This window comes from Pseudomonas sp. Root71 (assembly GCF_001429045.1).
GTDB classification, from domain to species: Bacteria; Pseudomonadota; Gammaproteobacteria; order Pseudomonadales; family Pseudomonadaceae; genus Aquipseudomonas; species Aquipseudomonas monachiensis.
The window spans coordinates 1-56,342 of sequence record NZ_LMHY01000009.1; the positions used below are offsets into that span (position 1 = coordinate 1).

The 56,342-nt window shown below is 62.6% G+C and carries 55 protein-coding genes and 2 pseudogenes (1 of these 57 running past the window's edge); 26 read left to right on the forward strand and 31 right to left on the reverse strand.

The genetic code is table 11. The annotated features are described in order from the left end of the window. Together ASD95_RS08900 and thpR are read right to left on the reverse strand one after the other, a co-directional pair. Positions 1-298, reverse strand: a pseudogene (locus tag ASD95_RS08900) (aldo/keto reductase); the annotation flags it as partial. Continuing rightward, positions 295-837: an RNA 2',3'-cyclic phosphodiesterase gene (gene thpR, locus ASD95_RS08905; protein ID WP_056727277.1), complete on the reverse strand. Its 543-nt coding sequence runs from the start codon at positions 835-837 to the stop codon at positions 295-297. The gene thpR and the pseudogene ASD95_RS08900, both read right to left, overlap by 4 nt. A 122-nt stretch (positions 838-959) precedes the next feature. On the opposite strand from thpR, the gene ASD95_RS08910 reads away from it, so the two are divergent. Further along, on the forward strand, positions 960-1,154 hold the full coding sequence (locus ASD95_RS08910) for a hypothetical protein (protein ID WP_056727280.1): 195 nt from the start codon (positions 960-962) through the stop codon (positions 1,152-1,154). 14 nt (positions 1,155-1,168) lie between these two features. Here the strand turns inward: ASD95_RS08910 and ASD95_RS08915 are convergent, their stop codons facing one another. Together ASD95_RS08915 and ASD95_RS08920 are read right to left on the reverse strand one after the other, a co-directional pair. After that, positions 1,169-1,522, reverse strand: coding sequence for a DUF1428 domain-containing protein (locus ASD95_RS08915; protein WP_056727283.1), 354 nt, complete (start codon positions 1,520-1,522; stop codon positions 1,169-1,171). 17 nt (positions 1,523-1,539) lie between these two features. Continuing rightward, positions 1,540-2,604, reverse strand: coding sequence for a hypothetical protein (locus ASD95_RS08920; RefSeq protein ID WP_056727285.1), 1,065 nt, complete (start codon positions 2,602-2,604; stop codon positions 1,540-1,542). A gap of 44 nt (positions 2,605-2,648) precedes the next feature. Here ASD95_RS08920 and ASD95_RS29110 point away from each other — a divergent pair, with 44 nt between their 5' ends. Both ASD95_RS29110 and ASD95_RS08925 read left to right on the forward strand, forming a co-directional pair. Further along, the gene (locus ASD95_RS29110; protein WP_156385855.1) at positions 2,649-2,930 is read left to right on the forward strand and encodes a hypothetical protein; all 282 of its coding nucleotides are present in this window, start codon (positions 2,649-2,651) and stop codon (positions 2,928-2,930) included. Further along, a complete protein-coding gene (locus ASD95_RS08925; protein ID WP_056727286.1) occupies positions 2,927-3,187 on the forward strand; it encodes a hypothetical protein in 261 nt (86 codons plus the stop codon). The genes ASD95_RS29110 and ASD95_RS08925 overlap by 4 nt, the downstream gene beginning before the upstream one ends. 37 nt (positions 3,188-3,224) lie before the next feature. Here ASD95_RS08925 and ASD95_RS08930 read toward each other — a convergent pair whose 3' ends face one another. Next, positions 3,225-3,461, reverse strand: coding sequence for a hypothetical protein (locus tag ASD95_RS08930; RefSeq protein ID WP_056727288.1), 237 nt, complete (start codon positions 3,459-3,461; stop codon positions 3,225-3,227). A 180-nt stretch (positions 3,462-3,641) separates the two neighbouring features. Between ASD95_RS08930 and ASD95_RS08935 the strand changes: the two genes are divergently transcribed. The 6 genes from ASD95_RS08935 (at position 3,642) to yghX (ending at position 10,766) form a co-directional block, all read left to right on the forward strand. Then, a complete protein-coding gene (locus ASD95_RS08935; RefSeq protein ID WP_056727289.1) occupies positions 3,642-5,405 on the forward strand; it encodes an L-lactate permease in 1,764 nt (587 codons plus the stop codon). Positions 5,406-5,509: 104 nt separating this feature from the next. Next, positions 5,510-7,009 carry a glycolate oxidase subunit GlcD gene (gene glcD, locus ASD95_RS08940; RefSeq protein ID WP_056727293.1) on the forward strand — a complete coding sequence of 500 codons (1,500 nt, stop codon included), beginning with the start codon at positions 5,510-5,512 and terminating at the stop codon, positions 7,007-7,009. Next, positions 7,009-8,073 (forward strand): glycolate oxidase subunit GlcE, encoded by a 1,065-nt coding sequence (glcE, locus tag ASD95_RS08945; protein WP_056727296.1) that lies wholly within the window; start codon positions 7,009-7,011, stop codon positions 8,071-8,073. The genes glcD and glcE overlap by 1 nt, the downstream gene beginning before the upstream one ends. A 3-nt stretch (positions 8,074-8,076) precedes the next feature. Next, the gene (glcF, locus tag ASD95_RS08950) at positions 8,077-9,294 is read left to right on the forward strand and encodes a glycolate oxidase subunit GlcF (protein WP_056727299.1); all 1,218 of its coding nucleotides are present in this window, start codon (positions 8,077-8,079) and stop codon (positions 9,292-9,294) included. A 19-nt stretch (positions 9,295-9,313) separates the two neighbouring features. Beyond that, positions 9,314-9,715, forward strand: coding sequence for a heme-binding protein (locus ASD95_RS08955; RefSeq protein ID WP_056727301.1), 402 nt, complete (start codon positions 9,314-9,316; stop codon positions 9,713-9,715). A 163-nt stretch (positions 9,716-9,878) separates the two neighbouring features. Continuing rightward, positions 9,879-10,766: a YghX family hydrolase gene (yghX, locus tag ASD95_RS08960; RefSeq protein ID WP_056727303.1), complete on the forward strand. Its 888-nt coding sequence runs from the start codon at positions 9,879-9,881 to the stop codon at positions 10,764-10,766. A gap of 140 nt (positions 10,767-10,906) precedes the next feature. Here yghX and ASD95_RS08965 read toward each other — a convergent pair whose 3' ends face one another. Then, positions 10,907-11,560, reverse strand: a complete 654-nt coding sequence (locus ASD95_RS08965) for a peroxiredoxin (protein ID WP_056727305.1) — start codon at positions 11,558-11,560, stop codon at positions 10,907-10,909. A gap of 123 nt (positions 11,561-11,683) precedes the next feature. After that, entirely contained in the window at positions 11,684-12,628 is a 945-nt protein-coding gene (locus tag ASD95_RS08970; protein ID WP_177336493.1) for an aldo/keto reductase, read from the reverse strand. A gap of 129 nt (positions 12,629-12,757) precedes the next feature. Between ASD95_RS08970 and ASD95_RS08975 the strand changes: the two genes are divergently transcribed. After that, on the forward strand, positions 12,758-13,546 hold the full coding sequence (locus ASD95_RS08975) for an alpha/beta hydrolase (RefSeq protein ID WP_056727309.1): 789 nt from the start codon (positions 12,758-12,760) through the stop codon (positions 13,544-13,546). A gap of 138 nt (positions 13,547-13,684) precedes the next feature. Here the strand turns inward: ASD95_RS08975 and ASD95_RS08980 are convergent, their stop codons facing one another. Then, positions 13,685-14,572, reverse strand: a complete 888-nt coding sequence (locus ASD95_RS08980) for a LysR family transcriptional regulator (protein ID WP_056727311.1) — start codon at positions 14,570-14,572, stop codon at positions 13,685-13,687. Positions 14,573-14,663: 91 nt separating this feature from the next. Between ASD95_RS08980 and ASD95_RS08985 the strand changes: the two genes are divergently transcribed. The 7 genes from ASD95_RS08985 (at position 14,664) to ASD95_RS09015 (ending at position 22,764) form a co-directional block, all read left to right on the forward strand. Continuing rightward, entirely contained in the window at positions 14,664-16,106 is a 1,443-nt protein-coding gene (locus ASD95_RS08985) for an aldehyde dehydrogenase family protein (protein WP_056727313.1), read from the forward strand. A 13-nt stretch (positions 16,107-16,119) separates the two neighbouring features. Continuing rightward, positions 16,120-17,106 (forward strand): dipeptidase, encoded by a 987-nt coding sequence (locus tag ASD95_RS08990; RefSeq protein WP_056727315.1) that lies wholly within the window; start codon positions 16,120-16,122, stop codon positions 17,104-17,106. Between the two features lie 106 nt (positions 17,107-17,212). Beyond that, entirely contained in the window at positions 17,213-18,766 is a 1,554-nt protein-coding gene (locus tag ASD95_RS08995) for a BCCT family transporter (protein ID WP_056727317.1), read from the forward strand. A 23-nt stretch (positions 18,767-18,789) separates the two neighbouring features. Continuing rightward, positions 18,790-20,505 carry a hypothetical protein gene (locus ASD95_RS09000; protein ID WP_056727318.1) on the forward strand — a complete coding sequence of 572 codons (1,716 nt, stop codon included), beginning with the start codon at positions 18,790-18,792 and terminating at the stop codon, positions 20,503-20,505. Between the two features lies 1 nt (position 20,506). Next, complete coding sequence (locus ASD95_RS09005; protein ID WP_056727320.1) at positions 20,507-21,229, forward strand: DUF3726 domain-containing protein; 723 nt, start codon at positions 20,507-20,509, stop codon at positions 21,227-21,229. A 29-nt stretch (positions 21,230-21,258) separates the two neighbouring features. Next, a complete protein-coding gene (locus ASD95_RS09010; RefSeq protein WP_056727322.1) occupies positions 21,259-21,633 on the forward strand; it encodes a RidA family protein in 375 nt (124 codons plus the stop codon). Positions 21,634-21,903: 270 nt separating this feature from the next. Beyond that, complete coding sequence (locus tag ASD95_RS09015; protein WP_056727323.1) at positions 21,904-22,764, forward strand: CAP domain-containing protein; 861 nt, start codon at positions 21,904-21,906, stop codon at positions 22,762-22,764. A gap of 752 nt (positions 22,765-23,516) precedes the next feature. Here the strand turns inward: ASD95_RS09015 and ASD95_RS09020 are convergent. Further along, on the reverse strand, positions 23,517-24,149 hold the full coding sequence (locus ASD95_RS09020; RefSeq protein ID WP_056727325.1) for a Vgb family protein: 633 nt from the start codon (positions 24,147-24,149) through the stop codon (positions 23,517-23,519). Between the two features lie 35 nt (positions 24,150-24,184). Next, positions 24,185-25,405 carry a hypothetical protein gene (locus tag ASD95_RS09025; RefSeq protein WP_056727326.1) on the reverse strand — a complete coding sequence of 407 codons (1,221 nt, stop codon included), beginning with the start codon at positions 25,403-25,405 and terminating at the stop codon, positions 24,185-24,187. An 84-nt stretch (positions 25,406-25,489) separates the two neighbouring features. Here ASD95_RS09025 and ASD95_RS09030 point away from each other — a divergent pair, with 84 nt between their 5' ends. Then, complete coding sequence (locus tag ASD95_RS09030) at positions 25,490-26,248, forward strand: DUF899 domain-containing protein (RefSeq protein ID WP_056727329.1); 759 nt, start codon at positions 25,490-25,492, stop codon at positions 26,246-26,248. Between the two features lie 218 nt (positions 26,249-26,466). Here the strand turns inward: ASD95_RS09030 and ASD95_RS09035 are convergent, their stop codons facing one another. Together ASD95_RS09035 and ASD95_RS09040 are read right to left on the reverse strand one after the other, a co-directional pair. Beyond that, a complete protein-coding gene (locus ASD95_RS09035; protein WP_056727331.1) occupies positions 26,467-27,549 on the reverse strand; it encodes a sterol desaturase family protein in 1,083 nt (360 codons plus the stop codon). Positions 27,550-27,626: 77 nt separating this feature from the next. Further along, the gene (locus ASD95_RS09040) at positions 27,627-28,289 is read right to left on the reverse strand and encodes a hypothetical protein (RefSeq protein ID WP_056727333.1); all 663 of its coding nucleotides are present in this window, start codon (positions 28,287-28,289) and stop codon (positions 27,627-27,629) included. Between the two features lie 151 nt (positions 28,290-28,440). Here ASD95_RS09040 and ASD95_RS09045 point away from each other — a divergent pair, with 151 nt between their 5' ends. Further along, positions 28,441-28,812, forward strand: a complete 372-nt coding sequence (locus tag ASD95_RS09045) for a DUF3302 domain-containing protein (RefSeq protein WP_056727334.1) — start codon at positions 28,441-28,443, stop codon at positions 28,810-28,812. Positions 28,813-28,815: 3 nt separating this feature from the next. Next, on the forward strand, positions 28,816-29,775 hold the full coding sequence (locus tag ASD95_RS09050; RefSeq protein WP_056727338.1) for an efflux RND transporter periplasmic adaptor subunit: 960 nt from the start codon (positions 28,816-28,818) through the stop codon (positions 29,773-29,775). 471 nt (positions 29,776-30,246) lie between these two features. Here the strand turns inward: ASD95_RS09050 and ASD95_RS09055 are convergent, their stop codons facing one another. The 11 genes and pseudogenes from ASD95_RS09055 to ASD95_RS09100 form a co-directional block, all read right to left on the reverse strand. After that, the gene (locus ASD95_RS09055) at positions 30,247-31,725 is read right to left on the reverse strand and encodes an aldehyde dehydrogenase family protein (protein WP_056727449.1); all 1,479 of its coding nucleotides are present in this window, start codon (positions 31,723-31,725) and stop codon (positions 30,247-30,249) included. 297 nt (positions 31,726-32,022) lie between these two features. After that, positions 32,023-32,499: pseudogene (locus tag ASD95_RS29700) on the reverse strand (NTP transferase domain-containing protein); the annotation flags it as partial. A gap of 27 nt (positions 32,500-32,526) precedes the next feature. Then, positions 32,527-34,035 (reverse strand): aldehyde dehydrogenase family protein, encoded by a 1,509-nt coding sequence (locus ASD95_RS09060; protein ID WP_056727340.1) that lies wholly within the window; start codon positions 34,033-34,035, stop codon positions 32,527-32,529. After that, positions 34,016-35,089 (reverse strand): aminoglycoside phosphotransferase family protein, encoded by a 1,074-nt coding sequence (locus ASD95_RS09065; protein WP_056727341.1) that lies wholly within the window; start codon positions 35,087-35,089, stop codon positions 34,016-34,018. Before ASD95_RS09065 ends, ASD95_RS09060 begins: the two co-directional genes overlap by 20 nt. A gap of 5 nt (positions 35,090-35,094) precedes the next feature. Next, positions 35,095-35,439, reverse strand: coding sequence for a cupin domain-containing protein (locus tag ASD95_RS09070; protein ID WP_056727343.1), 345 nt, complete (start codon positions 35,437-35,439; stop codon positions 35,095-35,097). Between the two features lie 175 nt (positions 35,440-35,614). Continuing rightward, on the reverse strand, positions 35,615-35,983 hold the full coding sequence (locus ASD95_RS09075; RefSeq protein WP_056727345.1) for a cupin domain-containing protein: 369 nt from the start codon (positions 35,981-35,983) through the stop codon (positions 35,615-35,617). Continuing rightward, positions 35,976-37,259, reverse strand: coding sequence for a nucleotide disphospho-sugar-binding domain-containing protein (locus ASD95_RS09080; protein WP_056727347.1), 1,284 nt, complete (start codon positions 37,257-37,259; stop codon positions 35,976-35,978). Before ASD95_RS09080 ends, ASD95_RS09075 begins: the two co-directional genes overlap by 8 nt. Before the next feature lie 32 nt (positions 37,260-37,291). Continuing rightward, positions 37,292-38,371 carry an ABC transporter ATP-binding protein gene (locus tag ASD95_RS09085; protein ID WP_056727348.1) on the reverse strand — a complete coding sequence of 360 codons (1,080 nt, stop codon included), beginning with the start codon at positions 38,369-38,371 and terminating at the stop codon, positions 37,292-37,294. After that, the gene (locus ASD95_RS09090; RefSeq protein WP_056727350.1) at positions 38,364-39,170 is read right to left on the reverse strand and encodes an ABC transporter permease; all 807 of its coding nucleotides are present in this window, start codon (positions 39,168-39,170) and stop codon (positions 38,364-38,366) included. The genes ASD95_RS09085 and ASD95_RS09090 overlap by 8 nt, the downstream gene beginning before the upstream one ends. Continuing rightward, entirely contained in the window at positions 39,167-40,027 is an 861-nt protein-coding gene (locus tag ASD95_RS09095; RefSeq protein WP_056727353.1) for an ABC transporter permease, read from the reverse strand. Before ASD95_RS09095 ends, ASD95_RS09090 begins: the two co-directional genes overlap by 4 nt. A gap of 82 nt (positions 40,028-40,109) precedes the next feature. Then, the gene (locus ASD95_RS09100) at positions 40,110-41,165 is read right to left on the reverse strand and encodes a polyamine ABC transporter substrate-binding protein (protein ID WP_056727355.1); all 1,056 of its coding nucleotides are present in this window, start codon (positions 41,163-41,165) and stop codon (positions 40,110-40,112) included. Positions 41,166-41,364: 199 nt separating this feature from the next. Between ASD95_RS09100 and ASD95_RS09105 the strand changes: the two genes are divergently transcribed. The 4 genes from ASD95_RS09105 (at position 41,365) to ASD95_RS09120 (ending at position 45,523) form a co-directional block, all read left to right on the forward strand. Continuing rightward, positions 41,365-42,297, forward strand: coding sequence for a GntR family transcriptional regulator (locus ASD95_RS09105; protein ID WP_056727356.1), 933 nt, complete (start codon positions 41,365-41,367; stop codon positions 42,295-42,297). A gap of 101 nt (positions 42,298-42,398) precedes the next feature. Further along, on the forward strand, positions 42,399-43,682 hold the full coding sequence (locus ASD95_RS09110) for a nucleotide disphospho-sugar-binding domain-containing protein (protein ID WP_056727358.1): 1,284 nt from the start codon (positions 42,399-42,401) through the stop codon (positions 43,680-43,682). A gap of 70 nt (positions 43,683-43,752) precedes the next feature. Continuing rightward, positions 43,753-45,150 (forward strand): NAD(P)/FAD-dependent oxidoreductase, encoded by a 1,398-nt coding sequence (locus tag ASD95_RS09115; RefSeq protein WP_056727360.1) that lies wholly within the window; start codon positions 43,753-43,755, stop codon positions 45,148-45,150. Positions 45,151-45,163: 13 nt separating this feature from the next. Continuing rightward, a complete protein-coding gene (locus ASD95_RS09120; RefSeq protein WP_056727362.1) occupies positions 45,164-45,523 on the forward strand; it encodes a cupin domain-containing protein in 360 nt (119 codons plus the stop codon). Here the strand turns inward: ASD95_RS09120 and ASD95_RS09125 are convergent. From ASD95_RS09125 to ASD95_RS09150, 6 genes are all read right to left on the reverse strand, one after another. After that, the gene (locus ASD95_RS09125) at positions 45,520-46,587 is read right to left on the reverse strand and encodes a GGDEF domain-containing protein (protein WP_056727364.1); all 1,068 of its coding nucleotides are present in this window, start codon (positions 46,585-46,587) and stop codon (positions 45,520-45,522) included. The genes ASD95_RS09120 and ASD95_RS09125 overlap by 4 nt on opposite strands. A gap of 600 nt (positions 46,588-47,187) precedes the next feature. Beyond that, the gene (locus ASD95_RS09130; RefSeq protein WP_056727367.1) at positions 47,188-48,228 is read right to left on the reverse strand and encodes an ABC transporter substrate-binding protein; all 1,041 of its coding nucleotides are present in this window, start codon (positions 48,226-48,228) and stop codon (positions 47,188-47,190) included. A gap of 35 nt (positions 48,229-48,263) precedes the next feature. Next, complete coding sequence (gene argE / locus ASD95_RS09135; RefSeq protein ID WP_056727369.1) at positions 48,264-49,433, reverse strand: acetylornithine deacetylase; 1,170 nt, start codon at positions 49,431-49,433, stop codon at positions 48,264-48,266. Next, positions 49,426-50,100, reverse strand: a complete 675-nt coding sequence (locus ASD95_RS09140) for a DUF1028 domain-containing protein (protein ID WP_056727371.1) — start codon at positions 50,098-50,100, stop codon at positions 49,426-49,428. Before ASD95_RS09140 ends, argE begins: the two co-directional genes overlap by 8 nt. Positions 50,101-50,110: 10 nt before the next feature. Then, positions 50,111-50,521 carry a RidA family protein gene (locus tag ASD95_RS09145; RefSeq protein WP_003201555.1) on the reverse strand — a complete coding sequence of 137 codons (411 nt, stop codon included), beginning with the start codon at positions 50,519-50,521 and terminating at the stop codon, positions 50,111-50,113. Continuing rightward, complete coding sequence (locus ASD95_RS09150) at positions 50,521-51,882, reverse strand: flavin-containing monooxygenase (RefSeq protein ID WP_162252429.1); 1,362 nt, start codon at positions 51,880-51,882, stop codon at positions 50,521-50,523. Before ASD95_RS09150 ends, ASD95_RS09145 begins: the two co-directional genes overlap by 1 nt. 274 nt (positions 51,883-52,156) lie before the next feature. Here ASD95_RS09150 and ASD95_RS09155 point away from each other — a divergent pair, with 274 nt between their 5' ends. Both ASD95_RS09155 and ASD95_RS09160 read left to right on the forward strand, forming a co-directional pair. Continuing rightward, positions 52,157-53,533, forward strand: coding sequence for a pyridoxal-phosphate dependent enzyme (locus tag ASD95_RS09155; RefSeq protein WP_056727372.1), 1,377 nt, complete (start codon positions 52,157-52,159; stop codon positions 53,531-53,533). Then, on the forward strand, positions 53,530-54,708 hold the full coding sequence (locus ASD95_RS09160; RefSeq protein WP_056727374.1) for a trans-sulfuration enzyme family protein: 1,179 nt from the start codon (positions 53,530-53,532) through the stop codon (positions 54,706-54,708). The genes ASD95_RS09155 and ASD95_RS09160 overlap by 4 nt, the downstream gene beginning before the upstream one ends. Positions 54,709-54,842: 134 nt before the next feature. On the opposite strand, the gene ASD95_RS09165 is transcribed toward ASD95_RS09160, so the two are convergent. Next, the gene (locus ASD95_RS09165; RefSeq protein ID WP_056727376.1) at positions 54,843-55,457 is read right to left on the reverse strand and encodes a hypothetical protein; all 615 of its coding nucleotides are present in this window, start codon (positions 55,455-55,457) and stop codon (positions 54,843-54,845) included. After that, positions 55,454-56,342 carry the 3' portion of a PAAR domain-containing protein gene (locus tag ASD95_RS28515; RefSeq protein ID WP_082563023.1) on the reverse strand. It continues 575 nt past the right edge of the window, so the window shows 889 of its 1,464 coding nt (coding positions 576-1,464); its start codon lies off the right edge, out of view — the gene reads right to left on this strand; its stop codon occupies positions 55,454-55,456. The genes ASD95_RS09165 and ASD95_RS28515 overlap by 4 nt, the downstream gene beginning before the upstream one ends.

Genomic DNA, 56,342 nt, shown 5'->3' on the forward strand with positions numbered 1-56,342 from the left:
TGGCATTGGCCGCAAAGATCGCTTCCAGCGCGTGCAGTTCTTCGCCACTCAGCGTCACCTCCAGTGCGGCCACGTTTTCTTCCAGGTATTTACGTTGCTTGGTGCCCGGAATCGGAATCAGGCAGTCACCCTGGGCCAACACCCACACCAGCGCCAGTTGGCCCGCCGTCACGCCTTTTTCTGCCGCCAGCGCTTGTACCTGTTGCACCAGCAGCAGGTTTTTCGCGACGTTTTCGCCCTGGAAGCGCGGGCTGAAACGACGATAATCGTCGGCCGCGAAATCATCCGGGCTTTTTATTGGGGGTCAATCAAAGGCCATTCGGCCAGCGCCCGATAACGGCCCTTGTGGGATTCGAACAGGGTGAACCGGTCGGCACGCAGGAAAAACTCCGGCGTCGTTGCGGACTCCGGTACCGGCGCCCGATAGTCCCGCGCCAGGGTCAGGTGCGGACGGTATTCCCTTGGGGCCTGCTCCAGGCCGAACGGCAACATCGCCTGTTCCAGGGCATACACCAGGCGTAGCAATGCCGGGGGCGCCTGCTGTGGCGCGAGCACCAGCGCGCCTGCCCTGCGCCACACGTCCAGCCGGTCCAGCACCACCGTCAAGCGCTCGCCCGGTGTACGGATCGCCGTCGCCGCGGTACAGACTTCGGCAATCTGCGCCACGCCCACCGCCCCCAGAAACTTCAGCGTCAGGTGAAAGTTTTCCGCCGGCACCGACCGTCCGTTGCGCAGTTGCAATGCACTGCGCCATTGCGCTATCTCCCGGCGCTGGGCCGGGGCGCAGTTCAACGCAAAGAACAGACGCTTGAACGGCTCGCGGGATTCGTCGTTCATGCCGGGCACCTCCTGGGAAGACTGCCTGAGTGTACTCAACTCTCGAATGCCGGCCAGCGCATATGTGGCGTCGCCGAGCATGCGAGTTATAGTTTCAGCATCCCGAAAAACCGGAGGGGGCCATGCGACAGATCATCAGCAAGGAACCATGGTGGGCCAGACCGCCCGAGCCCGGCCAGGATGAACTCAAGCTGGAATGGGGCTGGCTGGTGCATTACAGCGAAGGCGAGCCGCGCTTCGAGTTCATCCGCGAGCGGCCGACGGACGACGAGATCCGCCAGCGCAAGAGTTGCAGGATCACCCCGACGCCGGAGTGATCCCGAGTGCGGCGTCAGGCCTGGAGGAGTACTTCGAACCCGCCGTAGACCATGCGCTGGCCATCGAAGGGCATCGGATTGACGTCCGGCTTCATGCGCGGATCCTGCATCATCCTGTCCATTCCGGCATTGCGAGTGGCCTTGTCCGGCCAGATGATCCAGCCGAAGGCCACGGTTTCACCGTCCTTGAGCTTCACCGACATGGGAAACGAGGTGACCTTGCCTTCCGGGACATCCTCGCCCCAGCATTCGACCACACTCAAGGCACCGTTTTCCTTGAAGATCGAGGCGGCGATTTCGGCGTGCTTGAGGTATTGCCCGCGGTTGGCGGTGGGTACGGCAGCGATAAAACCATCGACATAAGACATGAGCATTTCTCCTTGGGTCATGGGGTGTTCTGCTGGGTAGTCGGTTGCGATGGCGTCAAATCGACAGTCCCGGCGCTCAAACCGACCGGCGGCGCAGTGCGGTCCGCCAGGCTGCCTTCGATCTGCCCTGCCATGTACAGCGTGCCGGCCATGACGCCGGTCGTCGGGTTCTGCACCAGCTTGAGCCAGGCCTTGTCGAAGGTATTGCCCAGGCTGCTGCGGATCAGCGCCTCACTGTCGGGCCGGTCGTTGGCCTGAATCAGTGCGCGAATGCCCGCCACCCCTACAGTGATCAAGCCACCGGCGAGTTTTCCGGCGGCCGCGGCCACGGCGCTGGCAGCCCCACGCGGGGCCATCTCGGCTTCCATCCGCCGGCTGGCGCGCCTGGCCACCGGCGCCATCGCGGTGTCGGTCGAACCCACGCCCCTGTCGCCGCCGGCCTTGTGGATTTTGTCGATCAGCGCGGCGTAGGCCGGCAAGGTGTTCAGCGGATCGGTGTGCACGATCTGGTACAACGAGGCGTTCCGCGCCGGGGGTGGGCCGAGTGCGATGGCCGGGATTTTCTGGATACGCCCGTTGAGCTGGGCTATCGGCACGCCGTGGCGGGTAGAGATCTTCTGCAGCTCTTCCTTGAGGATGTCGACGTAGAACGCCACTGACAGGCCCAGAATCGAATCGGGATCGACTTCCAGCGCCACCGGGGCCAGAACCTTCTCTTGATAGGCTTCGAGCAGGTAGGCCGCCAGACGTTTTTCCGATGCGTCCTGCTCGCCCTTGGCGCTGAGGGTGTACCAGCTGACCTTCATCGATAGCCATTCCTGGGTCCAGTAACTGCTGAACCATGGAATGAAATTCTGTTCGGTCAATTCATAGACCCGGGTACGCCAGTAATCCATGGCACCGCGGGAGTAGATTCGGGTTTGCTCGGTGGCCGACTGCGACGCGGCGACGATCTCCCGGTCCACTTGTTGCCAGGTGCTCGCTGAAACGATGACCGGTGCCGTTTCCACCGGCGCACGCGGCGGTGTGGCGCAGCCTGCCAACACCACCAGCACGGTAATGATCAGCGAACGCAAGTTCACGATGGCGGCTTCCTACAGTTGTCATCGAACCGGAGGTTCGGTGATTGGACAACCTCTGTTTTGAGTATAGGTGGCGGCATGTGCTTGGCCGCGAAGGGGGCCGCATCATCAGCACAAAAACCACCATCACTGGCGTCGATATTCACCATCGCCGCGATTGCCTTCCGCTTGTACGCCGTCAGCGTAGGATCGATCCCAAGCCAACACGAAGCCCCGAACCGGAGGGGAACCTCATGCTGATCCATCTGCTGACCTGCCTGGCCCTGACGGCGTTCACATTGAGTGTGTTTGCCTGGTACGTCCTGAGCGAGGAACAAACATCATGATTAACACTGTCACCCTCGCCGTACGTTTCCCGGTGTTCGGCAACAATTTCTACGCGCAGGAATTCGAGTCATGTAAAGAGTTGACTCTGATGTTCGACAAAAATTTCGAGGCGTTGCTGATCCCGGCAGCCGATCATCACTTCAGCAACGAAGTGGTCGGGCTCAATGATCAGTTCCGGTTTTTGAATGACCTGCTGGTCGAGCATCTGCTGGAAGTCGAACTGGCAAAAAGCTCGGCACGTTCGTTCGGGTTCTGACAGCGACCGCCGGTCGCCCGGGCACAGACGGCACCGCTCACAATGTTCGCTGGCTATTGCCGATCCCCTTGGCAATATCGATCCCCCAATCCATCGCCGCTTCCATGTCCAGCATATGCGGCCGTGGGTCGTGGTTTTCATCGATGGCCGTACCGTCCGGCCGATAGATACCGATGAACATGCCCAACGAACCGTCTTTCAATATCTCGGCCGTGACTTTGATGTTGCATCCGTTCGATAGCGTTTCCTTGTGCTCCATATGGCGCTCGGTCATGACTGCATTGCTCCCCTGGCTGAATTCAAACCCTACTGGCCATGCTAGCTCAGCCCTCCGGAATGCGCCGATTGGCAGGACCGGAGGCCTGCCCTGACAGCGGCGCAATGCCACCTATACTGAAGACCACCTCCCCCCCAGGGGATCTGCACGTCCAACAATAAAAAGCAGAGGTGGAACATGGTCTGGCAGCAAGTCTACGATCCGTTCGGTAACCCGGTGCTTTCAACGCTCATGGCGGCGGTGCCGGTGGTGGTGATGCTGGCGTCCCTGGCGTTTTTCCATGTCAAGGCGCACCTGGCGGCATTGCTCGCCCTGGCCTCGGCCTTGCTGATCGCGATCTTCGCCTTCGGCATGCCAGCGGGCATGGCCGGTTCGGCGGCGTTGTTCGGTGCGGCCAACGGCCTGCTGCCCATTGGCTGGATCGTGTTGAACATCATCTTCCTGCACCGCCTGACCACCGAGAACGGTTCGTTCAAGGTGTTGCAAGACTCCCTGGCGCGCATCACCGATGACCGGCGCCTGCAATTGCTGCTGATCGCCTTCTGCTTCGGGGCGTTTTTCGAAGGCGCGGCCGGATTCGGCACGCCGGTGGCGGTGACCGGGGCGATCCTGATCGGGCTGGGGTTTTCGCCACTTGCCGCTTCAGGGCTGGCACTGATCGCCAACACCGCCCCCGTGGCCTTCGGCGCCCTCGGCACGCCGATCATCACCCTGGCCAAGGTCACCGGGCTCGATGAAATGGAACTGTCGATGATGGTCGGCCGGCAGTTGCCGTTCTTCTCGGTGCTGGTGCCGTTCTGGCTGATCTGGGCCTTTGCCGGCTGGCGCAAGATGCTCGAAATCTGGCCGGCGATCCTGGTGGCCGGGGTCAGTTTTGCCGTACCGCAGTTCCTGGTGTCCAACTATCACGGGCCGATGCTGGTGGACGTGATCGCCGCACTGATTTCCATGGCCTGCCTGACCGGTTTCCTCAAGGTGTGGAAACCGGCCACCGTACACACGTCCGCCGCCCTGACCGGCCGGGTCGACAACTCGAAAATCGACGCCGAGCACGACGAAAAGCCCGTACCCACTGCAACCTTTGCCAATGAGGCAAAACCGGCAGTGATGCGGGCGTGGATGCCGTGGCTGATCCTGACGGTCTTCGTGTTCATCTGGGGCACCCAGGGCTTCAAGAACACCTTCGACACCCGCCCCGCCATCGACCCGCAAACCAGTGCCGCCAAGCTCGATCCACAGGGCAAGCCGATGCGCGAGGCGAATCCGCTGTTTGCGCCGGTCGTGACCTTCACCACCCTGCACTTGCAGGTCGAGAAAGTCCCGCCCGTGGTGGCCGCGCCGAAAACCGAAGAAGCGGTATACAAGTTCACCTGGTTCACCGCCACCGGCAGCGGCATTCTGCTGGCGGCGATTGTCGGCGGTTTGCTGATGGGGTACTCGATCCCGCAACTGATTCACCAGTACCTGCGCACCCTGTGGGTGGTGCGTTATTCGCTGATCACCATCGCGGCAATGCTCGCGCTGGGCTTCCTCACGCGCTACTCGGGCCTGGATGCGACCATGGGCCTGGCTTTCGCCGCGACGGGCATTTTCTACCCGATGTTCGGCACCCTGCTCGGCTGGCTCGGCGTGGCGCTGACCGGCTCGGACACGGCGTCCAACGTGCTGTTCGGCGGTTTGCAACGGGTGACGTCCGAGCAACTGGGCATCAGCCCGGTGTTAATGGCCGCCGCCAACAGTTCCGGCGGGGTCATGGGCAAGATGGTCGACGCCCAGTCGATCGTGGTCGCCTCCACCGCCACCCGCTGGTACGGCCATGAAGGGGAAATCCTGCGCTACGTGTTCTTCCACTCGATTGTGCTGGCGATCCTGGTCGGTGGCCTGGTGACGCTGCAGGCCTACGTCGCGCCGTTCAGCCACATGGTGGTGGGCGGGCACTGAATCGACCCCACATGGTACGTCGTGCAGACAAACATCCCAATGGACAGTCGGCTGTATCAGGCCAATGATGAAGGTCAGTGGCCTCCTGCGAGAATCGTGAACCCATGAACATTCTCTACGATGAACGCGTTGACGGCGCCCTGCCCGATGTCGACAAACAGGCGCTGTTGCAGGCCCTGCAAACCCGCTTGCCGAATCTGCAAGTCCTGCATCAGCGCGAGGAACTCAAGCCCTACGAATGCGACGGCCTGTCGGCCTATCGCACCACGCCGATGCTGGTGGTGCTGCCCCGGCACATCGAGGAAGTCCAGGGGGTGCTGCGGGTTTGCCATGAACTGCACGTCTCCGTCGTGGCCCGTGGCGCCGGCACCGGGTTGTCCGGCGGTGCGCTGCCCCTGGAGAAAGGCGTGCTGCTGGTGATGGCGCGCTTCAACAACATCCTGCACATCGATCCCGCCGCCCGCACTGCGCGGGTACAGCCCGGCGTACGCAATCTGGCGATCTCCCAGGCGGCGGCACCCTTCGGCCTGTATTACGCGCCGGACCCGTCCTCGCAAATCGCCTGCTCCATCGGCGGCAACGTCGCGGAAAATGCCGGTGGCGTGCACTGCCTGAAGTACGGCCTGACCGTGCACAACGTGCTCAAGGTCGACATCCTCACCGTCGATGGCGAGCACCTGAGCCTGGGCTCCAACGCCCTCGACGCCCCCGGTTTCGACCTGCTGGCGCTGTTCACCGGGTCCGAAGGCCTGCTCGGGGTGATCACCGAGGTCACGGTCAAGCTGCTGCCCAAGCCCCAGACCGCCAAAGTGCTGCTGGCGGCGTTCGACTCCGTGGAAAAAGCCGGGCGCGCCGTCGGTGACATCATTGCCGCCGGCATCATCCCCGGCGGCCTGGAAATGATGGACAACCTGGCCATCCGCGCCGCCGAGGACTTCATCCACGCCGGTTATCCGGTGGATGCCCAGGCCATTCTGCTGTGCGAACTCGACGGCGTTGAAGCCGATGTCTCGGATGACTGCGAGCGGGTGCGCCAGGTGCTGCAACAGGCCGGCGCCATCGAGGTGCGCCAGGCCAGGGACGAAGCCGAGCGCGTGCGTTTCTGGGCCGGGCGCAAGAATGCCTTCCCGGCGGTGGGCCGCCTCTCGCCGGACTACTACTGCATGGACGGCACCATCCCCCGTCGCGAACTGCCCGGCGTGCTGCACGCCATCGCCGAGCTCTCGAAGGAATACGGTCTGCGGGTGGCCAACGTGTTCCATGCCGGCGACGGCAACATGCATCCGCTGATCCTGTTCGATGCCAATCAACCCGGTGAACTTGATCGCGCCGAAGCCCTGGGCGGCAAGATCCTGGAGTTGTGCGTGAAAGTCGGCGGCAGCATCACCGGTGAACACGGCGTGGGCCGCGAGAAGATCAACCAGATGTGCGCGCAGTTCAACAGCGATGAGCTGACCCTGTTCCATGCCGTCAAGACCGCCTTCGACCCCGGTGGCCTGCTCAACCCCGGCAAGAACATTCCGACCCTGCACCGCTGCGCCGAATTCGGTGCCATGCACATACACGGCGGTCAGTTGCCCTTCCCCGAGCTGGAGCGTTTCTGATGCGCGGCCCTGAAGATTTCGATGACAGCCAGTCACTGCTGGAACAGGTCAATCAGGCGCTGGAAAACGCCACGCCGTTGCGCATCCAGGGCTCCAACAGCAAAGCCTTTCTCGGGCGCACCACGGCCGGGGAAATTCTCGACACCCGTTCGCACCGGGGCATCGTCAGTTACGACCCGACTGAACTGGTGATCACCGCCCGTTGCGGCACACCGTTGTCGCAGCTGGCGCAGGTGCTGGACGCCGCGCAACAGATGCTGCCCTGCGAGCCACCGTCCTTCGGCGACGGCGCCACCGTCGGCGGCATGATCGCCTGCGGGCTGTCCGGGCCAAGGCGCCCGTGGTCCGGTTCGGTGCGGGATTTCGTGCTCGGCACGCGGGTCATCACCGGCCACGGCAAGCTGTTGCGCTTCGGTGGCGAGGTGATGAAAAACGTCGCCGGCTACGACCTGTCGCGCCTGATGGCCGGTAGTTACGGCAGCCTCGGGCTGATCACCGAAGTTTCCCTCAAAGTGCTGCCCAAACCCCGGCAAGCCTTAAGCATCAGCCTGGAAATGGACGCCGAACGGGCCTTGCTGCGCCTGGCGGAATGGGGCCAGCAGCCGTTGCCGATCAGTGCGGCCTGTCACGACGGTTCGCGCCTGCACCTGCGACTGGAGGGCGGCGAGGGATCGGTGGCGGCGGCCCATGAGCGCCTCGGTGGCGAACGTCTGGAGGCTTGCTGGTGGGACGATCTCAATGAACAGCGCTTGAGTTTCTTCGATCAAGACCAACCGCTGTGGCGCCTGTCGTTGCCACACAACACGCCGCTTTTGTCGCTGCCGGGGCGCCAGTTGATCGACTGGGGCGGTGCCCAGCGCTGGCTGAAATCCGATGCCGATGCCGCGTACATCCGCCAGGTCGTCAACGAGGTCGGCGGCCATGCCACCTGCTTCAGCCACGGCCTGTCCGACAGCCCCTTCCATACGCTGCCACCGGCGCTGATGCGTTATCACTGCAACCTCAAACAACAACTCGATCCACTGGGCATCTTCAACCCCGGACGCCTGTACGCGGAGCTATGAACCATGCAGACGACCTTGAGTGAACGCGCCAGCCATCTGCCCCGCGCCGCAGAAGCCGAAAGCATCCTGCGCACCTGCGTGCACTGCGGGTTTTGCAATGCCACGTGCCCGACCTATCAATTGCTCGGCGATGAACTGGACGGACCACGGGGCCGTATCTACCTGATCAAGCAGGTGCTGGAAGGCAACGACGTCACGCAAAAGACCCAACAGCACCTGGACCGCTGCCTGTCGTGCCGCAACTGCGAAACCACCTGCCCGTCGGGCGTCGATTACCACAACCTGCTGGACATCGGCCGGGCGGTGGTCGATGCGGCGGTGCCGCGCCCGCTGGGTCAGCGCCTGTTGCGCGAGGGGTTGCGCCAGACTGTGCCGCATCCAGAGCTGTTCAAGAGTCTGGTCAATGGCGGCCAGGTGTTCCGCGCGCTGCTGCCCGGCACCCTGCAAAGCAAATTGCCGCGCAATGCATCGCCGGCCAAACAGCGCCCCGTGACCGTGCGTGAGCGTCAGGTGCTGATGCTCGAAGGTTGCGTGCAGCCCAGCCTGTCACCCAACACCAACGCCGCGGCGGCGCGGGTGCTGGACCGGTTGGGGATCAGCGTCATCGCGAGCCGCGAAGCCGGTTGCTGCGGCGCCGTGGACTACCACCTGGACGCCCAGGCCATCGGCCTCGACCGTGCCCGGCGCAACATCGACGCGTGGTGGCCGGGCATCGAAAAAGGTGCCGAGGCGATTGTGCAGACGGCCAGCGGTTGCGGTGCCTTCATCAAGGATTACGGCCACCTGCTCGCCAGCGACCCGGCCTATGCCGACAAGGCGAAAAAGGTCAGCGCGCTGGCCCGGGACCTGGTGGAGGTGTTGCGCGACGAACCGCTGGAAAAACTTGGCATCCACGCCTCGCAACGCCTGGCTTTCCATTGCCCCTGCACCTTGCAGCACGGGCAGAAACTCGGCGGTGCCGTGGAAGCGCTGCTGACCGGACTCGGTTTCAACCTGACCTCCGTCCCCGACGGCCACCTGTGCTGCGGTTCGGCGGGCACCTATTCGCTGACCCAGCCCGAACTCTCGCGACAACTGCGCGACAACAAGCTCAACGCCCTGGAAAGCGGCCATCCCGAGGTCATTGTCACGGCCAACATCGGCTGCCAGTCGCACCTCGACGGCGCGGGCCGAACCCCGGTGCGACACTGGATCGAACTGGTCGAAGCCGCCCTGCCTTAACCGAACCCTGGAGATGCCCATGAACAGCAAAGCCGTCCTGAGCCAGGCCGAAGTCGGCCAGATCATCAAAGCCGCCCGCGCCGAAGCACAGGCCAATCAATGGGCCGTGACCATAGTGGTGGTCGATGACGGCGGCCACCCGCTGGCCCTCGAACGCCTCGACGGCTGCGCCCCCGGCAGTGCCTACATCGCCACCGAAAAGGCCCGCACTTCAGCCCTCGGGCGGCGCGAATCGAAAAGCTATGAGGACATGGTCAACGCCGGGCGCTACGCTTTCCTTTCAGCCCCCTTGCTGACTTCACTTGAGGGTGGCGTGCCGATTGTTTTCGATGGCCAGGTGATTGGTGCCATCGGGGTGTCGGGCGTCAAGCCCGGGCAGGATGCGCAGGTGGCCAAGGCCGGGGCGCAGTGCCTGAAATAAGATGTCGGCATCACCATTCCCCCTGTGGGAGCGAGCTTGCTCGCGATAGCGGCAGACCAGTCGACATCGATGTTGAATGACACTCCGCCATCGCGAGCAAGCTCGCTCCCACAAGGTCCGTCCCACAGAGTCCGTGTTAAACCAGCCGAGAGGAGTTGCAGCCATGACCCGTCTAACTGCCAAAGATTTCGCCCCTGAACTGCTGGAACTCTACGACTACTACGCCCACGGCAAGATCAACCGCCGGGAGTTCCTCGACCGTGCGGCGCTGTTTACCTTCGGCGGTTTGACCGCTGGTGCCCTGCTCGCCGCGCTAAGCCCAAACTATGCGCTGGCCGAGCAAGTCGAGTTCACCGATCCGGACATCATTGCCGAATACATCACCTACCCCTCGCCCAAGGGCCACGGCCAGGTTCGCGCTTATCTGGTGCGTCCGGCCAAGGCCACCGGCAAGGTGCCGGCGGTGGTGGTCGTGCACGAAAACCGTGGGCTCAACCCCTACATCGAAGACGTGGCCCGGCGTGTGGCCAAAGCCGGGTTCATCGCCCTGGCCCCGGATGGCCTGAGTTCGGTCGGCGGTTATCCCGGCAATGACGACAAGGGCCGCGAGCTGCAGGCCAAGGTTGACCCGGAAAAGCTCATGAACGACTTTTTCGCCGCCGTCGAGTGGATGATGAAACACCCTGCCGCCACTGGCAAAGTCGGCATCACCGGGTTCTGCTACGGCGGTGGCGTGACCAACGCCGCCGCCGTGGCCTATCCGGAACTGGGGGCCGCCGTGTCGTTTTATGGCCGTCAGCCAACGGCCGAGGAAGTGCCCCGGATCAAGGCCCCGGTGATGTTGCACTATGGCGAACTGGATACGCGGATCAACGAAGGCTGGCCCGCCTATGAGACAGCGTTGAAGGCCGGGGGCAAGACCTATGAGGCCTATATCTACCCTGGCTGCAACCATGGCTTTCACAATGATTCGACACCGCGTTATGACGAGGCGGCGGCGAAGCTCGCGTGGGAGCGGACGTTGGGTTGGTTTCGCAAGTATCTGGTTTGACCAGAGGTTGAGGCCGGCAGGGCTGGCCTCATCGCGAGCAAGCTCGCTCCCACAGGGTCCGAGTCGAAGCACCTGTCTGTGAACGACTCAGGAACCTGTGGGAGCGAGCTTGCTCGCGATGGCGGCATCACTAATGGCGACTACTTCGGCTGAGCCACGGTCCGCAGATACGGCTTCAGGGTCTTGAAGCCATCCGGGTATTTCTTCTTCGCGTCTTCGTCAGACACTGAAGTCGGGATGATCACGTCTTCACCCGGCCGCCAGTTAACCGGCGTGGCAACGGTGTGCTTGGCATTGAGTTGCAGGGAATCGAGCAGACGCAGCACTTCATCGAAATTGCGCCCGGCGCTCATCGGGTAGATCAGCATGGCCTTGACCTTCTTGTCCGGGCCGACGATGAACACCGAACGCACCGTGGCGTTGTCCACCGCCGTGCGCGCGCCGCCGCTGGCATTAGGGTGAATCATGTCGTAGAGCTTGGCCACCACCAGGTTTTCGTCGCCGATCAGCGGATAGTTGACCGCCGTGCCCTGGGTCTCGGCGATGTCGCCGACCCAGCGGTTATGGTCACTGACCGGGTCGACGCTGAGGCCCAGGACCTTGGTGTTGCGCTTGTCGAATTCCGGCTTGAGTTTGGCCAGGTAACCCAGTTCGGTGGTGCACACCGGGGTGAAATCCTTGGGATGGGAAAACAGGATGGCCCAGCCATCGCCGATCCATTGGTGAAAATTGAGGGTGCCTTCAGTGGTGTCGGCGGTGAAATCCGGTGCTTCGTCGCCAATGCGGATAGCCATGTTCGATCTCCTTGCAGTGATGGACAGGGACGCCGTCAGGGCAGCGAATGCACTTCCCACGGCATGGACGCGAATCAGTATAGGAGAGGTTCGACGACTCGCCGCGACGGGTTGAACACGTCGCTAGCCCACCAGCGCAATCAATTGCTGACGCTGGGCATCGGTCAGCATCGGGCCGAAACCGGCCCGGGCATTTTCCGCCATGTAGCGCGGGTTGCCGGTGCCGGGAATCACGCAGGTCACCGCCGAATGTGACAGCAGGAACTTCAGCGCCAGTTGCGGCCAGCTCTTGACCCCGACCTGCGCCGCCCAGCCTGGCAGCGGCTTATCTTTCAGTTTGGCCAGCAAGCCGCCACCGCCAAACGGCCGGTTGCAAATCACCGCCACGCCCCGCTCGCGGCACAACGGCAGCAGGCGTTTCTCGACGCCGCGATCATCCAGGGCGTAGTTGATCTGCAAGAAATCCACTGGCTCGGCCTTGAGTACCGCTTCCACTTCTTCATAGGCCGATGCCGTGTAATGGGTGATGCCGATGTAGCGGATACGCCCTGCTTCCTTCCAGTGGCGCAGGGTCGGCAGGTGCGTCTGCCAGTCCAGCAGGTTGTGGATCTGCATCAGGTCGATCCGGTCGGTCTGCAACAGGGCGAAGGATTGTTCCATCTGCGCGATGCCTTCTTCGCGGCCCCGGGTCCACACCTTGGTGGCCAGGAAGGCCGGCGAGCGCGGCTCATGGATCGACAGCAACTCGCCTATGGTCTGTTCGGCGCGACCGTACATCGGCGAGCTGTCGATTAGCTTGCCACCCTTGTCGAACAAGGCATCCAGCACTGCGGGCAAGTCCTTGTAGGCCGGTTGCGAAGGCTCGACATCGAATCCGCGGTAAGTGCCCAAGCCTACGATCGGCAAGGACTCGTTGCTGGAAGGAATGACGCGGGTCTGCATGGTCTTGCCTCCTGTTCCCGTCGACGGCGCGGGTTGTGCCCCCGCCTGACCGAAGGTGAAGACCGCCGAAGCACCGGCAGCCAGCGTGAGTACTTCTCTACGGGTGTAACCCTCAGGATGGCTCATAAAACGTTTCTCACCAGTCGCCGGGGTCCGGGTTGTTGCGCCGACAACCCGGATAACCCGCGCCAAGGGTCGATTGACTACACTCAGAAAGCCTTGCGGCGCCAGCCACTTTCAAACCCCGAGCAGTCAATGCCGCCCACTAACGTTAGTCGAATGTCACGCACCTTGTTGTTACTCGTCGTCATCGTCGCTGCGTTGTACCTGGCGCTGTGCGTGGCGCTGTTCGTGTTCCAGCGGGCGCTAATCTACTACCCGCAACCACGCGCCGTCGGGACCGCCGGGATGCTGCTCACCCTGCCGGTCGCTGACGCGCAGGTGCTGGTTTCCATCCGACCGCACGAAGGTCCCAACGCACTGATTTATTTTGGCGGCAATGCCGAAGACGTCTCGCACAACCTGCCCGGGTTCTCTCAAGCGTTCCCTGACTACGCCCTGTACCTGCTGCATTACCGTGGTTATGGCGGCAGTTCCGGCTCGCCTTCCGAAGAGGCCATTGCCCGCGACGCCATCACTTTGTTCGACCAGGTACATGCCAGCCATCCGCATGTGGCGGTGGTCGGCCGCAGCCTGGGTTCCGGGGTGGCCGTGCGCCTGGCCAGCGAACGCCCGGCCGCGCGACTGGTGCTGATCACGCCCTACAACAGCCTCGAAGGGCTCGCCGCCCGGCAGTTTCGCTGGTTTCCGGTGCGCTGGTTGTTGAAGGACAAATACCCGTCCTGGCAGTACGCCGCCCGCATCACGGTGCCGACACTGTTGATCGCGGCCGAGCATGACGAGGTGATTCCGCGCCCGAGCACCGAACGTTTGTACACGCACTTCACCAAAGGCGTGGCGTCATTGCGGGTGATACCGGGGACGGGGCATAACTCGATCGGCGAAAGCCCTGAATACTTAAAGGCGCTGGGGGATGGGTTGTAGCAAGCAAGGTAGAACATACCTGTGACCTGTGGCGAGGGAGCTTGCTCCCTCGCCACAGACAAGCCCTTAAGTCGCCGCGCACGATTACCCGCAGTTGCGTCCGAGCGCCCCCCCGGAGCCCCCACACGAACACTGACCTTACAGATCGATCATCTGCATGTTCGCTTTGAGAAAGCCCATCAACTCGGCTGCCGCTGGCGACAGGCTGTGCCCCTTGCGGCACAGAATGCCGATCTGGCGTTCCAGCCGCGGTTCTGAAAGCGGCAGGAACGTCAGTTTCTCATTGCCCTGCGGGAACGCCAGGGACGGCAACGTGGTGATGCCAATGCCCTCTTCAAGCATCGCAATCAGCGAAATCATGTTGGAGACGAACAGCAGACTGCTGTCCAGCAACCCCGCCGCTTCCGTGCCCGCGAGCAAGCGCGAGGTGCCATTGCGCACTAACGGATAGGCTTGCAGGCTCGACCAATGCAGTGCCTCACCCTGGGCCACCAACGGATGATCGTGGCGGCAGACCACACCCACCCGATCACTCAGGATCGGCACGAACTCAATGTTTTCGTCGGCCGCCCACACGCTACTGATCGCAAAATCCACCTGCCCCTGGACCAACAACTGCTGCACGCTGTCGGCATTGCCGTCCTGCATGCTGATCTGCATTTTCGGGTGCTCGCTGACAAACCGCGCGAGCAGATGCGGCAACAACCGACTGGCCACCGACGGCACCGTAGCGATGCTCACCTGACCGATTTCATGCCGCGCCAGCAAACTGACTTCCCGGGCGATGCGGTCGTGATGCGCCAGTAAATCCTGGAACAGCGGCAAACAGTGCTCGCCGAATGGCGTCAGTTCGGTTTTGCCGCCCTTTTCGAATAATGGCTGGCCGAGTTTCAGCTCCAGTTCGCGCACAGCCAGGGACAGCGCCGGTTGCGTGCGATAGGCCTGCCTTGCCGCGCCATGGAAGCTTTTCAACTGGGCAACCAGGACGAAATAGCGCAGTTGGGTAATCTTCAGCTCGGGAAGCACGGTAAGTTTTCCTTATCATTTCATATTTATTATTAATTTTTATTTGCAGACTAATACTCTCAAGATGGGGCCAACGCAATCGGAGGTTCCCATGGCACTGCAACCCTACAAAAACTACATCGGCGGCAACTGGTGCGAAGGCCAGGGCGTTATCGCCAACCACAGCCCTTCGGATGTTCAAGACCTCATTGGCCATTACCACCAGGCCAGCGCCGAGCAGACGCTGGATGCCATCGCCGCCGCCCGCGATGCCCAGCCGCAATGGGCCGCCAGTGGCCTGGAGCAGCGCCAGCAAGTATTGATGGCCATCGGCAACGAGTTGATGGCGCGTAAGGAAGAACTCGGCGAACTGCTCTCCCGGGAAGAAGGCAAGCCGCTGGCCGAGGGCGTCGGCGAAGTCAATCGCTCCGCGCAGTTCTTCCACTACTACGCGGCTGAAGTGCTGCGTCAGATGGGTGAGACAGCCGCCTCGGTACGTCCCGGCATCGAGATCGAAGTCCAGCGTGAACCGGTCGGCGTGATCGGCATCATCACGCCGTGGAATTTCCCCATGGCCACCGCCGCGTGGAAGATCGCCCCGGCCCTGGCCTTCGGCAACGCCGTGGTGTTCAAACCGGCAAACCTGGTACCGGCCAGTGCCTGGGCCCTGACTGAAATCATCAGCCGCCAGGCCTTGCCCGCCGGCACCTTCAACCTGGTCATGGGCAGCGGCGCGGTGGTTGGCGAAAGCCTGATCCAGTCCGCCGACATCGATGCGTTGACCTTCACCGGTTCCCTGCAGACCGGTCGCCGCGTCGCGGTCGCCACCGCCGGCAATCTGGTGCGTTGCCAACTGGAAATGGGCAGCAAGAACGCCTTGGTGGTGCTCGATGACGCCGACCTCGAAATCGCCGTGGAATGCGCGTTGAACGGCGCCTTCTTCGGTACCGGGCAAAAGTGTACGGCCTCTTCGCGATTGATCGTCTGCGACGGCATCCATGACCGCTTCGTCGAGGCGCTGGTGGCACGCATGCGTCAACTGAAGGTCGGTCATGCGCTCGGACAAGGGGTGCAGATCGGCCCGGTGGCTGAAGCCCGGCAACTGGAGCAGAACCTTCATTACCTGCAACTGGCCGAAGACGAAGGCGCAACCCTGGTCGAGGGCGGCGAACTGCTGAACCTGCAACCGGCCGGGCACTACATGCGCCCCGCCCTGTTCACCAACACCCACAACAGCATGCGCATCAATCGCGAAGAGGTTTTCGGGCCGATTGCCTGTGTGATCCGGGTCGGCGATTACGAAGAAGCCCTCGCCGTGTTGAACGATACCGAATACGGCCTCACCGCCGGGATCATCACCCAGTCGCTGCGTTATGCCAGCGACTTCAAGCGCCGTGCCCGCACCGGTTGCGTCATGGTCAACCTGCCCACCGCCGGCACCGATTACCACGTGCCGTTCGGCGGCCGCAAAGCCTCCAGCTTCGGGCCGCGCGAGCAAGGGCAGTACGCCCGCGAGTTCTACACCGTGGTCAAGACCACCTACGTGCGTCCTTGAACAGGAGATCACCATGCACGATTTATTGATGATCGACGGCCTGCAATATTCCCACTGGAACGAAGAGATCTTTCGCCAGATGCAGGCCGGTGGCCTGAGCGCGGTGCACGCCACCATCGCCTACCACGAGAACGCCAGGGAAACCCTGTCGCGCATCGGCGAATGGAACCGGCGCTTCGAAACCTGGCCCGAGCTGATTCGTCCGGTGCGCGAGGCTTCGGACATTCGCCTGGCACACCAGGAAGGCCGCGTCGGGATTTTCTTCGGATTCCAGAACTGCTCGCCGATCGAAGACGACATCAGCCTGGTGGAGGTTTTCCGCCAGCTCGGCGTACTGATCATGCAGCTCACCTACAACAACCAGAGCCTGCTGGCCAGCGGTTGCTACGAGACCGAAGACAATGGCATCAGCCGTTTCGGCCGCCAGGTGATCCGCGAGATGAACCGCGTCGGCATGCTGATCGACATGTCCCACAGCGCCGAGCGCAGCACCCTGGAAGCCATCGAGTTGTCGAGCCGGCCGGTGATCGTCTCCCACGCCAACCCGTCGAGTTTCCACGCGGCCAAACGCAACAAGTCCAACGCGGTGTTGCGCGGCATCGCCGAGTCCGGCGGTCTGCTGGGTTTCAGTACTTACCCGTTTCACCTCAAGGGCGCGTCGGGCTGCACCCTGGAATCGTTCTGCGACATGGTCGCCAGCACGGCGGAGCTGATGGGCGTCGAACACATCGGCATCGGCACCGACCTGTGCCAGCAACAACCCCTGCAAGTGCTCGAATGGATGCGCAACGGGCGCTGGAGCAAAGACAAGGATTACGGCGAAGGATCAAAGGACAACGCCAACTGGCCGGCACCGCTGCAATGGTTCCGCGACAGCCGGGATTTCCCGGTCATCGCCCAGGGCCTGCGCGACCGTGGCTTCGCCGAGGACGAGGTACGCAACATCATGGGACTCAACTGGTTGCGCCTGCTGGAAAACGCTACGACGGCGCAAGACTGACTCTTGATCGACACCGTGAGGACAGCATGAAAAATAACAACAATAGCCTCCCGTTCATCTCCCCGACCGGCGATGCACAGCCCCAGGCGCGTATTTTGGAGGCATCATGAAAACATCCGACTCCCTGCAAGCCGACGTCCAGCCACTGGACCTCGCACCGCCGAAAAAAGACATCGACTGGCCGCTGTTTTTAATCAGTGGCGGCTTCCTCGGCGCCTTCCTGATCGCGGCACTGATCAACATCGATGGCGTATCGCTGTTGGTGAATACGCTGTTCGCCTGGTCGACGAAGTTCTTTGGCTTGTACTGGCAGATCCTGATGCTGGCGACCTTCGCCATGAGCCTGTTCATCTGCTTCAGCAAATGCGGGCGGGTACGCCTGGGCGGCGTCGACCAGCGTCCCGATACCAGCACCTTCAATTGGATCGCCGTGATCATGTGCGCCCTGCTCGCCGGTGGCGGTGCGTTCTGGGCGGCAGCGGAACCGATGATGCACTTCGCCAGCCCGCCACCGTTGTTCGCCGGGGTGCAGCCTCACACCGAAGCCGCCGCACACGCTGCGCTCGCGCAATCGTTCGTGCATTGGGGCTTTCTGGCCTGGGCAGTGCTGGGCAGCCTGCTGGCCATCGTGCTGATGCATTTGCACTACGACAAAGGCTTGCCACTGGCACCGCGTACCCTGCTCTATCCGTTGTTCGGTGAGCGTGCGCTCAAGGGCCCGATCGGCACGCTGGCGGACGCCACCTCGATCATCGCCGTCGTCGCCGGGACCATCGGCCCGATCGGTTTCCTCGGCCTGCAAATCAGCAGTGCGTTGCATTCGGTCTGGGGCATTCCCAATGACCTGATGGTGCAGTCCATCACCATCGTGCTGGTCACGGTGATGTACACCATTTCCTGCCTGGTCGGCCTCGAAGGCATCCGCTTCGTCAGCGGGATCAACGTCTGGCTGATGATCGGCCTGGCGGTGTTCATGGTGCTGCTGGGGCCCACCGCTTTCATTCTCGGCGGCTTTCCCACCGCGTTCGCCTTGCACCTGGAGCAGTTCATTCCGATGACCCTGTTCCGCGCCGATCCGAAATGGCTGGACTGGTGGACGGTGTTCTACTGGGGCTGGTTCATTGGCTACGCGCCGATGGTCGCCCTGTATGTGGCGAAGATTTCCCGTGGCCGGACCATCCGTGAAGTGATCATGACCCTGTCGATCATCGCACCGCTGGTCACCATGTTCTGGTTCACCATCGTCGGTGGCGCCGGCATCGGCATGGAATTGCAGACGCCAGGCATCGTCACCGCCCACGGCGCGCAGCCCGAAGATCTGCTGCTGGGCGTGACCCAGAACCTGCCCCTGGGTGGACTGATCTCGGCGCTGTTCCTGTTCCTGAGCTTCATTTCCGTGGCCACCAACGGCGATGCGATGGCGTTCACCGTGGCGATGGCGATGTCCAGCAATGACAAGCCAAAGCCATGGTTGCGTGCCTTCTGGGCCATCGGCATGGGCCTGGCCGCGGTGGTGTTGATCACCATTGGTTCTGGCGGGGTCACGGCGCTGCAATCCTTTATCGTAATTACTGCCGTACCGGTTTCACTGCTGATCCTGCCGTCGCTCTGGGATGCTCTGCGCATCGCCCGGCAGATGGCTCGCGAACAGGCAGTCTGACGATGAACAGTTCAGGAATCGCAATGATGTCGCACACCGACACAGACACCTCTTCGGCCTTGCGGCCCACCGCCCGGGTCATGGACCTGGAGCGACTGGGCAGCCACTTTCAAAGCCGCTTGAGTTTCGTGCGCAGCAGCATGCGGCGGATGATGAACGAGCAGTGGCGCATCCAGCGCACCTGCTTCGACCTGGATGCCGAGGGCTTCGGTACGGCGATCTACCGCATCGACACCGCCAGTGCCCACTATCACTGCGTGATTTTCTCCACGTACCTGCCGCCGGAGAAGCGCAGCGACCGGGTCATCGCCGATCAGTGGGATGTCAGTTTTGTCCTGCTCGCCGGCGATGTCGATGAGCAGCAACTGGCTGACCTGCGACGCAATGTGCCGTTGCAGGAAGCCGGGCGTTTTGATTCGCGAGTGCTGGTGCTGTCGCGGGCCAACCGCAGCCTGCGCAACTTCGAACGCTTCCTCGAAGCGCTGGCCGAAGGTTGTCAGCCAGACCCGCGGCAACTGGCCGAGGTCGGCTACCTGTATCGCACCACCGCGGTGTACGGCAACGGCAAGTTCGGCATCGCCGACTTCAGTTGCCTGCAAGGCACTGCGGACTTCACACAACCCTTCAGCGCCCAGATGTTCACCGTGTATCTGTTGCGGCATTTCAGCATCGAGCAGATCGAACACATGGCCCGGGCGCGCAATCCACAGCGGGCGGTGGGCCTGGACCCTGCCCTGCAGCGTTACCTTGGGGTCGGCAATTCCACGGGGCTGGGCATGGCGCCGTTCCTGATCAATCACCCGCAACTGGTCAACCAATGGCTGTGGGCCAGGGAAACCGCACTGGCGCAGGTTGTGGCGCAAGCGGCTGACTTGCCTCATGCCCAGCGCTTTCAGGCGTTGCTGCTACGGGCCCGCCGGCACTTGCAGCAAACCAGCACCGAGGACCAACGGCAAAGCGGCATCGACCAGCAGACGCTGGCCGATCTCGAGCAATTGGCCGAGTGGTTCGCGGGCCAGTCGGTCAACGCGGGGTTGTGGTCACGCCTGCAAGCCTGGGCCGAGGTGAACGTCGGCACCGGTTGCCAGGAACTGCTGGTCAGCCTGCTGCTGGAGTTGTACCCCGAACAGGTCGATCCGCTGGCCGAGCAGATGTCGGTCAACGAGGGGTTTCGCCTGAACGCCGAGATGCCACTGGATGAGCTGTGCGATCTCATCGAGACCAAGTACCGCTGGGCGCTCGACTACGACTTGAGCGACGCCGAGGCCAACCACTTTTTCTGGTATCGCTCGGCGGAAAAGGAAGAACCACGCCTGGGCGAGCGGGCCATGGAGCCAGGCGCCGAGAAGGAAATGCAGTTGGGGATCGCGCACAACATTCAACGTTGTCATCGCGCCCTGCTGGCCTACCGCGAGCAACACCCACGGCAATTGACCGCGCACTTTCTGCTGGCGCTACCGCAGTTCAAAGGCACGGTCTGCCGCCTGCAAGGCATGGCCCGCTGCGCCTTCGGGGAAATCCGCGCCAACCTGATGGACCGCGGCATGCTGCCGATCCACTTGCTGCGCTGCAAGCTGGCGTTCTTCGGCGCCGGCAAGTTCGACCCCAAGTCCAGCCGCTGGGTGCGCATCACCTTGTTTCAGGGGGCACCGCTGGTCAGCGAGATCGGCCAGCCGTTCCCCGACGACTGGAATTTTGCCGTCATGCCTGAACTGACCAACGCTGCCGGAGCACTCTGAAATGCGTGTATCGCTCAATGAAATCCAGGTGATCTGCCGCAAGGCCTTCGAAGGCATCGGCTTTGCACCCGGTGATTGCGACGACGCCGCCGAAATGATTGCCAGGCTGCAACAGCAAGGCCTCGACGGTATCGGCGCGCTGCAAAAAGCGTTGGACTTCCTTCACGATGAAGTCGATCGCCCCATCGAAACCTGCTACGAAGACGCCACGCAACTGACCCTCGACGCCCATGGCCAGAGCGTATTGCGCTGCGCCGCCCAGGCAATCGAACTGGGGGTGAGCAAGGCCTTGCGCCGCGGCAGTGCGCTGATCCGCGTCCGCCATTGCCACAACCGCATCCTGCTGCTGGGCTACCTGGCGCGCTGTGCCGGAGAAGGCCTGAATTTTTGTGTGTACTGGCGCGATGCCCGGCAGGAGCTGGTGGCCACCTTCAGCGCCGGGAACACCCACCCGGCCTTGCGGGTATATGACCTGCCGCAACCGGCGCAGGGCGACGAGCAAAGCATCAACGTGCTGATTTCCAGACACTTCGCGCTGCTGCCACGCCTGAGTGCCGAAGACGCGGCCCCGACGCTTGAATTCAGTCAGCCGGCAGCCGCGGGCGGGCTGCAGGTCAATGATGAAGTCTGGGCCCAGTTGAAAAAGCTGGGTGAACGGGTGCTGGTGGAAAGCACCGAAGAATCCCGTCGCCGTGGAGCCGGTGAAGGCAGCGACGCCCGGTAAGCCCCTCAAACCCGTATCAGGAATCATCAATGAAACAGGCGATCAAGACCGACCTCTTTGCCTCGCGCGCGCCATTGGAATGGGCTGTTGTCGGCAACGGCACGCTGTACACCGCGCAAATCCCCATCGACCGCCAGGGCCAGGTGGTGAGCGGCGGCATCGAAGCACAAACCCGGCAGACCCTGGACAACCTGCGCCATACCCTGCAAGCCGCCGGCAGCTCGCTGGACGCGGTCACCCAGGTACTGATCTACGTCACTGACCGCAGCTACCTGGCAACCGTGAATGCGCTCTACACCGAGTACTTCCAGGCGCCCTACCCTAACCGCGCCGCCATGGTCGTGGCGGGCCTGGCCCGGGAAGAAATGCTCGTGGAGCTGGTGGTGTACGCCTGCATGGATTGATCGATTCAGGTCCGCTTGCGGGTCACTGATGTACACAAAACCTGTGGGAGCGAGGTTGCTCGCGATGGCGGTAGATCAGTCAACATCTCTGTTGCCTGAAAGGCCATCTTCGCGAGCAAGCCCGCTCCCACAAAAGTCCTACCCTTCGTCGGACATTCGGTTCCGGCTACAAACAGGTTCGCTCGCGCCGTGAACCTTGTCTCCAGACCCCGGTCATACCCGAGCGTTTTTCCTCTCCTATCGTCGTCATCTCATCCGAGTTGTCCGTCCATGCGCCAAACCGCCGTTGCCTTGCGCTTTTCTTCGCTGTGCCTGTTTTCCCTGCTCCCCGTTTATGCAAGCCCCGCCCATGCCGATGGGCAACGGCAACTGGTAGACGCCATCAACGACTATCGCGCCCATCCGCAACGCTGCGACCGGCGGCCGACGCAACGCTTATCACCCCTGACGCTCAAGTCGAACCTGGCCCTGCCTGTTGGCTATGGCGGTGGGCTGCGGGACCGGTTAAAGGCTTCCGGCTATCAGGCCACCATGGTGCGGTCGATTCGCGTGGTGGGTGCACGGGATGCCGAAGAAGCCTTCGATCTGTTCCAGGACGAGCACTGCGCCGCACTGCTCGACAACCAATACGCCGACATCGGCGTCAGCCGCGCCGGGAGTGAATGGCAAGTGGTGCTGGCACGGCCGGTGCTCGATGGGAAAACCGGCGACCCACGCAGCGCCGCACAGGCGTTGCTGGCGCAGGTCAACGCCGCCCGGGCCAGGCCGCGCATGTGCGGTCGCCAGCGGTTTGGCGCCGCGCGGCCGCTGTCCTGGAGTGCCGCCTTGGGTTCCGCAGCACAAAACCACAGCAAGGATATGGCCTACGGCAACTATTTCGCCCACCAGGCCCCCGACGGAGACATGCCCTATGACCGTGCCAAGGCCGCCGGCTACCGTGGCCGGCAGATCGGTGAAAACATCGCCGCCGGGCAAGGCTCACCCAGCAAGGCCATGGCCGGCTGGCTCGCCAGCCCCGGGCACTGCGCCAACCTGATGAACCCGATGTTCACCCAGGTCGGTGCCGCCTACGCCGCCAACGCCCGCAGCGACAACGGTGTCTACTGGACGATGCTGTTTGGCGCGCCTTGAGCCGCCGGCCGGACCCACCTCGCGGGCATTAAAAAGCCCGCACTGAGCGGGCTTTGTGGGTGGATGTAACAAGTAGGTGGCCGGTGCTGGTCTCCGGCTTACAAGGTTTATCAGGCCTCCCACAAAAGAGTCGTGAAACTGTAATGGAACTCTTCTGCTTCACACGGCACAAGGGCTGGATCCCAGCGCGGGGATCTTTCTAACCGTGTACCCTTCGGAACGCGCCCCACGTCTCCTTGCTATCCTTTTGCGCATCAGTCTGCGTCTTCACCTACAGGTTTGAGGATAGCAAAACAGGAGCGTTTTCCAACCGGGCTTTTAGACCGATTTCGACCAGCAGAAAACATGGCAGGACGGAAAAATACTATCAGTGCGCAGATGACTGTAATAGATGAATTTCGCCAGGGCAGCTGCCTTTGTGTGAGCCAGCTTGCTCGCGATGTGGCCAGCACATTCAACATTGATTTCGACTGCTCGCAAATTTTGCGTACACCCGCTAACCCTGTGGGAGCGAGCTTGCTCGCGATAGCGTCAAATCAGTCAACATTGATGTTGCCTGACACTCTCCCACAGTGATTTCGACTGCTCGCAGATTTTGCGTACACCCGCTAATCCTGTGGGAGCGAGCTTGCTCGCGATAGCGTCAAATCAGTCAACATTGATGTTGCCTGACACTCCGCATTCGCGAGCAGGTCGGATCGCCGCACCGTCGCTCCCACAAAGGTTGTACCTGTTGACCTGGCCGCTGCGCCTCACGAAGGCCGACGCACCACCCTCACCTTGCCGCTATCGCCACCACCGCAGAACAACCGCTCGCCACCATCGGACTCAAGCCCCGACACGCCCACGCCTTCGGGCATTGTCAGGCTCTGCAGCACTTCGCCCGATTGCGGATCGATGCGGCGCAATTCGCTCTCATCGCCTTCCCACGTACCGTGCCACAGCGCACCGTCCACCCAGGTCACGCCGGTGACGAAACGGTTGGATTCGATGGTGCGCAAGATCTTGCCGGTCTCGGGGTCGATCTGGTGGATCTTGCGTTCACGGTACTGGCCCACCCACAACGTCCCTTCGGCCCAGGTCAGCCCCGAATCGGTGCCTGCGCCGGGGGCAGGAATGGTTGAGAGGATACGACCGTTGCGGGGGTCGATCTTGTGGATGCGGTCTTCGGCGATCTGGAACAGGTGCTCCCCGTCAAACGCGGTGCCGGCATGGGCAGCGACATTGATCGAGCCCAGCACCTTGCCGCTTTCCGGGTCCAGGGCGTTGATTTTGCTGTTGCAGGCGAACCAGACCTTTTCGCCGTCCCAGGTGACGCCGCATACGTGGTCGACATCGGCAAACGGGCCATATTCACGAATGATTTCAGCAGTTGCTTGTTTCATCTGGCATTCCTCGACGGGGGTTGGTGGCGTTCATCCTAACCACCGGGCAGCGGCGCCGGGAGTAACAAGGTCGTCGCGAATCCCGGCACGGGCGGCGTCATCCAGCGCCGTGCGCGACCACGGCCAAACCACTGCACCTTGCCCTGCTCCGCCAGTGTATCGAGCGCCCGTTGCACCGTGCGCTGACTGGTACCCAGCGCCAGTGCCAGGGCGGAACTCGACCACGACTCGCCATCGGCGAGGCAGGCAAATACCGCGGCAAATTTTTCCTCGACCGGTTGCGCCAGTGTCACCACCTGCGTACACACTGGCGATTGCAGGGCATAACCGCAGGCCGTCGCGATGACACCGGCCAACGGCTTGAGCGCTTTACGCAACCTGCCGATTTCCACGCGAAGCCGGGCACGATGGGATTCATCCGAGAGCTTCAGGCGAAACGCCCGGGCGATCAGCACTTCCCGCGCAACGTCGCCGGGCCACGCCTCGGCCAACGCACGGGCGAGCACAAACAAAATCGGCCGCGTCGCGAACGATACCGACATGCCACAACCGCGCACAACGTACCGGCAGGCATCCACCACCAGTGACGTTGAACAAAACAACGCTTCAACATCATCGAGCAACAGCGGCCGTACTTCACCCTGGGCAATCAGGCGTGCCGCGGGGGCATCGAGCAGATGCGCAGCGTGTTGGACCTCAGCGATCAGCGCGGCAATCCCGGCTTGACCGGCAGCCTGCCCGGCCCTGTTCAACGCCCCCCGCGCCACGTGCGATTGCAGGCGCCGAATGGCTATGCCCGCCAGCACCAGTTCATGGGTTGCCCGCAAGGCCGGCGGCAATCGGCCGGGATCGAGGCCGGTCAATAACTGCTGCGCCTCGTCGAGTTGCCCGATCAACAGCAAACGGCGAATTTGCAGGTAGCGCGCATGGGCGGCATTGACCCGGTCACCGTGGTGTTCAAGGGTGACCCGCGCCGTTTCGAGCGCCTTGACCGGCCACCCGAGCTCCCGCGAAGCCAGGGCGATTTCGGCCTCGGCCACCACACAGCGCGCCCGGGCCAGCACTTCCTTGGGCGCAAATGCCCGTTGCGCACGCTTGACCAGTGACCTGGCCCGCACCAGATCGCCCAGTTGCGCCATGGCGATACCGCGCAGGGCAAGCGCCGGCGCATCGTCACGCAAGGCCACGCGGTCCAGTGCGCCCAGCGGATTGCCCGCCGCCAGCGCCTGTGCGGCGGCCGTAATCATCGAGTCCATGGAAATCCCGCCACGCTTGTCACTCCCATCATTTGACACCCGGGTTTAGTCTAAATCACGACCTTTCACCAGGAGCGTAGAACGATGAACACCCACACAACCGCGTCCCGGGACCAATGGCTGACGGCTCGCCTGCAACTGCTCGAAGCGGAAAAGGCCCTGACCCGACGCAGCGATGAAGTGGCCAGGCAACGCCAGGCATTGCCCTGGGTTCGCCTCGACAAGACGTACCGCTTCGATACCGACAACGGCAGCGCCACCCTGGCCGAACTCTTTCAAGGGCGCTCGCAGCTGCTGGTCTACCACTTCATGTTCGGCCCCGACTACACGGCAGGCTGCCCGTCCTGCTCAGCCATCGCCGATGGCTTCGAGCCCGTCGTCGTCCACCTGGCGAACCACGACGTGACCCTGCTGGCGATATCCCGCGCACCGTTGGCGAAACTGCAGGCCTACAAGCGCCGAATGGGCTGGACCTTCCCCTGGGCCTCGGCCGCCGACAGCGACTTCACCGCCGACTTCAATGTCTATTTCACCGAAGCCCAGCAGCGCGAAGGCTTGGTCGAATACAACTACCAGCGCGGCGGCCATGCCATGGACGCCAGTGAAATACCGGAACCGGTGAAACAGTTCGCCGCGACCTGTGGCACCGATGCGCCCACCTATACCCGCGACCGGCCGGGGCTGAGTACGTTCGTGCTGGAAGACGGCGCGATCTATCACACCTACTCCACCTACGCGCGGGGTCTGGACGGATTGTGGAGCATGTACCAATGGCTCGACCGCGCGCCCAAGGGCCGCAATGAGACGGGGCCCTGGTGGCGTCGGCATGATGAGTACCGGTGAGCGCGGAGGCGGGGTCGACACTCCATGGATACGGAGCTGGCACACCAGGCAATCAGAGTGATCGGCGGTGTGTAATCACGCCGGCGGAATCGTCGCCAGCATGCCAATCAGGATGGTCAACAGCAGAAAACCGCCGAGAAAAATCGTCATCTTGGCCATGGGGCCTCCCACACAATGAATTGGCGGTACAGGGCGGCATGTGCTGCCGTACCGGAGATTTATTGTGGGCTGACGGCTGTATTCGTTACAGAGGCAGATTGCGCTGAAAAATACGGATCAGATCCGCTTTCAGGCTGTGCTTTCAAGGGTTTCCCAGGAAGCAGTTTGCGCGCGATATCCACGAAAGGCGTGACGATCAAGCCCTGCAGCGTCAGGTAACGCTCGTGATCCTGTTCGCCGGTACCGAAATGGATGGCCTCGGGTGTGGACCGGGTGACGTACAGCGTGCCGAACATCCAGTCCCACAGTGACAGGTTGATGCCGAAGTTCTTGTTGAAGTGTCGCGGTGCATCGCTGTGATGAATCTGGTGTTGCGCCGGGCTGCTCAGTACCCGCTCCAGCACCGGCCCGAAGGAAAACCAGACATGGCTGTGACGCAGGTTGGCCGCCAGGGCATTGAAGATGAATACGATGTAGGTCACGCCAAACAAGGTATAGCGGCTGATCTCCCCGCCACAGACGTACCAGAAGACACCGGCAAACGCGCCGACGCAGATGATGTCCGTGAGCTTTTCGACCACTTCTTCCAGAAAGTGCACGCGGCTGGCCGTCGCCGGAACCAGCACGGGCGCCGAATGATGGACTTTGTGGAAGGCCCACAGGTACCGCGAATGGAAAGCGCGATGGCCCCAGTAATGGCTGAAATCCTTGACCAGAAATACGCCCAGCCCATAGAGCAGGGTCAACGCCAGGTGCTCCTCCACTTGCGTACGCGCGCCCCATAGTTGGGTGAAGAACGCGATGTAGTCCGCTGAACGCAAGACGTACGGATCCACCAGACCGACGATGGGCAGCACCAGGGCAACCTTGAGGATGGCGAGTACGAAGTAGTAGCGGTAGTCCAGCAGTGCCGAGCGATGCAGGTACACCCGGCGGCCGCCGATGAACTGCCCGAATGAGCGAGCGTCGGTCAGGCCCCGGGATTCTCGGTAGCGGAACAGGCAGTAGGCGACGCCGTAAGACATGCAGAGAAAGGCTAGACCGAGTCTGCCGTTGAAGTCGAAAATGCCCAGGAACTGCCGGGTGACCGGTTCGATCACCCACAGGGATAAATAAAGATGGATTGTGGCAAGAACATCCATACCAGGCTGCCCAACGTAAATGGAAGGGCAATTGTAAATGAGAATGAGTCTTTAGTGTGTTGATTTATGACCGGCTGTCAGCCGCCCAGCGCAATGATCGCAAGGATCAGCACACCCCCCGTAGCGGCCATGATCACCCCACCCTGCCATTGCGTGGCGCCAGCGTATCTGGCGAGCATCCAGCCGGCGATGAACAGCACCACGAGCCCGATCAGGTTGGACAGGCGAATGGCGAGTGCCGTCTGATCCAGCAGTATGAACGGCACCACCAGCGGAAACGTCGAGCCCACGACCAACAGGAAAACCCCGAGGGCGCCCCTGAAGTCGTTCCAGCCCAGGCCCGCCCTGATCGGCAAGGAGGGCTGCTCGAGCAGCCGCCGGCGCAACAACTCCAGGCCCTCGCTGCCGGCCGCCGTCGCGAACTGCAACGGCAATACCTGCGCAACGAGCGCCTGGCCGGCCGCGGCGTCCGCGCCATTGCGCAAGGCCATGTACAGCTTGATCCTGCGCGTGCGCTCGACCAGTGCGCGCAACAGGTACATGACCGCATCGGCCAGTCCCCAGGCGAGATTGCAGCCGAGCGCGGCAATCATCATCGTGCGTTCGGCTGCCTGGTCCGCCGTGGCCACGCTGATGGTGCCGGTGAACGTCATGGCCATCAGCAGGCCGAAGATTACCTCGGTAATGCGCTCGACAGGGTCCAGTACAGGCGCCCTTTCGAATTGACCATTGTCTGGCATGAACTCACCTCGTCGGAGTGTGCTTGCACGATATCGGTCGACGCGTCGGCCAGGCACCGGTTGTTCCGGCTGGATAGCCGCATCCCCGTCAAGTGTAGATTGAACGGCTACACTCAGGCGCACACGTTATCTGCTTCAAGAGGAGTGGTTCATGCTTGATTACTTCGCCCTGGGCCTGCTGGTCTTTGTCGGGCTTGTGCTGTTTTACGGGATCATCCTGCTCCACGACATCCCCTATGAAATTGCTGTCCACCGCAACCACCCTCACCAGGATGCAATCCACGCCACCGGCTGGGTCAGCCTCTTCACCCTGCACGCGCTGTGGCCGTTCCTGTGGATCTGGGCCATGGCCTATCGAGAGGACCGGGGCTGGGGTTTCAGTGACGGACATTCACCCAAAAGTCATGTGGTTCACCTCGAGCAACAGGTCGCCGAGCTGCAAGGCCGGATCGAGCGCCTGGAGGCAGCGACGGGCACGACCCAGAACCGGGTGCCAACGGACAATCTCGGCGAGGGCATTTGAGCCATGGATCTCTTACTCATTCTGACGTATGCCGCTCTGTGCGTAGCCATCTTCAAGATCTTCCGCATCCCCCTGAACAAATGGACAGTACCCACGGCGGTGCTGGGCGGAGTCGTGATTATCGGCGCGCTGATTTTCACGATGAACTACAACCACCCCTACTCCGAGGTGGCGCGTTCCTATTTCGTGTCGGTTCCGGTGATTCCCGTGGTCAGCGGCCAGGTGATCGATGTACCGGTGAAGACCAACCAGCCCCTGGAAAAAGGCGATGTGCTGTTTCGCATCGACCCGGCGCCGTTCGAGTACCGACTGAAATCCCTCAAGGCGCAACTGATTGCCGCCCAGGCCGATCGCGCGCGGATCACCGAGCTGATCAAGCGTAATTTCAGTACCCAACGGGAACTGGACATGGTGGTCGCGCGCAGCGATGACCTGAAGGCACAACTGGACAGCGCGCAGTACGAACTCGACAACACCACGGTCCGTGCGCCGAGCAAAGGCTTCGTCACCCATGTTTCGCTGCGTCCGGGCATGATGGCGACCAAGCTGCCGCTGCGCCCTTCGATGGTCTTCATTCCCGCGGAAGGGCATTACTTCTCCGCGTGGATGCGCCAGAACAGCCTGTTGCGCCTGACCGAGGGCGATGAGGCCGAGGTCGCTTTCGACGGCATTCCGGGCAAGGTGTTCGAAGGCAAGGTCAAGACCGTCGTTTCGGTGATCGCCGAAGGCCAGATCCAGCCGTCGGGCACGCTGATCGGCTTCACCGGTTCACCACCGGCCGGCCGGGTCCCGGTGATCATTGAGATCACCGACCCCGACTATGCCCAGTACGCCGGCCAGATGCCGGGCGGTGCCTACGGCCAGGCGGCGTTGTACAGCCAGCATTTCCATCACATCGCGATGATGCGCAAAATCCTTCTGCGCATGGCCGCCTGGATGAACTACATCTTCCCGTTCCACTAACCCGGGCAGCATCGGCCACTGGCTCAATCCCTGGATTGGGTCAGTGGCCGGTTCAGCAAACCGGACTGATTTCGCAGGCTAAGGATCGGAGGAAGAAGGCCAGACAGTGGGTCGCACCATTGGGGTGCTGGAAGAATCGACAGGAAGGAGCGAGGCAGCGAGGGTCGGCGCTAAATAATCCAATACAGCAGCAGGCGAGAAGCAATCCAGTGAGACGCCTGGACCACCCCCCATGCCAGCAGGGCACACATCAACAGGTAGCCCGCAAGGAACCTGAACATCGCGTCCCTTTCCATGCAACCCTCCCGGCTTTACAGCCATACAAGGCGTTCAATGCCAGCGCGTAACCATTACGACGTCCGTCTCGCCCGTATAGGCTTCGATTGCCAGAATGGCTTCCAGTTCCACAGCCGTACAATTCGGGAAAAATGACCTGCCCCTGTCCGCAGGCAGGCCACTGCGGCGCTCACGTCACTTCAGATACCACCCCCAGGGTTCGCCGTTGTAGCGGGTGATCTGCTTGGTTTCCAGGTAGCTGTTGTAGCCCCACTCACCCAGTTCGCGACCAATGCCGCTTTGCTTGTAGCCGCCCCAGGGTGCCTCGACGAAGGTCGGTTGCGAGCAATTGACCCACACGATGCCTGCGCGAAAACCGCGAGCGACCCGTTCGCAACGCGGGATATCCCGGGACATGACGGCCGCCGCCAACCCGAACGGCGAGTCATTGGCCAGGCGGATCGCTTCGGCTTCGGTGTCGAAGGCCCGCAGGCACACCACCGGGCCGAAAATCTCCTCGCGCCACACGGCGCTGTCCTGCGGGACATCGGCGAAAATCGCCGGCGTCAGGTAATACCCCTTTTCCAGATGACCCGGCCGCACACCGCCCGACACCAGCCGCGCCCCCTCTTGCTGACCGGCTGCAATGGCCGCCAGCACCTTGTCCAGTTGCCCCTGGCTGACCAGTGGTCCGAGCTTCACCCCTTCCTCGAAGCCCTGGCCAATCTGAATCTGCTCGGTGGCGGCAATCAAGCGCTCCAGCAACGCCGGGTACAACCCGCGTTCCACCAGCACCCGCGAAGTGGCTGAACAGACCTGGCCCTGGTTCCAGAAGATCCCGAACAGAATCCACTCCACCGCCGCCTCAATATCACTGTCGGCGAAGATCACGAAAGGCGATTTGCCGCCCAGTTCCAGGCTGATGTTTTTGATCTCGCTGGCAGCGGCCTGCATGATCTTGCGTCCGGTCGGCACGCTGCCGGTGAAGGCGATCTTGTCGACCTGCGGGTGTTCGGCCAACGGCGCTCCCGCTTCGCGTCCCCAGCCTGTGACCACATTCAGCACCCCGGCCGGCAACCCGGCCTGGTCGGCGATGCCGGCCAGTTCGAGGGCGGTCAGCGGCGTCAGTTCGGAAGGTTTGAGCACCAGGGTGCAGCCCGCCGCGAGTGCCGGGGCGACTTTCCACGCGGCCATCAGCATCGGGAAATTCCACGGGATGATCGCCGCGACCACGCCCACCGGTTCCTTGATCACCGACGAGGTGAAGCGCGCATCCGGCAAATCGATCGATTGCTCATTGGTTTGGTCCGACTGCTCGGCAAGTCCGGCATAGAAATCGAAGCACCCGGCGGTATCGGCAATGTCCCACAAGGCTTCCGGCAGCGGCTTACCGTTATCGCGCACTTCGATGGCCGCCAGTTCGTCCTGGCGAGCGCGGATGCCCTCGGCGATGTTCCTCAGCACTTGCGCCCGTCGTGCCCCGGACCAACGTGGCCAGTCACCCTCGTCAAACGCCCTGCGCGCCGCCGCCACGGCCAGATCGACGTCCTCGGCGGTCGCCGAGGCAACCCGCGCCAGAACCGACTCGTCACTCGGATCGAGGGTTTCAAAAACACCGCGCTGGACGGGTAAGACCCACTCGCCGCCGATGTACAACCGTTGATAGTCACCCATGGGACACTCCTTGATCCTGCGCTGCCGACGTTGCTGGTACAGCTGTTCGGCGACCTGCAATTGCTCGCGGTCATTGACCCCGAGCACATCGACTTCATCCACTTCCACGGCCGTCACCGTATGCCCCGCTTCGTTGGCCACCGCCACCGCGTCGGTGAGGTAGTACTCACCCTGGGCGTTGCGGTTGCCGATACGCTCCAGCAACCACAGGCAGGTGTCGGCACGCAGGCCCATGACGCCGCCGTTGCAGAAGTTGATGTCCAGCTCCTGCGGGCTGGCGTCTTTGGCTTCGCGGATGGCCCGCAGACGACCGTCCTTCACCAGCAATCGCCCATAGGGTCCCGGTTGCCGGGTATGGAAACCCGCCACCGCCACCGCTGCGCCGTCTATCAGCGCCCGACGCAAACGGTTCAGGGTCTGCGGGGTGATCAACGGCGAATCGCCAAACAGCACCAACACACAACCCTGCTCGTGAGCCTGCAGTGCAGGCCGGGCCGCCAGCAACGCATGGGCCGTGCCCAGTTGTTCGTGCTGGGTAAACACCTGCGCCGTCGGTGCCACCTGTTGCAGGTACTCGGCCACCTGCCCGCCGCCGGCGCCCACCACCACCGCCCGTTGCTCGATGCCCGCCGTCGCCACCGCCGCCAGCACATGGCCGAGCAGCGGCCGGTTGCCCACCGGGTGCAAGACCTTGGGCAGCGGCGAACGCATGCGCGTGCCCTGCCCGGCCGCGAGAATCACCGCCAGGGTCGGCCAGCCAATGTTGTCGCTCATCACGATCCTCCTGTGTGCATCACGGCTTCAGGCCGGATCGCGATAGAACACGTCGTCGGCGTAGGGATACCACCAGTCCTGGATTTTCGGCTGGTGGTCGATGATGACCATTTTCGAGCGGCGGAACGCTTCCAGCCCCTGGCGCCCGAGCTCGCGCCCAAGGCCGGACATCTTCCAGCCACCGAACGGCAGCGCATCGTTGTCGATCAGCGGATTGTTGACCCAGACCATCCCCGCCTCCAGACGCTCGGCGGCTTCCATGGCTTCGGCCAGGTCCGTGGAAAACAGCGAGGCGCCAAGGCCGAACGGCGAATCGTTGGCCAAGCGCACCGCCTCGTCGAAATCGCTGACCCGGCAGATCGCCGCCACCGGGCCGAAGCACTCTTCCTGCAGAATCGCCATATCACCGGTCACGCCGGTGAGGATGGTCGGCTCATAGAACCAGCCGACGCTGTGCCCGGGTGGAATCCGCCCGCCGCACACCACTGTCGCGCCCTTGGCCACGGCGTCATCGACCAGGCGCATGACCTTGTTGCGTGCCGCCTCGCTGACCATCGGCCCGATCTCCGAGCGCTCCAGGCCATGACCGATACGCAGGGCGCGGGTGCGCTCGGCGAACTTCGCGACAAACTCGTCATGGATTTCATCGACGACGTAGAAGCGCTCGGCCGACGTGCAGATCTGCCCGCTCAAGTGGAACGCCGCCGTCACCGCCCCCGCCGCCGCCACGTCCAGTGGCGCATACCTGGAGATGATCAGCGGATCGCTGCCACCGGCCTCGATCACGCAAGGTTTCATCCGTTCGGCGCAGGCCACGGCCACCGCCTTGCCTGCGGCCACGCTGCCGGTGAAGGCCACCGCATGGGTCTGATCCGACTGCACCAGCAATTGCGCGGTGACTGCATCGCCCGGCACGCAAGACACCAGCCCCGGCAGCAACGCGGTGAAATGCTCCATGAACTTGAGGGTGCACAGGGTCGTGGCTTCCGCCGGCTTGATGATGCAGGCATTGCCCGCCGCCAGCGACGCGGCGACCGTCCAGCACATCAGCAGGATAGGAAAGTTGAACGGCATGATGTGCACGCTGACGCCGTACGGCTCGTAACGCACATGCTGGAAGGAGCCGATCTGCGTGGTGCCGGCGACCTTGCCGGCATCGTCCCGGGCCATCTCCGCGTAGTAGCGAAAGATCGGCGCGCAGTTGGCCAGTTCGCCCATGGCTTCGGGAAATGGCTTGCCCATCTCCAGGGTCATCAGGCGGGCGACTTCACGGTTGCAGGCCAGGTTCTGCTCAATGGCATTGGCCAGCTGATGCAAGCGCGCGGCGCGACTTTTCGCATCGATCAGGCGCCATTGGCGTTGCGCGGCGGTGGCGGCATCGGTGGCGGTCTGCACATCGGTTTCGCCACACACGCCGACTTGCCCGACCGGTTGCAGGGTCGCCGGGTCGAGCACTTCGCGCACACGGCCATCGGTCAGCGGCAGGAATTCAGAATTGATGAAACGCAATGCGGTGTCAGTGTTGAACGCGGCCATGGGATGATCCTTGAACCAATCGATAAGGGGTTTCACGCAACGTCGCCAGGGTCGCGGCGGGCAGCTCTTCACGCCAGTCGGGCACGTGCCGGTCGAGCCATTGGCGAAGGGGCGCAAAGGCCTCGGCGTCCAGGGCGCGGACAAACAAACCCAGGGTGCGCGGCAAATGCGCCAGGTAACCGTGCTTGCCGTCACGGCCGGCCAGGCGCACGAAAATCCCCAGCACCTTGGCGTGACGCTGGGCGGCCAGGCACCGGTAATCTTCGAGAAAACCCGGCGCATCCAGCTCCGGGCGCTGCAACAGGTAATGGCTGATCAGTGCCTCGCGCAGTGCCTCGGGCACATCGCGCCGGGCGTCTTCGAGCAGCGACATCAGGTCATAGGCCGCCGCCCCGACCAGGGCGTCCTGGAAATCCAGCAAGCCGCAGGCGGCGACACCTTCGCGGCCTTGCAACAGCATCAGGTTGTCGACGTGAAAGTCGCGCAGCACCAGGGCTTCACGGCGTTTTGCGACATCGCGACAAGTGTCGGCGAACAACGCCAGATACTCATCGCGCAGGTCTTGCGCCGCGTCCTTGCCGATCAGCAGCGGCACGTACCAGTCGATAAACAATGCGTACTCGTCCGCCAGTCGCTGCCCGTCGTAAGGCGCCAGTTCCGTGGCTGGCGCAGCGCGATGCAAGGCCACCAGCGTATCGACCGCCAGGTGATACAGCTGCGACTCCGAATGCCCGGCCAGCAGCAGCCGGGTGTAGGTGTCGTGACCGAAATCCTCGATCAACGCCAGCCCCGCCGCTTCGTCCACTTCCAGCAAGGCCGGCGCGGACAGGCCCAGCCCCTGCAACTGCCGGGCGATGCGCACGAACGGGCCGATCGGCTCACTGTCGGGGGGCGAATCCATCAGCAACAGGCCGGCGCCCTCCAGGCGGAAATAACGCCGGGTCGAAGCATCCGCCGGCAAGGCGACCAGCAAGGTCCCGGCGTGACCGGCGCGGGCCAGAAAGGCGGCGCGCAGATCTTCACGGGTTGGCAATGACGCCAGTGCATCTGTCATGGCAGTCACCGGATCATGTAGACCTTTTTGATGGTCTCGTGGACGGTGCACACACCCTTCCAGTCCTTGCCGAAGAAGGCGGCGGTGTCCGGCCTGATCTCGATCACCTCGCCGGACTCGTGGACGTACGTGCAGCGGCCTTCGAGAAAGTGGCAGAACTCGTCGCTGGTCACATGGCAGAACCACTTGCCCGGGGTGCAGATCCAGATACCGCATTCGGACTGGCCTTCGGGGCCTTTGTGCAGCACCACGCCGGAAACACGGGATTCGCCTTCGAGCATGGTCGGGATCACGCCCCAATCCTTGACGTCGGTGATGCTCAGCGGGTCGTACAGAAACGGGGTAGTCATTGTTTTTCTCCAAAAAAGTCCGTTGGCCCAATGCCGATCAGACACCGCGATCCTTGTGGGAGCGAGCTTGCTCGCGATGGCGCAATAACATTCAATATCAACGTTGACTGACCCGCCGCCATCGCGAGCAAGCTCGCTCCCACAGGTTTCGCCTTTTAACCGTTCAGCATCAGGTTCAAGCCAGCATGTACACGTTGCGCAGGGTTTCGCGGACGTTGCATTCGCCCGTCCAGCCGGCCGGGAACAGCACCAGGGTGTTGGGGCGCACCTCGATCACTTCGCCGTTGTCATGACGGTACGTGGCGTGCCCCGCGATGAAGTGGCACAGCTCGTCCCGGGGAATCGACAACCGCCAGCGCCCGGGGGTGCACACCCACAATCCGCTTTCCGGGCTGTTGTTCGGGCCCTTGAACAGCAAGCGGCCGCTGGAATGCGAGACGCCTTCGACGGCGTCGCTCTGCACGCCCCAGTCCACCAGGTCGGTGCGGCTGCTGACGGCTTCGAGGTACGGCGTGATACCCGCCGTGGTGGATGAATCAGGCATCGTTGAGCACCTTGTCGAGAATTGCAGCCGCGTCTTGCGGCCCCTTGCGCGATTGCATCTGCGCGCTGGTGCGCTGCAGGCGTTGGCGCATCGCCTCGTCGTTGAGGCACGCGTGGAGTTTTTCCGCCAGCTGTTCTTCGCTCCATTCGTAGCGGTCGAGCTTGAAGCCGTGGCCGCTTTCTTCGGCGCGCATGGCGTTGTCGTGGCCGTCCCAGACGTAGGACATGACGATCGCCGGTTTGCCGAAGAACAGGCACTCGGTGAAGCTGTTGTTGCCGCCGTGGTGGATCACCGCGTCGACCTGGGCAATCACCGATGGCTGCGGGAACCAGTTAGAAATCTGCACGTTGTCCGGCAGGTCCGGGTACTCGTCGAGGTGCTCGCCGACGTTGAACAGCGCCCGGTAAGGCAGCTTGCCCACCGCCTCGATCAGACGCTTGAGCAGCTCGACATCGCCGGAACCGAGGCTGCCGAAACTGGCGTACAGCAGCGGCTTGTCGTTGTGGGCGCGAAACTGCGGAATCTCGTAGGGCGTGTCGTGGCGCACGCAACCCTGCAGGTAATGGAAGCGCTCGGCCGGCAATGGGTGGCGCCGGTCGAACTTCACCGCATCCGGGTACAGCAGCAGGTTCATGAACGGCGAGGCTTCAAAGAAGGTACCCAGCGGATACGGCTGCTCGCCATGGGCCTGGAGGAACTGGTTGAAGTCGTCGTGGATCGGCCCGACCACTTCTTCGAAACGCTGGCGGAATAGCGCGTGGCCAGCCTTGTCGTCGATGCTCATGCCCGACAGGTGCGGCGGGATATCCGGGTCTTCGATCTCGTTTTCCGAGCAGGAAATGATCCGCACCCAGGGCTTGCCGTATTGCTTGATCGCCGGGAACAGGATCACGTTGTCGACGCAGATCAGGTCGGGCTTGACCTTGTCCAGCACCGCCGGCAGGTCCTTTTGCGCCCACTTGGCGGTTTCGACGATGGCGGCCCAGCATTCCTTGACGTAGTTGTCGATCTGGTCGAGCGGCGACTTGCGGAAGTTCGGGATGTGGCCGTTGATGAAATCCACCCAGTAGCGGGCCATCTCTTCGGCCGGCATCGGTGCCGACATGTTGACCATGTGCTCTTCAAAACCATAACCGGCGTAGACACCGCTCATGCCCGGGTCGGTGAGGAACACCGCTTTGTGCCCCAGGGCTTCACAGGCCTGGGCGATACCCACTGAGTTCAGGGCCGGGCCGTAGGCGGCTTCGGGGAAGAATGCGATCACTTTCTGTTTCATCGAGTGCTGCTCCTGCCTGGTCTTTTTATTGTTCAGCGCGTCAATACGCGGGCATGCCGGGCCTGCCAGCCCAGCCGGATGGTCGTGTCGATTGCAAAATGGGCGAATTCAAACTGTGAGGACGGCACGCGCACGATCAGCGGCTTGTCGCTGAGGGGGGTCTGCACGTGCAGGTTGGTGTCGAGGCCGTGGTAGGCGACTTCGACGATCTTGCCGCTGACCTGATTGGCGCAATCGCCGCCCTGCTCCGTCAGCACTTGCAGGCGTTCGGGGCGCACCACCACGGCGACGGATTGGCCGCTCACCGAAGGCGCATCGGTTTCGACGCTCAACTCGTGGCCGTTGACCCGCACCGAGTGCGGGCCCGAGCGCACGCCTTCGAGCAGATTGCTGACGCCGATGAAGTTGGCGACAAAACGGCTGTTGGGGTTTTCGTAGAGCTCGGTCGGGCTGCCGCACTGGCAGACCTTGCCGCCATCCAGGACTGCCATGCGGTCGGACATCACCAGGGCTTCTTCCTGGTCGTGGGTGACGATGATGAAGGTGATGCCGCTATCGTGCTGCAGGCGCTTGAGTTCCAGCTGCATCTTTTCCCGCAGCTTTTTGTCGAGGGCGCCCAAGGGCTCGTCGAGCAACAACACCCGCGGACGCTTGACCAGCGCCCGGGCCAATGCCACCCGCTGACGCTGGCCGCCGGAAAGCTGATCGGGCTTGCGCTCGGCCAGCTCACCCAGTTGCGCGGTGTTCAGCACTTCATCGACCCGGCGGCGGATTTCGGATTCCGGCAGGCGCTCCATTTCCAGGCCGTAGGCGATGTTCTTGCGCACGGTCATGTTGGGGAACAGCGCGTAGGACTGGAACATCAGGTTCAGCGGGCGCTTGTTAGCCGGCAGCGGCGAGATGTCGTTGCCGTCCAGGTAGATGCAACCACCGCTGGGGGTCTCGAAACCGGCGAGCATGCGCAGCAGCGTGGTCTTGCCGCAGCCCGACGGACCGAGCAGCGCGAAGAACTCGTTCTCGCGGATGCTCAGCGACACCTCGTTGACCGCCAGGCCGTTGCCATAGGACTTGCTGACCTTATCCAGGATCAGTACCGCGGAAGAATTATTCATGGGTGCGAGGAGCCTTGTTGAGACGCTGCGAAGCCAGCAGCGCGGTGATGCTGACCAGCATCACCAGCGTCGCCAGAGCATTGATTTCCGGGGTGACGCCAAAGCGGATCATGGCGTAGATCTGCATGGGCAACGTGGTCGAGGCCTGGCCGGAGCCGGAGTTGAAAAAGGCGATGATGAATTCGTCCACCGACAGGGTGAACGAGAGCAACCCACCGGCCAGCACACCGGGGAAAATCACCGGCAGCAGTACCCGACGCAAGGTGGTGAACCAGCTCGCGCCCAGGTCGATCGAGGCTTCGAGGATCGAATAGTCAAAGTGCTTGAGCCGCGTGCGCACCACCGCGCAGACGAAGGCAATGTTGAACACCGCGTGGCTGATGATGATCGAGTGCAGCCCCAGGCCGACCTTGAGCAGGTTGAAGAAACTCAACAGCGCAATCGCCAGCACGATGTCGGGGATGATCATCGGCGCCATCAGCAAGGTGTCGACCACCTGGCCTTTGTCGTTGCCCTTGCGGCGCAACTCGATACCCAGCGCCAGGAACGTGCCGAGCACACAGGCAATCAAGGTCGCCGACAAGGCAACGATCAGGGTGTTGAGCGCCGCTGACAGAATCGCCGTGTTGTGCGCCAGTGCCGCGTACCATTTCAGCGATACGCCGCCCCAGGCGGTAGGCAATCCGGACTTGTTGAACGACAGCAGGATCAGCACCAGGATCGGTATATATAAGAAGGCGTACACCAGCCCCAGGTGCGAACCCAGCACGGTGGCGCTGACAGAACGAGACTGACTCATGAGCGCGCCCCTTCTGCACGACGGGCCACCAGGGCCTGGATGAACAACAGGATCAACATGATCGCGATCAGGAAGAAGCTCAGCGCCGCACCGAACGGCCAGTCCCGCGCCGTGAGGAATTGCGAATAAATCAGGTTGCCGACCATCTGCACCTGCTTGCCGCCCAGCAGGTCGGCAGTGATGAAGTTGCCGATGCTCAGCACGAACACAAACACCGCGCCCGCCGCGATACCCGGCACGCTCAGCGGCAGGATGATCCGGCGAAAGGTCATCCAGCCCGAGGCGCCGAGGTCTTTCGAGGCGTCCCACAATTCGTTGTTGATCCGCGACAGCGACGAGAAAATCGCCAGGATCACAAAGGGGATGTAGTTGTAGACCAGCCCCAGCACCACGGACGATTCGGTGTACAGCAGGCTGATGGGTTCGCCGCTGTAGCCGAGCATTTGCAATAGGCGGTTGATCAGGCCTTCGCGGTTGAGCAGGACGATCCAGGCGTAGGTGCGGATCAGGTAATTGCTCCAGAACGGCAGCATCACCAGAAACAGATACACCGCCTGACGCCGCCGTGGCGCACGGGCAATCGCATAGGCCGCCGGGTAGCCGATCAACACCGCGAACACTGTGGCCAGCCCGGCGATCTTCGCCGATTTGAGCAGGATGCCCAGGTACAGCGGATCGAACGCGCGCTGGTAGTTTTCCCAGGTGAACAACCAGTCGATGCCGCCATAGGCGCCACGTTCAACGAAGCTGTAGACCAGCACCAACAGGCACGGAATCACCAGGAACATCAGCAGCCAGCCGAAGCCGGGCGCAAGAAGCCAGGCCGACAGGCGCCTGTCAGCATGCAAAGCACTCATTAACCCTATCCTCCCGCCTCAGGACAGAGGCGGCTTGCGAGTGTGGCGAGGCATGCCGGGCATGCCTCGGATCGACGTGGCGTTAGTTCTGCGCCGCCATGATTTCGGTGACGGCGCGGGTGTAGGCCTTTTGCGTGGTGCCGCCCAGATCGCGCAATTGCTCCATTTTCAGCAGCTCGGCGGGGGCGATGGTCAGGTTGGGGTATTGCTTGAGCAAGTCAGCGGACAACCCGGCCATGGCCGCCTGGTTGGGAACTTTGTAGAGGATGTTTTCAGCGACCCAGGCGTGGTTTTCCCTGGCCAGCATGAAGTTGATGAACTTGAAGGCTTCGTCCTGGTGCTTCGAGCTTTTCAACACGACCATGGTGTCCACCCACAGGTCGGAACCTTCCTTGGGCACCACGAACTTGATCGCCGCGTTGGCCTGGGTGCCGTAGTTGCACCAGCCGTCCCAGGCGTGGGCCATCAGCGATTCGCCGGAGGCCAGCTTGGAGTAGAAGGTGGTGTCGTCGAAGGAGAGAATGCGTTTCTTGGTGGCGATCAGTTGATCGCGAACCGCGGCGATTTGCGCGGGGTCGCTGTCGTTGACCGACCAGCCCTTGGCGAGGAAACCGGCGCCGAGCATCCAGCGGTCGGTGGCGAGCATCGTCACTTTGCCCTTGAGCGCATCGCTCGGATTGAGCAGCTCGTTCCAGCTCTGTGGCGCCGGCGTCACCTTGTCGGAGCGGTAGCAGATGCCGGTAGTGCCCCAGGTGTAAGGCACGGAGAACCGGTTGCCCTGGTCATACTCCAGGTGCGTGGCTTCGGGGTAGAGGTTTTTCAGGTTGGGGACCTTGACCGGATCGATGTCCGCCAGCAGCCCCTGTTTGTGCAGGACTTCGGCGAAAGGCGAGGAGACGAACACCACGTCGTACCCTTCACCACCGGAGGCCATCAGCTTGCCCATGATTTCTTCGTTGGTGGCGTGCAGCGCCTTGTCGACGTCCACACCGCTGGCAGCCTTGAACTTCTCCAGCGCATCCGGGGCCATGTAGCCGTCCCAGATGGAAATCACCATATCTTTCGCACTTGCAGCCTGTGAAGCGATCGCCAGGGAAACGGCCAATCCCACGCACAGAAGATCATTCAGCTTGCTCATAAATACTCACCCGACGATTGTTTATTGTTGTGTTCGAAGGCAGTACGGCAAAACGAGAAACGATTGCTGGTGTTTTTTTTTAGAAATTAGGACCAGTATCAAAAGATGTCAACGCTTTTTTTACGGCCTGACGCTTCGCCGGCGCATGACATAAGATGAGCACCTGAGTCCGACAGCGGATCACAACGAGAAAACACGCTTGAGCACGACAGCCGAAAAAAAACCGCGCACCAATCACCTGGAACTGGCCCGGCGCATCCTCGAGCACACCCAGGAAAGCGGCCTGGTGGCCGGTGACCCGGTGGCCGAACAGGCCCTGGCCCGGACCTTCCAGGTCTCGCGCACGCTGATTCGCGGCGCGCTGAAAGTGCTGCTCGAAGAAAACCTGCTGAGCCATGAAGCGGGCAAGGGTTACACCCTGCTGGCCCCCCCGGCCGGCCAGACCTTCAACGCCGCCCTGCCCCAGGCCGAAGAAGAAGAACTGGCCGCCTCGGTGCTGCGTGACCGCATGGCCGGGCGCCTGGGCGACAGCATCAGCATCAGCGAACTGATGCGCCGCTACGACATCGGCCGGCCGGCGGCGCAAAAGGCCCTGCAGCAACTGAGCGAAAACCAGGCCATCGAGCGCGGCCCCGGCCAGTCCTGGCTGTTTCGCCCGTCACTGAACAGCCTGGCCGCCCTCGAAGAAAGCCTGAAATTCCGCCTGATTCTCGAACCTGAAGCGTTGCTCAGTCCCAGCTTCAACGCCGACCCGCAACGCCTGGCGCTGTTGCGCAGCGCCACCCAAAGCCTGCTCGCCCGCCCCGTGGAAGATTTCGATATCCAACAGTTTCGCGAACTGGACATCAGCTTCCACGAACTGCTGGCCCAGAGCTGCGGCAACCGCTTCATCAGCGACGCCCTGCTCCAGCATCAGGGCCTGCGGCGCCTGCCGAACCTGCTGCCCTCGGTGAGCGTGCACCGCCTGCAAGAGGCCCTGCGCGAACACCTGCAGATCATCGCGCAGATCGAACGCGGGCAGATGGAGATCGCCGCCGACCTGCTGCGCCTGCACCTGCGCCTGAGCGCCGCGCAACGCCCGCAAACCGCCAACCGTGGCATCCCGCAAAGTCATCTGTTCGGGCGTCGCTAACCGACTTGCAAAAAACATGATGATTTTTTTTTGAAAATAAGACAGCATCAAAAACACCTTCAGGAGCGGCGGGTCTGACCCGCCATGGACAGTCCCTCGCCATGCAAAAACAAAAACTGATCGCCCTGTTTCCCGAAGCCAGTTTCGGCGCGGCCTTGAACTGCATTGGTATCGCTCAGTCGCTGCGTGAACTGGGCGCCAGGCCGGTGTTCATCTGCCATGAACATTTCCAGGGGCTGTTCGCCGAATACGGTTTCGACGAATACCCGATTCCGCAAGCGAGCCCGTTGTCGGCGGCGGAACACCAGCACTACTGGGAGCGCTTCATCGAGCGCAGCATTCCCTACTTCGACCAGACCCCGCTGGCACAGATCGACAGCTACGTGGCTCCGGCCTGGGAAGCCATCATCGACACCGCGATCGAAGCGGAAAAACCCTTGCAGCAGTTGCTCGGCCACCTCAAGCCCGACGTGATCGTGCTCGACAACGTGGTGATGTTCCCGGCCATCGCCAACGCCGGTTGCCCCTGGGTGCGAGTGGTGTCCTGCGCCGAAACCGAACTGCCGGATGCCAACGTTCCACCGTACCTGTCCGGGTGCCTGGCCAGCGCCCCCCAGGCCTGCGAACGCTACACCGAGCAGTACCTGAAGGCTGTCGCACCGGCCCATGAACGCTTTTCGCAATTTCTCCTCGGCAACGGCACCGCGCCGTGCCCAGCGGGGCAGTTCCTCACTGACTCGCCATGGCTGAACCTGCTGCTGTCACCGACGCCAGTGCGCTATGCGCGCCAGCAAGCGCTGGACCCGCAGCGCTACGTGTACCTCGACGGTTGCGTACGCCGCGAAGCGCCGTACATCGTCCCGGACTTTCCACGGCACAACGACGCGCCGCTGATCTACCTCAGCTTCGGTAGCCTTGGCGCCGCCGACACCGGAATGATGAAGCGCCTGATCAGCACTATCGAAACCTTGCCGTACCGCTTCCTGGTCAACGTCGGCGCCTACCGCGACATGTACACCACCGTGCCGGACAACGTGTACCTCGACAGCTGGTTTGCCCAGCCGGCGGTGCTCAAGGAATGTCAGTTGTTCATCCACCACGGCGGTAACAACAGCTTCTGTGAAGCGCTGTATTTCGGCTTGCCGTCGCTGATCATTCCCTATTGCTGGGACGGCCACGACAACGCCGCCCGCGCCGAGGAAGTCGGCGTCGGCCGCTACCTGCCGCGCTTTGCCGATCCCCTGGCCGCCCTGCCCGCCGCCCTCGAACAGCTGCTGGCCGACCAAGCGATGAAACAACGCCTCAAATCGTTCAGCGAGCGCATGCAAGCGACCCGCGGCACCGACATTGCCGCCCGCGCGATTCTTGCGCTGCCAGACCTCTAGCCAAAACAACAAAAACCGTCGGGCAACCGAACGCAATCGTCGCTGCCCGACACACCGCCGGAGTTTCAGCATGAATGTCCCATCGCGTCTCGATGCGCTTGACCGTGCCCTGCCTCACCCCTTTTGGCAGGACACCGTTACCCCACCGCCCGCCGCGCCCGCCGTCAGCGGGTCCATGCAGTTCGATCTGGTGGTGGTCGGTGGTGGCTTTACCGGATTGTGGACCGCGCTATTGGCGCGCCAGCGCAACCCCGGGCTGAGCATCGCGATCATCGAGGCACGACGCTGTGGCGGTGAGGCCAGTGGGCGCAATGGTGGTTTCTGCGCGCCGAGCATTTCCCATGGCGTCTCCAACGCACTCAAGCGCTGGCCGAATGAAGCAGAGCAACTGATCCGCCTCGGCCGGCAGAACCTCGACGAACTGGCCGCCGACCTGCAACGCTTCGGCATGCACGTCGAGTTCGAACGCCAGGGCAAGCTCAACGTCGCCAGCCAGCCGTGGCAGGTCGACGGGCTGCGCTCGATGCAGCGCAACTATGCGCGGTTCAACATCGACTGCCAGTGGCTGGAAGGCAGCGATCTGGCACAGAAACTTGATTCACCGGCGTATGCGGCCGGCCTGTTCGAGCCCAATTACGCCCTGCTCAACCCGGCGAAAATGGCCGCTGAATTGCGCCGCATTTGCCTTGAGCAAGGCATTCAACTGTTCGAAAACAGCCCGGTCCTGCAACTGAGCGCGGACAAAGACAACCTGCGCCTGCGTACAGAAAGCGGCGAAGTGACCGCCGGAAAAATCGCCATCGCCACCAACATCGCCCCGCCACTGCTCGGTCATCTGGCATCGAGCGTGATCCCGGTCTACGACTACAGCCTGGTCAGCGAACCCCTGAGCGATGCACAGCTGCAAGCCATCGGCTGGACCGGCCGCTACGGCATCGCCGACGCCGGCAACCAGTTCCACTACCTGCGCAAGACCGCCGACAACCGCATTCTCTGGGCCGGCTTTGATGCCATCTACCATTTCGGCGGGCGCCGCGACGAGGCCCTGACCCAGCGCCCGCAAAGCTTCCAGCGCCTGGCCGAACAATTCCAACAGACCTTCCCGGCCCTGGGCGATATGCGTTTCAGCCATGCCTGGGGCGGCATCATCGACACCTCCGCACGCACCACGATGTTCACCGGATGCGAGCACCAGGGCCGCGTCGCCTATGCCTTGGGCTTCACCGGGCAAGGGGTGTCCGCCAGCCGCTTCGCCGCGCTGAACATGCTCGACCTGCTGGCCGGCGAGCGCACCGAACGTACCGAACTGCTGATGACGTCCAAGGCGCCGTTCCGCTTTCCGCCCGAACCCTTGCGTTATGTCGGCGTGAAACTGGCCCAGCGTTCACTGGCGCGGGAAGACCGCGACGGTCACCGCGACCTGCTGCTCAAGACCTTCGATGCCTTTGGCATCGGTTTCGATTCCTGATCCGGAGACCACCATGTCCACAGCCCTGCCCCGGCACGTCATCGACTTCGCCAGCGACCTTGCTCCCCGTGAAACTGAAATCAACGACCCGGCCGTGGTTGACGCGCCTTACCGCAGCAAGAGTTGGCGGCACTTTGTGCAGCCCGGAAAAAACGCCGTGGCCGGCATCTGGGAGGCGGGACCGCACCGCGAGCGCTGTCAGTGCGATTACGACGAGCTGTGTCACATCCTTGAAGGCAGCGTGCGCCTGACCGATGCCGAGGGCGTCGCGCGCACGTTCGGCCCCGGTGATTCCTTCGTGGTCGCCAGCGGATTCAACGGCACCTGGGAAAACCTCACGACGGTGCGCAAGGTCTACTTCATTCTCGGCTAAACGGCCCCGACCGCTACGTCAGGCTGCTGACGTACCTGATTGCGCCCGTTGCGCTTGGCCTGGTACAGCGCATCGTCGGCGCGGGTCAGCAGGCTTTCCGGTGTGTCGCCAGTTTGCGCATGGGCCACGCCAAACGATGCGGTGATGGTGTCCAGCACCGTGTCGGTGCCCCGGGCCTTGACCCGCAGCGACTGGATTTTCAGGCGCAGGCGCTCGGCAAAAGCGCCCGCGGCCGCCATATCCGGGCAATCCTTGAGCACCACGCAGAACTCCTCGCCGCCATAACGCGCCGCGAACGCTTCTTCGGGCAGCGAATCGCGCAACACCCGGGCGACATGCTGCAGCACGCGGTCACCCAAGGGATGGCCGTACTGGTCGTTGAACTGCTTGAAGTGATCGATATCCAGCATCACCAGCGCCACACCCGTCGCCACGTTGCCCATGGCCTGTTCAAGCTGGCGGTTGAAGGTGGAGCGGTTGAGCAATTCGGTCAGGCCATCGAGGGTCGCCGCCAGTTGGGCGCGTTCGAGTTTGTCCCGCAGGCTTTTGATTTCATGCTGCGCCGACTGCAACTGGGCGAGGAAATGCTCCTGCTGCCCCTGCATCAGCCGAGTGCTTTGTTGCAGCTGGATCAGGATGCTCGGCAAGCGCTCGTCGGCGGGTTCTTCGAGCATCTGCAGGTATTGGCCAAGGCTGGCCTGGAAGTTCTGGTTGCCTTGCACGCTGCGCGACACATCGCGCTCCATGTCGTCGACCAGGTTGATCGCATCCTGCTGCCCGGAGCGGGCATCCGCCAGTTCATCGCGGATGATGTACTCGCGAAACAGCTTGGTGGCGGACTCCGGCGGAAAATAGTCAAAGTCGTTGACCACCCGGTCCAGTTGCCGGTTGAGCTCCGGCTCCTGGCCCTTGCTGTAGGTGTACCAGAGCGCGTAATGCACCGGGTTGGGCGGAATGTTGTGACGAACCATCAGCGGCACTGCCTGCTTGAGCAATGCCGCGGCCTCGCGGGAGTCTTCCGGATACAGCGCTAGAACAGTCGCTCGCGTGTCTGATTGGCTCATGGTTTCACTGTGATTGTTATCATTGGCGTTTGGCAAACTCGCTGAGCATAGCGATACGCCCGGCAAACGACCATCCCGATTTACACAATCATTTCAACCCGGTGTGCCCGAGGTATTGCACCCAGCTTTTTTGTGGGAGCGAGCCTGCTCCGGGCGGCGTTCCGACGATGGCGGTGTATCAACCAACGACGATGTTGGATTTGATGGCCTCATCGCGAGCAAGCTCGCTCCCACAGGGGCTCTGCGTTTTAACTGATCACCATCACCACTGCGCGAGGGCGGCAAAGCTTGCACCCGAGGTATTGCACCAGGCTTTTTTGTGGGAGCGAGCTTGCTCGCGATGGCGGTGCATCAGTCAACGAAGATGTTGGATCTGATGGCCTCATCGCGAGCAAGCTCGCTCCCACAGGGTCCTGTGTTTTAACTGACTGCCATCACCACTGCGCGAAGGCGGCAAAGTTTGAACCCGAGGTTTTGCACCAGGCTTTTTTGTGGGAGCGAGCTTGCTCGCGATGGCAGTGCATCAGTCAACGAAGATGTTGAAGCTGATGGCCTCATCGCGAGCAAGCTCGCTCCTACAGGGGTTATGCGGTGCCTGTGTCAGCGCGCAGCCCAGGCATTGAAGCGCTGTTCAAGCTCTTCGCCATGGTCGACCCAGAACTCCGCGTCCACGGCCCGCGCACCGGCCAGGTTGGCCTCGGCGGTCGGCAGTTGCTCCTGCACGGCCTTGGGCAGCAATGGCAGGGTCTGGCGATGCACCGGCCCGTAGGGGATGGTTTCGGAGAAGACTTTTTGCGTCTGCGGCTGGCTGGCAAATGCAATGAAATTTTCCGCCAATGCCTTGTTCGGCGTGCCTTTGACCACCGCCCAGTATTCCGGGTCGTACAGGCTCTGCGGCCAGACGATGCTCAGCTTCATGCCTTCCTTCTGCGCCGAGGCAATCCGGCCGTTGTAGGCCGCGCTCATCACCACGTCCCCGGCCACCAGCCATTGCGCTGGCTGGGCGCCCGCCTCCCACCACTGGATGTTCGGCTTGATCTGGTCGAGCTTGGCAAAGGCCCGCGTCACGCCTTGCGGGGTGTTCAAGACCTTGTACACATCGTCCGCCTTGACCCCGTCGGCCAGCAAGGCGATTTCCAGGGTGTACTTGGCGCTCTTGCGCAGGCCGCGCTTGCCCGGGAAGTCGGCGACGTTCCAGAAGTCTGCCCAGGACTGCGGCGCCTTGGCCTGCTTGCTCTGGTCGTAGGCCATGACCATCGACCAGACGTAAGTGGCCACCCCGCACTCGGTCAGCGCACCGGGCACAAAGTTCGCCGAGTCACCGAAGCGTCCTTGATCGAGCTTCTCGAACAGGCCCTCCTCGCAGCCGCGCAGCAGCTCGGGGCTTTCGACTTCTACCACGTCCCAACTGGTGTGACCGGCGGAGACCATGGCCTTGATCTTCGACAGCTCGCCGTTGTACTCACCGGCGATGATGTTGCCCGCGCCACTGGCGTTGAAGGGCTGGAAATAGGCCTTATCCTGGGCCTGTTTGGTAGCACCACCGAAGGAAATCACGGTGAGGTCCTGGGGGGCCGCCCACACACTGGCACTGAGCAACGCCAGGGCAAACGGAACACTGCAACGCAAGGATCTGGACATGGATCGCTTCCTCGGGGCTTGTCGGCCCGTTGTTGTTATGGGTGTTCGGATTCACTCAAGTAAGCCGCCAGGCGATCCATCAAGCGGTCACAGGCCGCCATCTGGACAACGCTGACAAATTCATCGGGCTTGTGCCCCTGGTCCATGCTGCCGGGACCGCAGACCACCGAAGGAATGCCGGCCTGATCGAACAGCCCGCCTTCGGTGCCAAAGGCCACGGTGCTGAACGCGTCGCTGCCGCACAGTTGGGCAATCAGCCGGGCCGCCGCGCTGTCGACGGGTGTCGCAAGGCCGGGGTAGGCGGAAATTTTTTCAAAGCGGATAGCGGTATCGGTGTCCACGGCCTGCATGGCCGGCAGCAGCGTCTGCTCGGCGTAGTCCTGCAGTTCGTCGACGACCACTTGCGGGGCGAAGTCGGGCAAGGCGCGGATCTCGAAATCGAAACGGCAGTCCGCTGGCACGATGTTCAGCGCCGTACCGCCCTGGATCACTCCGACCTGCACGGTCGAGAACGCCGGATCGAAGCGCTTGTCGTGCAAAGTTGGCCGGGCCAGGGTGGCACCGATGTCGCCCAGCCGACCGATCAGGCGCGCGGCCTGCTCGATGGCATTGACCCCGTAAGGCGCGTAGGCCGAATGGCAAGCGGCACCGCGCACGTGGCAACGCATCGCGAGTTTGCCTTTGTGGCCGAGCACCGGCTTGAGTTCGGTCGGCTCGCCAATCAGGCACAAGGCCGGAGCCGGGATGCGCTGGGGCAGCACTTCCAGCAAACCGCGCACACCAAGGCAGCCGACCTCTTCGTCATAGGAAAACGCCAAATGCACCGGGCGCTTCAAAGGGCTGGAGAGAAACATCGGCACTGCCGCCAGCACCGAAGCCAGATAGCCCTTCATGTCCGCGGTGCCACGGCCGTAAAGCTTGCCATTCGCCTCGCTCAGGCTGAATGGTTCGACCGTCCAGGCCTGGCCGTCCACCGGCACCACGTCGGAGTGCCCGGACAGCACGATGCCGCCGGCCACACGCGGGCCGACCGTGGCTAACAGATTGGCCTTGGTTCGCTCGGCGTTGTAGATCAGTTCGCAATCCACGCCCAGTTCGTGCAGATAGTCACGCACGAACTCGATCAGCTCCAGGTTCGAATCGCGGCTGACCGTGGCGAACCCGATCAATCGCGCGAGCATGGCGCGGCTGCGCAACTCACTCATCGCCGGGCACTCCATAGGCGGGGGCCAGGGTCGGATTGAGGGCACGGGTCAGATAATCCTGAAGTTGCGGCTCGTAGGCCGCCCACAGTTTGCCCAGCTCGCCGATCGGGTTTTCATCCGCCCAATCCACCCGCAGGTCGACCATCGGCCAGGTCAGGTCACCGACCACCGACAGCGCCGCCGAGTGCACCGCGCCGGCTTCGCCACCGGCATCCTGCCCGGCCTGCAACGCGTTCATCAGCCGGGTGGCGAGGCAGCCTTCGCTGTTTTCGAACGCTGCGACCATGGCCTCGATCACCCCACTGTTGGCCAGCAGGTTACCGGCCGCCACGCATTGGTCACCGGCCACCGCATTATTGATGCCCAGGGCATGGTTGCCGCTGAACACCGCCGTGCGCCCATGGGCATCGACCACCGCCACCTGCCGATACTGGCTGTAGCCGTTGCGGGTCAACGAGTGGTCCAGCGCCTGGGGCGGCGCCGAGCCGCCTGCCAGTTCATCGAGGATCTGCGGGCCGAGGGCCGGCAGCGTGATGTTCTGGCTCGACACCGCGCCGACACCGGCACGCAGCCACGGGCAACGCGCACCGACGGCGATGCTCGAAGAGCTGATGGCAATGCCCAGCTGACCGGTCTCGGCGCAGCGACCCACGATGGAAAAAGTCATGGCGAATTCCTTATTCAGGGATGACAGCGATCACGTCGATTTCCATCAACCACTGAGGCTGGCCGAGGGCACTGACCACCAGGCCAGTGGAAATCGGGAACACGCCCTTGAGCCACTTGCCGACCTCCTGGTACACCGGCTCGCGGTAGCGCGGGTCGATCAGGTAGGTGGTGGTCTTGACGATGTGGCTCAGGTCGCTGCCCGCCTCTTCGAGCAGTTGCTTGACGTTGCGCATGGCCTGCTCGGCCTGGGCACGCGGATCGCCGAGGCCTACCAATTGACCGTTGAAATCGGTGCCGACCTGACCACGCACATACACGGTGTTGCCGGCACGCACGGCCTGGCACAAATCGTTGTCCAGCGTCTGGTTCGGGTAGGTGTCTTTGGTGTTGAACATGCGGATGCGGGTATGAGTAGGCATTAACGAACTCCCATGAGGCTGGCTTTCTGAAGAGGTGCAGGGGCGGCTTCGGCTTGACGCTGGGTCGCATCCCGATAGTTGAGATAGGTGTGCTGCTTAATGATGTGATCGGCGATGTGCTTGGCGTCGTGCCAGACGCCCCAGATAAACGCGGAGCCGCGACGGGACTGCCAAGGCAACCCGACGAAATACACCCCCGGCTCGGCCGACACGCCGCGCTGGTGCAGGGGTTTGCCGTTTTCCTTGAAGGCATCGACCTTCAGCCAGCTGTAGTCGGTGGAGTAGCCGGTGGCCCAGATGATGGTGGTGACGCCGGCCTTGAGCAGGTCCAGCTCCAGGATTGGATTCGTCACGCAGTCCGGGTCCGCCAGCATGGCCCGGGCTTCGGGTTCCAGCGGCAGGTCCAGGCCGTTGCGTTCGATGTAGGCGTCGGCCTTGTCGAGCAGCGCCAGGTAGTTTTCATCGCCACGCTGGATGTTGTCGGCGAGGTTATTCTCGAAACTCACCACAGCGCCGTTGAACGCCTGGGTCAGGCCGACCAGGGTCATGCCCTGGTGAGCCAGGCGGCGGAAGTCCACGGTGTGGCCGCCACGGGCACCGCTCACGGCGATGGTCACGTGCTCTTTACCGGGCTGCATGGCTTCGGCATCCCACTCGCCCAACACCCCCAGCCACCAGCAGAAATCACGGTTGCGATAGGCACGGGGCGGACGATCGTGGGCGCCCACCGACAGGTAGACCTGCTTGCCGGAACGTTGCAGTTCATCGGCGATCTGCACCCCCGAGGAACCGGCGCCCACCACCAGCACCGCGCCTTCGGCCAGTTGCTGCGGGTTGTAGTACTGGGCGGAGTGAATCTGGGTGATGCCGGCGATTTCGGGGGCAATCGGCGGAATGGCCGGACGCTGGAACGGACCGGTGGCGACCACCACATGCCGGGCTTCGATCACGCCGTCGGAAGTTTCAACGGTGAAACCGGGACGGTCGATGTTACGTTCGACTTTCTTCACATCCACGCCGGTACGGATCGGCGCGTTGAACTTCTTGGCATAGGCTTCGAAGTACGCAGCCACCTGCTCTTTCCCGGCGAAGGCATCCGGGTCCAGACCGTCGAACTCCAACCCCGGGAAACGGTCGTGCCAGGCCGGGCCGTTGGCTACCAGCGAATCCCAGCGACCGGTGCGCCAGGCTTCGGCGATACGATTGCGCTCCACAACGAGGTGAGGCACACCGAGCTTGCTCAGGTGTTCACTCATGGCCACGCCGGCCTGGCCGGCGCCAACAACAAGCGTATCAATTTCGGTTTTATCAACTGTCATGGCTGTGCACTTCTGAAAGGTGGTTTGATTCAGGTCGGTCATGGCTGCCGCCTCGATTCTGATCACTGTTGTTCTTCTGCTTCGGCTATCGGTGTCAGGGTGTTGGCCGCATTCTGTTCGGAGCCGGGAAATAGCGAAATTATGTTTTTTGTGGTCGCTGGCGAGGAAAAAGCGTCGAGGTGACCGACTGGCCGTGCAAGGTTGCGGTCGACCCGATCCCGGCCTATGGTCCAAGCGATGCATTGCCCGCGACCGGCGCGAAGACCCGGCGCGGATTGCTGTCCATCCAGTGCGGATTTACGCAAGGAGTGATGACATGCCCGACAATTCCCGTCCTGCCGTGCTCGAACTGATCGGCAATACACCTCTGGTGCGCGTCAGCCGTTTCGATACCGGCCCCTGCACCCTGTTTCTCAAACTCGAATCCCAGAACCCCGGCGGCTCGATCAAGGACCGCATCGGTCTGGCCATGATCGATACCGCCGAACGCGATGGTCGCCTCAGGCCCGGCGGCACCATCGTCGAAGCCACCGCCGGCAACACTGGCCTGGGCCTGGCCCTGGTCGGTCGCGCCAAGGGCTACCGCGTGGTGCTGGTGGTGCCGGACAAGATGTCCACCGAGAAGGTCTTGCACCTCAAGGCCATGGGCGCCGAGGTGCACATAACCCGCTCCGACGTCGGCAAGGGCCATCCCGAGTACTACCAGGACGTCGCTGCGCGGCTGGCGGCGGAAATTCCCGATGCGTTCTTCGCCGACCAGTTCAACAACCCGGCCAACCCGCTGGCCCACGAATGCAGCACCGCGCCGGAGATCTGGGCGCAAACCCAGCATGATGTGGACGCCATCGTCGTCGGCGTCGGTTCGGCCGGCACCCTCACCGGCCTGACCCGCTTCTTCAAACGGGTGCAGCCGGACCTGGAAATGGTCCTGGCCGACCCGGTGGGTTCGGTGATGGCTGAATACAGCCGCGGCGGCACCCTCCCCACCCCCGGTTCCTGGGCGGTGGAAGGCATTGGCGAAGACTTCATTCCGTCGATTGCCGATCTGTCGAGCGTGCGCCACGCCTATTCGATCAGCGACGAAGAAAGCTTCGACCATGCCCGCCAACTGCTGCGTGCCGAAGGTATTCTCGGTGGCTCGTCGACCGGCACCTTGCTGGCGGCGGCGTTGCGTTACTGCCGCGAACAGACCCAGCCGAAACGGGTGGTGAGCTTCGTCTGCGACACCGGGACGCGTTACCTGTCGAAGGTCTACAACGACCAGTGGATGAACGATCAGGGCCTGCTGCAACGCAAGCACTACGGCGACCTGCGCGACCTGATCGCGCGGCGCTTCGAGGATGGCCGGGTGATCAGCGTCGGCCCGGATGACACGCTACTGACGGCTTTTCAACGCATGCGCCTGGCGGATGTCTCGCAGCTACCAGTGCTGGTGAACGGCAAACAACTGGTCGGCGTGATCGACGAATCCGACATCCTGCTGGGCGTGCACGAAGACGTTGCGCACTTTCGCAAGGCCGTCTCCAGCGCCATGACCGACAAACTGCAAACCCTGTCCCCCGATGCCACCCTGGCCGAGCTGGAAGCCGAGCTGGGCCGTGGGCTGGTGGCGATCATCCAGGACGCCTCGGGCTTCCACGGCCTGATTACCCGAACCGACATGCTCAACCATTTGCGGAGATCCCTGCCATGAGTCAACAGGACAAAAACACCCCGCCACAGGGCTTCGCCACCCGGGTGATCCACGCCGGGCAAGCGCCGGACCCATCCACCGGGGCGTTGATGCCGCCGATCTACGCCAACTCCACCTACCTGCAACAGAGCCCCGGGGTGCACAAAGGCCTGGACTACGGGCGTTCGCACAACCCGACGCGCTGGGCGCTGGAGCGCTGCGTGGCCGACCTCGAAGGCGGCACCCGGGGCTTTGCCTTCGCCTCGGGGCTGGCGACCATTTCCACGGTGCTCGAACTGCTCGACGCCGGCTCGCACATCGTCTCGGGCAACGACCTGTACGGCGGCACCTTCCGCCTGTTCGACAAGGTACGCCAGCGCAGCGCCGGGCACCGCTTCAGCTTCGTCGACCTGACCGACCTGGCGGCGTTCGAGGCCTCCCTGCAAGACGACACTCGCATGGTCATGGTCGAGACACCGAGCAATCCGCTGTTGCGCCTCACGGACCTGGCCGCCATCGCCCGCACCTGCCGCGCCCGCGGCATCATCTGCGTGGCCGACAACACCTTCGCCAGCCCGTGGATCCAGCGCCCGCTGGAACTGGGTTTCGACATCGTGCTGCACTCGACCACCAAGTACCTCAACGGTCACTCCGACGTGATCGGCGGCATCGCCGTGGTCGGGCAGAACGCCGAACTGGCCGAACGCCTGGGCTTCCTGCAAAACGCCGTCGGCGCCATCGCCGGCCCCTTCGATGCCTTCCTCACCCTGCGCGGCGTGAAGACCCTGGCCCTGCGCATGGAACGGCATTGCAGCAACGCACTGGACCTGGCGCAGTGGCTGGAGCGCCAACCGCAAGTCTCACGGGTCTACTACCCCGGCCTGCCGTCGCACCCGCAGCACGAACTGGCCCAACGGCAAATGCGCGGTTTCGGCGGGATGATCTCCCTCGACCTCAACAGCGACCTGGCCGGCGCCAAACGCTTCCTTGAAAGCGTGCAGATCTTCGCCCTGGCCGAAAGCCTGGGCGGCGTGGAAAGCCTGATCGAACACCCGGCGATCATGACCCACGCCACCATCCCGCCCGATACCCGCGCAGAACTGGGGATTGGTGATGGGTTGGTGCGGTTGTCGGTGGGGGTCGAGGATGTGGAGGATTTGCGGGCGGATCTGGCACAGGCGTTGGCAAGGATGTAAATCACCGGAGTCGTGGGACACACAAAACCTGTGGGAGCGAGCTTGCTCGCGATGGCGGTGGATCAGTCGGCAATGATGCAGACTGACGCTCCGCCATCGTCGGAACGCCGCCCGGAGCAAGATCGCCTACAGGGTCAAGGATTCGTCCATGGTGTAGCCAGTGCCAGCGTGATGAGGTAGCGCTCTTCCGTGGGACGCTTTTTGTCCTTGAAACGATGAACCACCAGCATCACTTGATACTTGTCTTGCGCATGCCAATAGGAGGTGCCGCCCTTGTTCACATCGCGCAATTGGGCTCGCCATTGCGGCGTGTCGGCGAACGATGGGTAGTCCTTGAGCCGAATGGCTGTCCAGCCTGTGTTGCGCAGCTGGTCTTGCAAATCCAGTACGACCTTGAGGGTGTCGTCGAGCAGTAGTGGCTCGATTTGTGGAGACATGCGGACGCTCCTCACCTTCTCGTCAGTAAAACTCACGGTAAAGAAGCGGGCCAAAGGGGTTACAAATCCGTATTGAGGATCTACGAAACGCAGGCGGGCATCAGACTTGGGAACGTTGAACCATGAGTGGCCCGGTATGGCGGGGCCAATGCTCGCGCTGGAGCGCTGGCGCATGGTCTCGTATGGCTCACCAATCACTAAGGCGATTTCTGGTTCATCCGACAGGGCTTGAATCGCCGCTGCTGTCAGGAGGGCCGCGACTGCCAGCATCAATAAGCAGCGGCACCAGCCCACACGATGCAGCAGGCTCATCGCACACCCCCACCCACGGCGATCTCCCGAATCGACTGCTCAATCTGGTCGCGCTGGTCGCTTTGCAGCAGTTCGTCAAACTGCGCCGCGGCTTTAAGCACGAAGGCCATGCGCCGCTCGACGTCAGCCAGGTCGGCGAAGGGAAAGTTGCTAAAACCAACGGTGCGCCCGTCCTCGACGGGACGGCACTGACTGGCCAGGGTCAGTTCTATGGCCTGAGCAGCCCCGGAAGGAAGGTTGGTGACGTAGGAGAAATGGTTACCGCGCAGCAACCATTTCAGTCCAGTGTCGTTGTACATCGCCGGTTGCAGGATATTGACCTGTTCGTGTTCGGCAAGAAGCGCGACACTTTCCGCGATATTGCCAGTATCAATCGCCTCGAAGGCCAGGAGGACTTCCTTGTGGTCAGTCCCGAACTTCAGCGCTTCCTGCCCGATCGGCCACAGCACCGGATGCTCACCAGTGCCATAGATGTTCTTCCGTGAATCCAGACAAGCCTTCAGCGCCTGCAACCCCCGCTCCGCATAAAACACATGCAACGGATACACATCCAGGAACAGCGTGGTATTGCCCATCGCCAGCATCTCGTGCACGAACCGGTACATCCGTTGCGCGAGGGGCAACGCACTGTCGACTCCCCAATGGGTGAAGCCCCACACCGGGTTGTCGCGGTTGGCCTGTTCGTAGTCGCGCTGGCGCTGTTCAAATTCCCGTATTGTCGCGCGCTTTTCCCGCTCGCTGGGGCTGAGCAAACCCACCAGCCCTTGCCTGGCGCTGTCCCTCAACTGCTGCATCGTCTCTTCTTCAGTCTGCATCTTGTCGATCGACTCCGCCGCGTGCAGCAGGCCGCAGCCCACCTGCTTGGAGGCAAAGGCCGCAAGGCCG

Bases quoted from the DNA above. Each gene is read 5' to 3' on its own strand.
- thpR (WP_056727277.1), bottom strand. From the start codon at position 837: ATGAACGACGAATCCCGCGAGCCGTTCAAGCGTCTGTTCTTTGCGTTG.
- ASD95_RS08910 (WP_056727280.1), top strand. From the start codon at position 960: ATGCGACAGATCATCAGCAAGGAACCATGGTGGGCCAGACCGCCCGAG.
- ASD95_RS08915 (WP_056727283.1), bottom strand. From the start codon at position 1,522: ATGTCTTATGTCGATGGTTTTATCGCTGCCGTACCCACCGCCAACCGC.
- ASD95_RS08925 (WP_056727286.1), top strand. From the start codon at position 2,927: ATGATTAACACTGTCACCCTCGCCGTACGTTTCCCGGTGTTCGGCAAC.
- ASD95_RS08930 (WP_056727288.1), bottom strand. From the start codon at position 3,461: ATGACCGAGCGCCATATGGAGCACAAGGAAACGCTATCGAACGGATGC.
- ASD95_RS08935 (WP_056727289.1), top strand. From the start codon at position 3,642: ATGGTCTGGCAGCAAGTCTACGATCCGTTCGGTAACCCGGTGCTTTCA.
- glcD (WP_056727293.1), top strand. From the start codon at position 5,510: ATGAACATTCTCTACGATGAACGCGTTGACGGCGCCCTGCCCGATGTC.
- glcE (WP_056727296.1), top strand. From the start codon at position 7,009: ATGCGCGGCCCTGAAGATTTCGATGACAGCCAGTCACTGCTGGAACAG.
- glcF (WP_056727299.1), top strand. From the start codon at position 8,077: ATGCAGACGACCTTGAGTGAACGCGCCAGCCATCTGCCCCGCGCCGCA.
- ASD95_RS08955 (WP_056727301.1), top strand. From the start codon at position 9,314: ATGAACAGCAAAGCCGTCCTGAGCCAGGCCGAAGTCGGCCAGATCATC.
- yghX (WP_056727303.1), top strand. From the start codon at position 9,879: ATGACCCGTCTAACTGCCAAAGATTTCGCCCCTGAACTGCTGGAACTC.
- ASD95_RS08965 (WP_056727305.1), bottom strand. From the start codon at position 11,560: ATGGCTATCCGCATTGGCGACGAAGCACCGGATTTCACCGCCGACACC.
- ASD95_RS08970 (WP_177336493.1), bottom strand. From the start codon at position 12,628: ATGAGCCATCCTGAGGGTTACACCCGTAGAGAAGTACTCACGCTGGCT.
- ASD95_RS08975 (WP_056727309.1), top strand. From the start codon at position 12,758: ATGCCGCCCACTAACGTTAGTCGAATGTCACGCACCTTGTTGTTACTC.
- ASD95_RS08985 (WP_056727313.1), top strand. From the start codon at position 14,664: ATGGCACTGCAACCCTACAAAAACTACATCGGCGGCAACTGGTGCGAA.
- ASD95_RS08990 (WP_056727315.1), top strand. From the start codon at position 16,120: ATGCACGATTTATTGATGATCGACGGCCTGCAATATTCCCACTGGAAC.
- ASD95_RS08995 (WP_056727317.1), top strand. From the start codon at position 17,213: ATGAAAACATCCGACTCCCTGCAAGCCGACGTCCAGCCACTGGACCTC.
- ASD95_RS09000 (WP_056727318.1), top strand. From the start codon at position 18,790: ATGATGTCGCACACCGACACAGACACCTCTTCGGCCTTGCGGCCCACC.
- ASD95_RS09005 (WP_056727320.1), top strand. From the start codon at position 20,507: ATGCGTGTATCGCTCAATGAAATCCAGGTGATCTGCCGCAAGGCCTTC.
- ASD95_RS09010 (WP_056727322.1), top strand. From the start codon at position 21,259: ATGAAACAGGCGATCAAGACCGACCTCTTTGCCTCGCGCGCGCCATTG.
- ASD95_RS09015 (WP_056727323.1), top strand. From the start codon at position 21,904: ATGCGCCAAACCGCCGTTGCCTTGCGCTTTTCTTCGCTGTGCCTGTTT.
- ASD95_RS09020 (WP_056727325.1), bottom strand. From the start codon at position 24,149: ATGAAACAAGCAACTGCTGAAATCATTCGTGAATATGGCCCGTTTGCC.
- ASD95_RS09025 (WP_056727326.1), bottom strand. From the start codon at position 25,405: ATGGACTCGATGATTACGGCCGCCGCACAGGCGCTGGCGGCGGGCAAT.
- ASD95_RS09030 (WP_056727329.1), top strand. From the start codon at position 25,490: ATGAACACCCACACAACCGCGTCCCGGGACCAATGGCTGACGGCTCGC.
- ASD95_RS09035 (WP_056727331.1), bottom strand. From the start codon at position 27,549: ATGGATGTTCTTGCCACAATCCATCTTTATTTATCCCTGTGGGTGATC.
- ASD95_RS09040 (WP_056727333.1), bottom strand. From the start codon at position 28,289: ATGCCAGACAATGGTCAATTCGAAAGGGCGCCTGTACTGGACCCTGTC.
- ASD95_RS09045 (WP_056727334.1), top strand. From the start codon at position 28,441: ATGCTTGATTACTTCGCCCTGGGCCTGCTGGTCTTTGTCGGGCTTGTG.
- ASD95_RS09050 (WP_056727338.1), top strand. From the start codon at position 28,816: ATGGATCTCTTACTCATTCTGACGTATGCCGCTCTGTGCGTAGCCATC.
- ASD95_RS09055 (WP_056727449.1), bottom strand. From the start codon at position 31,725: ATGGGTGACTATCAACGGTTGTACATCGGCGGCGAGTGGGTCTTACCC.
- ASD95_RS09060 (WP_056727340.1), bottom strand. From the start codon at position 34,035: ATGGCCGCGTTCAACACTGACACCGCATTGCGTTTCATCAATTCTGAA.
- ASD95_RS09065 (WP_056727341.1), bottom strand. From the start codon at position 35,089: ATGACAGATGCACTGGCGTCATTGCCAACCCGTGAAGATCTGCGCGCC.
- ASD95_RS09070 (WP_056727343.1), bottom strand. From the start codon at position 35,439: ATGACTACCCCGTTTCTGTACGACCCGCTGAGCATCACCGACGTCAAG.
- ASD95_RS09075 (WP_056727345.1), bottom strand. From the start codon at position 35,983: ATGCCTGATTCATCCACCACGGCGGGTATCACGCCGTACCTCGAAGCC.
- ASD95_RS09080 (WP_056727347.1), bottom strand. From the start codon at position 37,259: ATGAAACAGAAAGTGATCGCATTCTTCCCCGAAGCCGCCTACGGCCCG.
- ASD95_RS09085 (WP_056727348.1), bottom strand. From the start codon at position 38,371: ATGAATAATTCTTCCGCGGTACTGATCCTGGATAAGGTCAGCAAGTCC.
- ASD95_RS09090 (WP_056727350.1), bottom strand. From the start codon at position 39,170: ATGAGTCAGTCTCGTTCTGTCAGCGCCACCGTGCTGGGTTCGCACCTG.
- ASD95_RS09095 (WP_056727353.1), bottom strand. From the start codon at position 40,027: ATGAGTGCTTTGCATGCTGACAGGCGCCTGTCGGCCTGGCTTCTTGCG.
- ASD95_RS09100 (WP_056727355.1), bottom strand. From the start codon at position 41,165: ATGAGCAAGCTGAATGATCTTCTGTGCGTGGGATTGGCCGTTTCCCTG.
- ASD95_RS09110 (WP_056727358.1), top strand. From the start codon at position 42,399: ATGCAAAAACAAAAACTGATCGCCCTGTTTCCCGAAGCCAGTTTCGGC.
- ASD95_RS09115 (WP_056727360.1), top strand. From the start codon at position 43,753: ATGAATGTCCCATCGCGTCTCGATGCGCTTGACCGTGCCCTGCCTCAC.
- ASD95_RS09120 (WP_056727362.1), top strand. From the start codon at position 45,164: ATGTCCACAGCCCTGCCCCGGCACGTCATCGACTTCGCCAGCGACCTT.
- ASD95_RS09125 (WP_056727364.1), bottom strand. From the start codon at position 46,587: ATGAGCCAATCAGACACGCGAGCGACTGTTCTAGCGCTGTATCCGGAA.
- ASD95_RS09130 (WP_056727367.1), bottom strand. From the start codon at position 48,228: ATGTCCAGATCCTTGCGTTGCAGTGTTCCGTTTGCCCTGGCGTTGCTC.
- argE (WP_056727369.1), bottom strand. From the start codon at position 49,433: ATGAGTGAGTTGCGCAGCCGCGCCATGCTCGCGCGATTGATCGGGTTC.
- ASD95_RS09140 (WP_056727371.1), bottom strand. From the start codon at position 50,100: ATGACTTTTTCCATCGTGGGTCGCTGCGCCGAGACCGGTCAGCTGGGC.
- ASD95_RS09145 (WP_003201555.1), bottom strand. From the start codon at position 50,521: ATGCCTACTCATACCCGCATCCGCATGTTCAACACCAAAGACACCTAC.
- ASD95_RS09150 (WP_162252429.1), bottom strand. From the start codon at position 51,882: ATGACCGACCTGAATCAAACCACCTTTCAGAAGTGCACAGCCATGACA.
- ASD95_RS09155 (WP_056727372.1), top strand. From the start codon at position 52,157: ATGCCCGACAATTCCCGTCCTGCCGTGCTCGAACTGATCGGCAATACA.
- ASD95_RS09160 (WP_056727374.1), top strand. From the start codon at position 53,530: ATGAGTCAACAGGACAAAAACACCCCGCCACAGGGCTTCGCCACCCGG.
- ASD95_RS09165 (WP_056727376.1), bottom strand. From the start codon at position 55,457: ATGAGCCTGCTGCATCGTGTGGGCTGGTGCCGCTGCTTATTGATGCTG.